The organism is Streptomyces griseoflavus, assembly GCF_014649995.1.
Classification (GTDB): domain Bacteria; phylum Actinomycetota; class Actinomycetes; order Streptomycetales; family Streptomycetaceae; genus Streptomyces; species Streptomyces griseoflavus.
Genome location: NZ_BMUC01000003.1, coordinates 1 through 54,754 on the forward strand (window position 1 = coordinate 1; position 54,754 = coordinate 54,754).

The following is a 54,754-nucleotide window of genomic DNA, read 5'->3' on the forward strand; positions in this document are numbered from 1 at the left end:
AGCTCTCCGCCTTCGCCGACGAGGTCACCCGCGTCGCCCGCGAGGTCGGCACCGAGGGCCGCCTCGGCGGCCAGGCCCAGGTGCGGGGGGTGTCCGGCACCTGGAAGGACCTCACCGACAACGTCAACGTGATGGCGTCCAACCTGACCGGCCAGGTCCGCTCCATCGCCCAGGTCGCCTCCGCGGTGGGCCGGGGCGATCTGTCGCAGCGCATCCGGGTCGAGGCGGCCGGTGAGGTCGGGGCGCTGGCCGACGTCATCAACACGATGGTGGACACGCTGTCCGCCTTCGCCGACGAGGTCACCCGCGTCGCCCGCGAGGTCGGCACCGAAGGCCGCCTCGGCGGCCAGGCGCATGTGCCCCACGTCGCGGGCACCTGGAAGGACCTCACCGACAACGTCAACTCCATGGCCAACAACCTCACCGGCCAGGTGCGCAACATCGCGCTGGTGACGACCGCCGTGGCCCGCGGCGACCTGTCGAAGAAGATCGACGTGGACGCGCGCGGCGAGATCCTCGAACTGAAGACGACCATCAACACGATGGTCGACCAGCTCTCCGCCTTCGCCCAGGAGGTCACCCGCGTCGCCCGCGAGGTCGGCACCGAGGGCCGCCTCGGCGGCCAGGCGGAGGTCGAGGGTGTCTCCGGCACCTGGAAGCGGCTCACCGAGAACGTCAACGAGCTGGCCGGGAACCTCACCCGGCAGGTCCGCGCGATCGCGCAGGTCACCAGCGCCGTCGCCGAGGGCGACCTGACGCGGTCGATCTCCGTCGAGGCGTCCGGCGAGGTCGCCGAGCTCAAGGACAACATCAACGCGATGGTGGAGTCCCTGCGCGAGACCACCCGTGCCAACCAGGAGCAGGACTGGCTCAAGACCAATCTGGCCCGGGTCTCCGGCCTGATGCAGGGGCACCGCGACCTGCCCGTGGTCGCCGAGCTCATCATGGACGAACTGGTGCCGCTGGTGTCCGCCCAGTACGGCGCCTTCTACCTCGTGGAGGACGGCGCCGGCGGCGGACCCGAGCTGCGGCTCGTCGGCTCCTACGGCTACCCCGACGACGAGGGCCGGCCCAGCCGGATCGCCTTCGGCCGCACGCTGGTCGGCCAGGCCGCCCGCAGCCGCCGCACCATCACGGTGGACGAGCTGCCGCCGGACTACCTCGCCATCTCCTCCGGTCTCGGCCAGGTGGTGCCGACCACACTGGTGCTGCTGCCCATCGTGGTCGAGGGCCAGGTGCTCGGCGTGATCGAACTGGCGTCGGTGAGCTCGTTCACCCAGATCCACCAGGACTTCCTGGCCCAGCTGATGGAGACCATCGGCGTCAACGTCAACACCATCGTCGCCAACGCCCGCACCGACGAGCTGCTCGTCGAGTCGCAGCGGCTCACCGCCGAACTGCAGGAACGCTCGGCGGAGTTGCAGACCCAGCAGGAGGAACTGCAGCACTCCAACGCGGAGCTGGAGGAGAAGGCGGCGCTGCTGGCGGCGCAGAACCGGGACATCGAGGCGAAGAACCTGCAGATCGAGCACGCCCGCCAGGAGCTCGAGGCGCGGGCCCAGCAGCTGTCGCTGGCCTCGAAGTACAAGTCGGAGTTCCTGGCGAACATGAGCCACGAGCTGCGCACCCCGCTGAACAGCCTGCTGATCCTGGCCCAGTTGCTGGCCCAGAACCCCTCGCGCAACCTCAGCCCGAAGCAGGTCGAGTACGCGCAGATCATCCACTCGGCGGGCTCGGACCTCCTGCAGCTGATCAACGACATCCTCGACCTGTCCAAGGTCGAGGCGGGGAAGATGGACGTCAGCCCCGAGCGGGTGGAGCTGCGCCGGCTCGTGGAGTACGTCGAGGTCACCTTCCGGCCCATGACGATGCAGAAGAACCTGGACTTCACGGTGACGACGGCCCCGGGTGCCCCGGCGGACCTGCTCACCGACGACTCCCGGCTGCGGCAGGTGCTGCGCAACCTGCTGTCCAACGCGGTGAAGTTCACCGAGCGGGGCAGCGTGGAACTGCGCATCGAGCCCGCCCCGGACGACGAGGTGCCGGCCGGTGTGCTCCGGGGCGGCCCCGTGGTGGCCTTCCGGGTGCGGGACACCGGTGTCGGCATCCAGGAGCAGCACCTGGAGTCGATCTTCGGTGCCTTCCAGCAGGCGGACGGCACGACGAGCCGCAAGTACGGGGGTACGGGGCTCGGTCTGTCCATCACCCGGGAGATCGCGCATCTGCTCGGCGGCGCGGTCACGGTGGACAGCGTCTCGGGCCAGGGCAGCACGTTCACCCTGTTCCTGCCGGTGGCGCGGCCGGACTTCGAGGATCTGCTGCGGCCCGGCCAGATCACGGACCACCACCCGGCCGAGGCGCTGCCCGAGGCGTCGTCCCGGCCCGCCCCCGCGATCGAGCCGGGCAGCGGCTCCGGGCAGCGTCCGCGGCGGCTGCTCGTGGTGGAGGAACGGCCCCGCGGACTGCTGACCCTGGTCGCGGAGAGCGTCGTGCAGGACGTCACGCGGGGCGACGGCACCTCCGGTCCGGCGGTCGACATCATCACCGCCGTCGGAGCCCAGGAGGCGGCCGGCGCGCTGGCCGCCGATCCGTGCCACTGCGTGGTGCTGGAGCTCGGCATGGAGACGGAGGTCACCCGGTTCCTGGAGGCCCTGCGCGGCGACGCCGCCCTCGCCAGCGTGCCGGTGCTGGTGCACAGCGGTCACCGGGCCGACGCGGCGGCGGAGGAGTCCCTGCGCTCGCACGCCGAGGGCACGGCGCTGGAGTTCCTCTCCAGCCTGGACGAGCTGCGCGAACGCATCGCCCTGCACCTGTCCGCCGAGGAGCCCGGGGACGTGCTGTCCCTGGTGCGCGCCGACGAGGCACACCACCGGCCGGCCCCGCAGACGGTCGTGGACGGCTCCTTCTCGGGCCGGACGGTCCTCGTCGTCGACGACGACGCGCGCAACCTCTTCGCGCTCAGCGGCATCCTGGAGCTGCACGGCTTCCGTGTGCTGCACGCGGAGAACGGCCGCAAGGGCATCGAGAGACTCGTGGACAACCCGGACGTGGCGCTCGTCCTGATGGACGTGATGATGCCCGAGCTGGACGGCTACGCCGCCACGGCCGAGATCCGCGGCATGCCGCAGTACGCCGAGCTGCCCATCATCGCCGTCACCGCCAAGGCGATGCCCGGGGACCGGGAGAAGAGTCTCGCCTCGGGAGCCAGCGACTACGTCACCAAACCGGTCGACACCCAGGCCCTGATCGCCTGCGTGCGCCGCTGGCTGCCCGCATGAGCCCCGCGGCAGGACCCCCCGGCCGTCGAGGAGCGTGCACGGCATGAGTATCGAGGAACACGCGAACGGGCCGTCGCCCGACCACCCGCCGGTGGCACTGCCGGCCGGGGTGTCCGCCGACTCACCGGTGGGCAGGCTGGCGGCGACGGTGGACCGGCTCAGCCGTGAGGTCCGCACGGCGCAGGCCGAGGCGGAGGGCCGGGCGCTGATCGAACTCGCCAAGGGCATCCTCGTCGAACGCCTGGGGTGCGGGCCCGCGCAGGCGGCCCGCCAGCTCACCGAGCTGACCGAGCAGGCCGGGACGACCCAGCTGGAGTTCGCGGTCGAGGTGATCAACCAGGCCGCCCGGGACCGGATGTCGGAGGTGACGGACTCCTTCCTGGCCGCCACCCGGGCCGCCGAGGAGGCAGTTCCCGAACGTGCCGCCGTGCGTCTGCGCGCGGCCGAGAGCGGGGCGCTGGCGGCGGACGACACGCAGGCCGTGGCCGAGTCCCTGCTCGAACAGGCGCTGCGCCCGCTGGGCGCGGTGGCCGTGGCGATCTGGGCGGCCGGTGCCGACGGGTCGCTCACCCTCGCGGGCAGTGCCGGCTTCTCCCCGGCCGAGGCGGCCCGCTGGCACTACGTACCGCCGGACGTGGCAACGGTAGCCCGGTGCGCCCTGACGGAGCGCGACGGGCTGTGGATCACGTCGCCGGACGACCGGGACCTGCCGAGTGTGGGCCGCCACCACTACCCGGACGGCGGCAGGGCCGCCGTGCCCGCCGGTACCGGCGGGCGGGTGTACGGCGTCCTGGAGATCGCCTGGCCGACCCCGCTGCCCGAGCAGCCCCCGCAGATCGTGCGTCAGGTGGAGGCCCTGGCCGAACTCTGCGCGCACACCCTGGAGACGTACACGCCGCCGGGCAACCCCTCGCGTCAGGCGCGGGCGCTGCCGGACGCGTCGGAGCTGATGGACCTGGCCGACGGACTGTACGACCCGGCGCTCGTCCTCGTGCCGCACCTGGACGCCTCCGGGAACCTGCTGGACTTCCGGATCCAGCACGTCAACAGCCGTTTCCTGGACCCGGCGGGCAGGCCGCGCGCGACGGTCAGCGGGTCGCTGCTGCTGGAGGCGTACCCGATGGCCGCCGGGGACAGCGAGCTGTTCCAGCGGATCGAACGGGTGTACGCGACCGGCGAGCCGTTCCGGGCCCGGCGCATGAACCTGACCGCGCTCGTCGACCAGGTGCCGCTGGCGGCCCTCGCGGACATCAGTGTCAGCCGGCACGGCGACGGCATCCTGTTCATCTGGCGCATCGAGGACGAGACGGCGCGTCTGGCGAGCCTGCTCCAGCACGCCCAGCGCCTCGGCCGGATCGGCGGCTTCGAGGAGAACCTGCTGACCGGGGAGATCACCTGGAACGGTCAGCTGTTCGACCTCTACGGGCGCCCCGAGACGAGCCCACCGGTGCCGCTGGAGGAACTGCCCGCGTACGCCCATCCGGACGACGCCGTCACCATCGGCCGTTTCCTGCGCACGCTGCTGCACCGCCGGCGGCCGGCCTCGGCGGCCTTCCGGCTGCAGCGGCCGGACGGCGTGACCCGGCACATCCGCGTGGTCGCCGAGCCGGTCCTGGACACCGACGGCAGGCTGCTCACCACCCGCGGCGCCTACCAGGACATCTCCGCCCAGCACTGGACGGAGGTGGCGCTGGCGGCCACCCGTGACCAGCTGGCGCACACCGAGCAGCACGCCAGTGAGCGCGACCGGCTGGCGCTGCAGCTGCAGCGGGCCATCATGCCGCCCACCCAGGCGCCGCTGCAGGTGCCCGACCTGGACGTGGCCGTGCGCTACCGGCCCGCGGAGGCCGAGCAGCTGGTGGGCGGGGACTGGTACGACGCCGTGGTGCTGCCGTCCCGGCTGGTGCTGCTGTGCGTGGGCGACGTCGCCGGTCACGGCATAGAGGCGGCGACCAGCATGGTCGTCCTGCGCAACGCCCTGCGCGGTCTCGCCGTCACCGGCGCGGGTCCCGGCCAGCTGCTGTCGTGGCTGAACATCGTGGCGCACCACCTGACGGGCGCGGTCACCGCCACCGCGGTCTGCGGCCTGTACGACCCGGAGTCGCGCACGCTGCGCTGGGCCCGGGCGGGCCATCTGCCGCCGGTGCTGGTCCGGGGTTCCGACGCCGCTCCGCTGCCGCTGGTACGCGGGCTGCTGCTGGGTGCCGTACCGGAGGCGTCGTACGAGGAGGCGGAGGTTCAGCTGGCCGCCGAGGACAACCTGCTGATGTACACGGACGGACTGATCGAGCGCCGGGACCGTACGGTGGAGGAGTCCCTGACGCATCTGCTGTCCACCGCCGCCGACTCCCCGGGCACGCTCGACCAGCGGCTGGACCGTCTGCTGACGTACAGCAGGTCGGACACGGACGACGACACCTGCATCGTGGGCATCAGGGTGGGATGAGCGCGGCGGCCCGCCGCCGGGGGTGTCCGACCTCCGGCGGCGGCCGAGGCATGAGCCGGCGATTCGGGGGTACGCGCGGCTGCGCGACATAGAGCTTGATCACCTTGTTGGAGGTACTCGTGCACATCGCCCAGGACCCGTTGTCCGTCGAGGTGACCCTGCCACGTGAAGACGTGGCCCTTCTCACAGTGGAGGGGTATCTGGACGTCGACACGGCGACCGAGTTCCAGCACCACCTGGCGAACCAGCTCCATCACGGCCGCCGGCACTTCCTGCTGGACCTGTCGGCGGTCCCCTTCATGGACTCGTCCGGAATGAACATCATCCTGCGCGTGTACCAGGAGGCGCGTGAACTGCCGGGGAGCGTCCACATCATCTCCCCCGCGCCCGCCGTGCGGCGCATTCTGGACCTGACGGGGGTGAGCATCACCGTCCCGGTATCGGAGAGTGTGGAGGAGGCACTGGAGCGGGTCGACGGGCTGCCGAAGGCGCCCGAGGCCGAGCCGGAGTCCTGAACACCCATCCGACACCGCCGTGCCGGGGGCGATCCCGGCGCGGGCGACGACGACCAGGAGAGACAACAGGTGCCGCAGCACGAAACGGGCGGAGCACCGGGAACACCGGCGCACGAGGTCAGGGACTTCCTGCGGCGCCGGAGCGAGGAGATCGCCCAGCGGTGGGCGGACGAGCCCCTGTTCCGGACGGTGTTCACCGTCTCGCGCGAGGAGGCGGTGGAGGCCGGCCGGGCGGTGGTCGACGCGCTGGCCCGGGTCGCCGACTCCCAGCGGGTCGAGGACCCCGACGCCGCGGGGTTCACCGCGGTGCGCGAGCAGCTGGCGCGGATGGGTGCCGCCCGCTCGCGCGCGGGGCTGTCCACCACCCAGGTGGCCTCCGAACTGGCCGCGCTGCGGCCGCCGGTGGACAAGCTCCTGGTCGCGGACCTGGAGCGCGAGCGGCCCGAGTCGCTGCGGGAGTGCTCCACGGCGCTCACCGTCCTGATGGGCACGCTGCGTCTGGTGGCCATGCAGACCGCCCTGAGCGAGATACAGGCGCTCACCGACCGGCAGCGGCTCCAGCTGCTGGAGGTGGCCACACCCGTGATCAAGCTGTGGGACGGCATCGTCGCGGTCCCGCTCATCGGCACACTGGACAGCGCCCGCAGCCAGGTGGTGATGGAGACCCTGCTGAACGCGGTCGTCGACCAGCACGCCCGGTTCGCGATCCTCGACATCACCGGGGTGCCCACGGTCGACTCGCTGGTGGCGCAGCACCTGATGAAGACGGTCGCGGCGGTGCGGCTGATGGGCGCCGAATGCGTGGTGTCCGGTATCCGCCCGGCGATCGCGCAGACCATCGTGCACCTCGGCCTGGACCTGGGCACCGTGCGGACCCGGGCCGGACTCGCCGACGCCCTCGCCCACTGTCTGGACGAGCTGGGGGCGAACATCGTGGCCGCGGCACCCGGCGGAGCGGACCGGAAGTGAACGAGGCGTTCTCCCACCCGGTCGCGGGACAGGTGCCGGTGCTCAGGCTCGGGGACGTCCTGCTGGTCACCCTGCAGGGGGACCTGCACGACAGCATGGCGCACCGGCTCCAGCAGGACATCTCCGAGACCATCGTGCGCAGCGGCGTCACAGGGGTGGTCATCGACATCTCCGGTGTGGAGATGGTCGACTCCTTCCTCGGGAGGGTGCTGGCGGAGATCGCCGCCCAGTCGGCGCTGCTGGCCGCGCGGACCGTGGTGGCCGGCATGCGGCCCGCGGTCGCCATCACCTTGGTGGAGCTGGGACTGACGCTGCCGGGGCTGCGGACCGCGCTCACCACCGAGGCGGCCCTGGAGTCGCTCGCCCGGCCCGTCGCGGGGCCGCGGTCCGGCGGCGGCCGCGGGGAGAGTCCGTGATGGACACCGCCGCGGGCGTCGGGACCCGCCTGCCCATCCGGTCGGACATGGATCTGGTGTGGGTGCGCCAGCACGTGCGGCAGGCCGCCGCCGAGCTCGGCTTCTCCCTGGTGGACCAGACGAAGCTGGTGACGGCCGCCAGCGAACTGGCGCGCAACACCCTGGTGCACGGCGGGGGCGGCGAGATGGAGGCGTCGCACGTGGCCGCGGGCGGGAACCGTGGGCTGCGGCTCACCTTCAGCGACACCGGTCCCGGCATCGACGACCTCGACCGGGCGCTCAGCGACGGCTACACCTCCGGCGGCGGGCTGGGCATGGGGCTGGGCGGCGCCCGCCGCCTGGTGCACGAATTCACGGTCGAGACCGCCCCCGGCTCGGGAACCTCCGTGCGGGTGACCTCCTGGGTGTCCCGGCCGCCGCGCCCGAGGGAGGACGTCTGATGCCCCGCGTCTGGCAGGTACCGGTGCAGGACCCGACCCGGGTGCGTGACGTCCGGGTCGCGGCGGAGGAGGCCGCGGCCCGGGCCGGGCTGGACGAGCAGCGCACCTCCGCGGTGTCGCTGGTGGCCACCGAGCTGGCCACCAACCTGCTCAAGCACGCGCAGGCGGGCGAGGTGCTCATCGACGTCGTGGACCCGCCCGTGCCGCGGGAGGGCCGGCCGGGACGGGCCGTGCAGATCACCGCGACCGACCACGGGCCGGGCATCGCCGACGTGGCCGAGGCCATGCGGGACGGATATTCCTCGGCCCACTCGCTCGGGGCGGGCCTCGGCACCTGCCGGCGCCTCTCCGACGACTTCGGCCTGCACAGCGTGCCCGGGCGGGGCACCGTCGCGGTGGCCCGGATCGGCTCCGCCGCCGGCCGCCCGGACCACGGCGAGGACGCCCCGGGCGACCCCGGGGTGCACGCCGGCGGCGTCAACATCCCCTACGCCGGCGCCGACTTCTCGGGCGACGCCTGGGCCTGGGTGAGGTCGGGCGACCGTACGACGCTGATGCTGGCCGACGGGCTGGGACACGGCAGCGAGGCGGCCCGTGCCTCGACCGCCGCCGTCGAGGAGCTGCGCCACTGGGCCCGGCTGTCACCGGCGGAGGTGCTGCGCAAGCTCCACACGGCGCTGGCCGGGACGCGCGGCGCGGCCGTGGCCGTCGCCCAGCTGGACACCTGGGCCGGGCGGCTGCGCTTCGCCGGGATAGGCAACGTCTCCGCCCGGCTGCGGGAGGGCGACCGCTGGCGTTCCCTGCTGTCCAAGCCGGGCATCGTCGGCGTGCACCGGCCGCACACCGTGCGCGAGGACGAGGTCCCCTGGACCGCGGGGAGCCTGCTGATCCTGCACACGGACGGGCTGCCCAGCCGCTGGACGCCGCCCCCGGACACCGGGGAGCCGCCGGCCGACCCGGCGGTGACGGCCGCCGTGGCCGTCCGGGACGCCGCCAGTTCCGCGCGCCCGGTGCGCGACGACACCGCCGTGGCCGTCCTGGCCCCCGTCCCTTCGGAGCGGCCATGACCCACACATGGCGGATCCGTACCGTCACGGACGCGGCCCGCGCCCGTATCGCCGTCGCCCGGCTGGCCGAGGCGTACGGGGTGCCCACCGTGGAACGCGTCCGGCTGGCGACGGCGCTCAGCGGCCACCTGCGGCAGTGCCTCACCGAGGGCGGCACCTGGGTGCTCGGCCTGGAGGGTCCGGAATCCTCCGCCGGCGACGCGGTCCTGCACGCCGTGGTGACGCCCTCCCCCGACGCCCCCGCCGCCGGCCGCGCCCCGTGGACGGTGACCGCCCCCTGTACCGAGCCACGCCTGGCCGCCGGCGACGACGACGCGGTGGCGGAGGACCCGGCGGGCCTGTCCGAGGCGCTGCTGGGCTCCGACGAGGACACCGCCCTGGTGCTGGACAAGCTCGCCGAGCAGGAGGAGCTGGTCGCCTTCCACCGGGAGGAGCTGCACCAGACCAATCAGGGTGTCGTGGCGCTGCACGCCGAGCTGGACGCGGCGGGCCGGGCGCAGCAGGAGGCGTTCGCCGCCGAGCGGCGGGCACGCGAGGAGGCGGAGAAGGCCCGTCGCAGACTCACGTTCCTGGCGGACGCGAGCGCCGTACTGACCGCCTCCCTGAACCACGGCGAGATCGTGCGCCGGCTGCCGGAACTGCTCGTGCCGCAGTACGCCGGCGGAGTCGACGTGTGGCTGTTCGACGACGAGGACGACCTGCGCCGGCCGGCCGACCACCCGAACGCGGCGGTGCTCGCGGCCCGCACCGGGCGCCCCCAGTACGCCGCCGACCATCCCGGGGGCATGCCCGGGGTGGACGACCGGCCGCCCTCGGCCCTGAACGCCGGGCGGCCGCTGCTGTGCGTACCGCTGTCGGCGCGCCGTTCGCCGCTGGGTGTGCTGACGCTGTCGTCGCCGGGGACGCGCTGGGACCCGGACGACGCCGTGATGCTGATCGAGCTGGCCCGGCGGGCCGGCATCGCCCTGGACAACGCCCGCCGGTTCGAGCACAACCGCGACATCGCCGAGACGCTGCAGCGCGCCCTGCTCACGGAGCTGCCGGCGACGCCGGGCCTGAGCCTGGCGGCGCGCTATCTGCCGGCCACGCACGGACTGAACGTCGGCGGTGACTGGTACGACGCGTTCCGTCAGCGGGACGGCAGTCTGATCACCGTGATAGGGGACGTGACGGGGCACGGGCTGCACGCCGCGGTGATGATGAGCCAGCTGCGCACCGCGCTGCGCGCCTACGCCGTCGACGGCGGGAGTCCCGGCCGGCTGCTGACCCGGCTGCACGGCTATCTGCGCCATCTCCAGCCGGACCTGTTCGCCACCGCGGTCATCGCGCGGTTCCATCCGGACGAGCAGACGCTGACCTGGGCCGCGGCGGGTCATCCGCCGCCGGTGCTGCGGCTGCCCGACGGCCGGGTGCGGGTACTGGACGCCAAGCCGGGCGCGATGCTCGGCATACCGCTGCGGCAGGACATCGCCGACCACACCGAGCCCCTGGAACCCGGTTCGACGCTGGCGCTCTACACCGACGGGCTGGTCGAGCGGCGGGCCCTGGGCATCGATCCGGGGATCGAGCGGCTGGCCGAGGCCCTCGGGGCGTACGGTTCCGCCGATCTGGACGCGGATCTGGAGCAGTCGGCGGACCGGATACTCCATCCTCTGCTGAGCGACTCCGAGCGCGACGACGACGTGTGCCTGCTGCTGTGCCATCTGCACGGCTGACGCGGGGGTGACGGGTGCGCCCGCCGTTGCCTCCCGGTGCGCCGTCGCGCGGGTGAGGGCATCGTGGTGCTGAACAGGGGCACGCGTCAGGCATCGGCGTCCGAGGCAGGCGCCTGAAGCCGCATGAAGGGATGGACACCGTGACACGACCCAGGATCCTCGTGGTGGGCGCGGGTTTCGCCGGCGTGGAGTGCGTGCGGCGCCTGGAGCGCAGGCTCGCCCCGGACGAGGCCGACCTCACTCTGGTGACGCCGTTCTCCTACCAGCTGTATCTGCCCCTCCTGCCCCAGGTCGCCTCGGGTGTGCTGACCCCGCAGTCGGTCGCGCTGTCCCTGCGCCGCAGCGAGCGGTACCGCACCCGGATCATCCCGGGCGGGGCCATCGGCGTGGACCTGCGGTCCAAGGTCTGCGTCGTACGCATCGTCAACGGCGAGATCGTCAACGAGCCGTACGACTACATCGTGCTGGCTCCCGGCAGCGTCACCCGCACCTTCGACATCCCGGGACTCACGGACCACGCCTTCGGCATGAAGTCGCTGGCCGAGGCCGCCTACCTGCGGGACCACGTCATCTCCCAGCTGGACCTGGCCGACGCGTGCCACGATCCGGTGGAGCGGGCCTCGCGGCTGCAGTTCGTGGTGGTCGGCGGCGGCTACGCGGGCACCGAGACCGCGGCGTGCCTCCAGCGGCTGACGCACGCGGCCGTCAAGCGCTACCCCCGCCTGGACCCGGGGCTGATCAAGTGGCATCTGATCGACATCGCGCCGAAGCTCATGCCGGAACTGGGCGAGAAGCTCGGGCGCAGCGCGCACGAGATCCTGACCCGGCGCGGCATCGAGATCTCGCTGGGAGTCTCCATCGAGAAGGCGAGCGCCGAGGAGGTGACCTTCACCGACGGCCGGGTGGTGCCCACCCGCACCCTGATCTGGACCGCGGGGGTGGTCGCCAGCCCGCTCATCGCCACACTCGGCGCGGAGACCGTACGGGGACGGCTCGCGGTCAACGCGGACATGTGCCTGCCGGGCCACGACGGGGTGTTCGCGCTCGGCGACTCGGCCGCGGTGCCCGACGTGGCCAAGGGCGACGGCGCGGTGTGCCCGCCGACGGCACAGCACGCGCTGCGGCAGGGCAGGCACGTCGCCGAGAACGTCATCGCGACGCTGCGGGGCCGGCCGACGCGGCCGTACGTCCACCGGGACCTGGGGCTCGTGGTGGACCTCGGCGGCACGGACGCGGTGTCCAAGCCGTTCGGTTTTGAGCTGCACGGTCTGCCCGCGCAGGCGGTGGCCCGCGGCTACCACTGGTCGGCGCTGCGCACCGGCGTCGCCAAGACCCGGGTGATGACCAACTGGCTGCTGAACGCGGTCGCCGGCGACGACTTCGTCCGCACCGGCTTCCAGGCGCACCGGCCGGGCAACCTGAGGGACTTCGAGTATCTCGACGCCTATCTGACGCCGGAGCAGGTGCGGACGCACGTCGAGGAAGCGGGCCGGGCGGCTCGGTGATCCGCGGGGCAGGGGACGGCTCGCGCCGTGCGCCGGCGGGGTCCGGGCCGGTGACGACGGGGGAGGGTGCGGCGGAGTGAACGCGGCGGGACGGCCGGGATGGACACGGTGGACACGGCTGCGGGACCACCTGGCGGCGTCCGACCCCGGCCTGCTGCGGCTGACGGCCGGACTGCGGACGGTGGGGGCCGTGGCACTGACACTGGCGGTGCTCGCCTCACTGGGGTTCGGCGTCCCCCGACTGGTGACGGGGGCCATGACGGCGATGGTCGCCACCTTCGCCATCCGGGAGCGCCGGCGCTCCGCCCAGGCGGTCACGCTGGCCTGCGGGCTGGCGGTGGCGCTGGTGTCCGTGTCGCTGGGCGCGGTGCTCGGCGAGCGTCCGGTCGTCGGGGACGCCTTCTTCGTCGTCCTGATCTTCTGCGCGGTGTACGGCCGCCGGTTCGGCGACCGCGGGACCTCGCTCGGGCTGATCGGCTTCCAGGTGTACTTCGTGTCCCTGTTCGTCGGTGCCTCCACCGACGACCTGCCGGGACTGTGGGCCGCCATGTCCGTCGCGTTCGCCTGCAGTGCGCTGGTGCGGTTCGCCGTGGTCCCGGTGGCACCGGCCGGTCTGCTGCTGCGGCTGCGCCAGGCGTTCCGGGCCCGGCTGGGCCGGCTCGTCACCGCGCACCTGGCACTGCTCGACGCCGCGCCGGAGGAGATGGACAAGGCGCTGGAGGAGGTGCGCGAGGGCACGGCCCGGCTGCACGAGACGGCCCTGATGATCCAGACCCGGCTGGAGGACGGCACGCCCGACGAGTCGGCGGCACGGCTGGTGCAGCGCCGGATCGCGGACGCGGAGATCGCCGCCGAGCGTCTCGGCCTGCTGCTGCTGTCCGCCCGCAGCGCCGAACGGGCGGACACCCTCACCCTCCATCTGCCGGGCGCGCCCGCCCCCGAGGTCGGGCGGCTGCCCGGGCCGGACGAGGCCGCCGACCTGCTGCGGCGGGATCTGGAGGCACTGCGCGCGCTGGTGCTGTGGACCGGAACGGCGGGGACGGGCGTGGCCCATGTCCGCAACCGGCTGCTCGCCTACCGGGACGAGGAGAACCTGCCGCGGGCCTCACCGGCCGTGCAGGACGTGTTCCGGGCCGTCGGGGAGACCGCGCGCGCCGTCATGGGGCTGCGGGTCGCCCTGGACGGTCCGCAGGACGAGTCGGACGACAGTCCGGCGACGGCCAGGTCCCGGGAGGAACTGGAGGCGGAGGACGCCGCCATCGACGCCGGTGAGGAGGCCGAGGAGGCCGACCGCCGCACGGGGCTGCGGCGGCCCACCACCCGGGCGGCCGTCCAGGTGGCCGTGGGCTCGACGCTCGCGATCATCGGCGGCGAACTGCTGTCCACCGACCGGTGGTACTGGGCTGTGCTGACCTGCTGGATCGTCTTCATCAACACGGCCTCGACGGGCGAGATCCTCGTCAAGGGGTACCGGCGGCTGCTGGGCACGGTGTTCGGTGTGGTCGCCGGTATCGCGCTGGCGGCCGTGGTGGGCCGGCACACCCTGCCGGCGTTCCTGCTGGTGCTGGTGCTGATCTTCCTGATGTTCTACACGGCGCCGCTGTCCTACACGCTGATGTCGTTCTTCGTCACCGCGATGCTCGGGCTGCTCTACACCCTGCTGCACACCTACAGCTGGGAGGTGCTGGTGCTGCGTCTGGAGGAGACGGCGCTCGGCGCGGCCTGCGGGGTGGTCGCGGCGGCACTGGTGCTGCCGGTGCGCACCGACCGGCGCACCGACGAGCTGCTCGAGACCGTGCTGGAACGGCTCGCCGAGGTCACCGACGCCGCGGTGGGGCAGCTCAGCGGCGCTCCCGGCGAGGACCTGCTGGACCGGGCGCGGGAGCTGGACCAGGCGCTGGGCGACCTGCGCTCCGCCACCCAGCCGCTCACCCATCCGGTCACGCCCCTGCGGGCCCGCCGCACCAACGCGAGGTACGTGGTGGCGCTCCTGGAGACCTGCGCGTACCACGCGCGGTCGCTGGCGGCGACGGCCGAGCTGCTGCCCACCCACCCCTCGATCGCGGCGGATCCCCGGCTGCGGGGCGCGGCGGGACGTACGGTGCGCAACATCAGGACGATCGCGAGCCGGGTCGCCGGCGAGGAGGTCTCCCGGCCCGTCGAGACGGGCCCGAGCATCGCCTCCCTCCTGGGCGACGACGGTGCCTCCCGCTACGGCCGCATCACCGGCCGGGTCCTGCGCCACCTGGAGCGCCTCGACGAGGCCGTGGTCGGTCTCGCCCGCCCCCTGGACGTACGCGTCTCGACCCCCGACCGCTGACACTCCTGCCCCCGCGAGGGGGCGCGTACCGGGAAGGGCCGGCCACGCCGGCGCCGCCCTCCCCCGGTACGCGCCGGCCACGGCACCCACTCGCCGCACGGGGCGCTGGTGCCGGGCCCCAGGAGCCCGGCACCCGTGGCCCGTGCGGCCGGGACCCCGGGCCAGGACGGGACCCCTGGCCAGGACGAGGGCCCGGGCCCACCCCCGGCACCCCGCTTCGCACTGCCCTCTCTGCCCGAACGGGACCCCATTGGCCCGAAGGCCGGTGGCCCCCAGGGCGTCCCCCGAGCCAGGACGGGAGCCCCCGGGCCCACCGCCCCCGGCACCGCGGTTCCCTCAGCGCCTCCGTGCCCCAGCGGGACCCACTGGCCGAAGGCCAGCGGGTCTCCGGGCGCGTTGCCCGAGCCAAGACGGAGCCCGCCGTCGCTCTGCCCCAGGCGCCGGCTTGGGGCGGCACGCGCCGTGAAGGGGTCCGGCCGCCCGTGGCCGGTGCGTGGGGGGAGCGTGGTCATGCCGGGCTCGTGGGCGCATGGCCGGGGCCCGTCACCCCGGTGCGGGGAGACGGGCCCGATGGGTGGCGTGGGGACGGGACGGTGCGTGCGCCGGGCGGGTCAGAAGTCCGTCGGGAGGCCACTGGCCTCGGCGATGCCTCGTAGCTCCTCGTTCTGGCGGTGGCGGTCCCTGATGAAGTCGGCGATCTCGCCCAGCCGGGACGGGTCGGCGGCGGTGGCCGCGTCGGTGACCACCCTGACCGGTCCGGTGTCGTCGACCTCCAGCTCGACCACCTCGTTGTCCAGGCGGCCGGTGACGGCGGTGGCGATGACCAGGGCGGCCTCGTCGCGGACCTCCTGGGGCAGTTCCTCGTCGCCGCTGTCCAGCGCGAGGTCCATGCCGGACAGGCGGTGTTCGTCGATCGCTTCGAGGACCGGCTCCACCACGTCAAGCAGAAGCCGGTAGTCCTCGGTGTCCATCCGGACGCGCAGGAGGTCGAGGTAGACGTCCACGGGCCGGCCTTCCGGGGGAATCTCGGATTCGCTCATCGGCTTCGGGTTCCCCGCACCCGGCAAGTCATACGGCGGCCGGCCGGGCGGCCGCGCTCCGCGGGTCCGGCTGCCCGTCGGCCGCCGCCAGCCAGCGGTGCGCCGTGGCCAGGGCCTGGCGCACGTCCCGGGTGCCGGTCGACACGCACAGCGTGTACGCCAGGTCGCCGGTCCGCGGGTCGGGGGCCGTGCTGCCGTGGGTGACGGTTCCGGTGGCCGCCAGGGCCTCGTACTCCTCGACGAGGCGGCGCAGCACGGTGGGGTGGGGCTTCAGCATGTGTTTCGTTCTCTCGCAGTCGGATTCGGGGCGGGCGGCGGTCACGCCGTCGCCGAGTGGTGTCCGTCGCCGCCGCGCGGCGTCTTGCGCTGGCCCAGCACGTCGGCGCGCACCCGGGCGCAGCTGCGGCTGATGAGGCGGGAGACGTGCATCTGGGAGATGCCGAGCCGGTCGGCGATACGGCTCTGGGTCATGTCCTCGAAGAAGCGCATGTAGAGGATGGCGCGCTCACGCTCGGGCAGCCGGCGCAGCCCTTCCTTGGCGGACTCGCGGTCGACCACGACGTCGAACGAGGCGTCCGCGGTGCCGAGGGTGTCGGCGAGGCTGTAGCCGTCCTCCTCCGAGGACAGCTCGGCGTCGAGGGACAGGGTGCTGAAGCTCTCCAGCGCCTCCATCCCGGCGGCGACCTCCTCCTCGGTCAGCCCGGTGTGCGCGGCGACGGCCGCCACGGACGGTTCGGGGCTGCCGGGGTTCTGGGTGAGCTCGCGGCGCGCCACGCGCACCTTGTTGCGCAGTTCCTGTACGCGGCGGGGCACCCGCAGCGCCCACATGCGGTCACGGAAGTGCCGCTTGACCTCGCCGGTGATGGTGGGGACGGCGTAGCTCTCGAAGGCGCCGCGGCTCGGGTCGAACCGGTCGATGGCCTTGACCAGCCCGAGGGCGGCGACCTGGCGCAGGTCCTCGATGGACTCGCCGCGGTCGCGGAAACGGCCGGCGATGCGGTGGGCCATGGGCAGCCAGGCCGTGGCGAGCTCGTCGCGGACCGCCTCGCGCTCGGGGCCGTCCTCCAGCGAGGCGAGCCGGTCGAAGAGGGCGGCGGTGTCGGGGGCGTCGTCGTGTCGCCGGCGGGGCGGCGCGGTCTGCGCGTCGGAGGAGCCGGGACGATGGGCGGACGTGTCAATGAGCATGCGGTTCGCTCCCGAACGGTGGTTGTGAGGGGGGTACCGCGGGACGGTTGCCGCCAGGACACCCGGAGGGTCCTCAGCGGCCTGCCGTTCCCGCCGGCGCGCCTCCGGTCCGAAGCACGAACCTCCGATTGCCCCGGCCCCGGTGGAACAAACTCCGCTTCACCGCGCAATCCGCCGGAGACTCAGAGCAGCGGCACGAGCGCGGTGATGCACTTGCCGCCGGCCGGCAGGTCGGACACCCGGATGTCGCGGGCGAGCCGGCACACGATGGGCCAGCCGTGGCCGCCGGGACGGCGGCGTCCGCGCTGGTCGGTGCGCGGCACGGCGACGGGCAGCTCGTCGCTGCGGTCGCTGACCGACAGCCGCACCCCGGGACCGCTGACGTCGACCCGGAAGTCGGTGACACCCCCGCCGTGCAGGATGGCGTTGGTGGTCAGCTCGGAGGCGACGAGCAGGACGTCCGCCAGGGCGTCGGTGTCACAGGCGGTGTGGGTGGCGCGGCAGCGCTCGGAGACCGCCCGCGCGACGGCCTCGCGTACCTCGGCCGGGCGGGCGGGCACCGCCCGGGGCGTCCCGGGCGGCACGAGAACGGACTCGGTCGTGCGCTCCTGACTCATGCTGCGGCTCCTCGGCTCGGTGGCTGGCAGTGGTCGACGGGAATGCCTCGTACCTCCCTTTTCGGCTCACCTGTCACCTTGAGGACAAACCTCCCGGTCGTTTCCCGGCCGTCTGTCATCCGAACGCCGCACGCGGGTACGTGATGCCTATGACCGATGTGGTGGACGCGGACGAACTGCTGCGGCGCATTCAGCGGGCGAGGGCCTGCGCGGCCCAGGAGGAGCGGACCTGGCGGGCCCGGGGCGAGGAGTTGGGACGGGAGGGCTCCGGCGACCCGGCCGCCGCGCGGGACGCCGAGGTGCGCGAGGTGGCGTACGGGGTGGTGCTGCGGGTGCTGGACGAGATCCTGACGCCGGGACGGCACAGCGCGCGGGGCTGAACGGCACGCGCGGATTGCCACCGTCCGAACGCGGGCACCCGGCGCCCCATGACAGTCGATCACCACCGGGCACCGGTTCTGGAAGCGCTGGAGGACCACCACCGCGAGGGGCGGATCGGATTCACACCGCCGGGTCACAAGCAGGCCCGCGGAGCGGACCCGGCCGTCCGCGAGGTGCTGGGGGACGCGGTGTTCCTGGGCGACGTACTGGCGACGGGCGGCCTGGACGACCGGCTCACCCGGGGGCGGGTGCTGCAGGAGGCCCAGGAGTTGATGGCCGACGCGGTGCACGCCGATCACACGTTCTTCAGCACGTGCGGGAGTTCCCTGTCGGTCAAGGCGGCCATGCTGTCGGTGGCGGGCCCGCACGAGAAGCTGCTGATCGGGCGGGACGCCCACAAGTCGGTGGTCGCGGGCCTGATCCTGTCCGGCATCGAGCCGGTGTGGGTGGAGCCCCGGTGGGACGCCGGGCGGAAGATCGCGCACCCGCCGTCCGCCGTCGACTTCGACCGGGCCTTCGAGGCCCATCCGGACGCCCGCGGCGCTCTGGTGACCAGCCCGACCCCGTACGGCGCGGCGGCGCCGCTGCGGGCGATCGCCGAGGTCTGTCACCGGCGTGCGCGCCCGCTGATCGTCGACGAGGCCTGGGGGGCGCATCTGCCGTTCCACCCCGACCTTCCCTCCTGGGCGATGGACGCGGGTGCCGACATCTGTGTGACCAGCATCCACAAGATGGGCAGCGGCCTGGAGCAGGGCTCGGTGTTCCACCTGAAGGGCGACCTGGTGCCGCCCGCGCTGCTGGGCATGCGGGCCGACCTGCTGGGGACCACCAGTCCGTCGGCGCTGATCTTCGCCGGCCTGGACGGCTGGCGGCGGCAGATGGCCCTGGGCGGCAAGGAGCTGATGGGGGCGGCGCTGGAGCTCGCCGGCGAGGTCCGGGCCGCGATCGGGCGGATCGACGGGATGCACGTCGACGACCGGGACGACTTCTGCGGCCCGGAGCTCGCGGACGACTTCGATCCGCTGCCCTGCGTGATCGACCTCGACGGCCTGGGCATCACCGGGTACCAGGCGGCGGACTGGCTACGCGAGCACCGCAGCATCGACGCGCACCTGGCCGACCACCGCCGGATCGGGGCGCAGATCACCCACGGCGACGACCGGGAGACGACCGGCGAGCTGCTGTCGGCGCTGCGGGACCTGAGCCGGGCGGCGGGGAGTCTGCCGAAGGCGCCGCGGGTGGACGTGCCGGAGCCGGGTGAGCTGCGCATGGAACAGGCGATGCTGCCGCGGGACGCGTTCTTCGGTCCGGCCGAGGAGGTCCCGCTGTCGCGGGCCGCGGGGCGGACCGCGGCCGAGATGATCACTCCGTATCCGCCCGGAATTCCGGCCGTCCTGCCGGGCGAGCGGCTCACCGCGCCCGTGCTCCGGTACCTGCGTACCGGTCTCGAGGCGGGGATGTACCTGCCCGACCCGTCGGACCCGGGCCTGGAGACGGTGCGGGTGGTGGACGAGCGCGCCGGCTGAGAGCGTGCCGGAGGCCGGCGTGAAAGAGGTCACGCGACCGGATTACCGGAACGCGGACCAGATGGTTTATCGTTCACCCATACGTGGTGACGGAGTCGACGCCCTGTCCTCCGGACATCACCGCTTACGGCCCTGGCTGGCTTCCCCCGTCCAGCCAGGGCTTCTTCATGCCCGGAGGCTCCCCGGGCCCGCCGAGGTGCCCCGAACGGCGGCAGCGGCTGAAATGAGATGAGGGACAGCACCGGAACCCGGAACCGATTGCCCGGCGAGGAGCACCGCGCCATGACCAAAGCGATCAAACTCCTGACGGCCCTCCCCCCTCCCCAGCGCGCGCGCCTGATGGCCCTGGCGCGGGAGGTGTCCTTCCCGGAGGACACGCGGATCTTCGAGCCGGGAGGCACCGCCGACCGCTTCTGGGTCATCCGCTCCGGCGCCGTCTCGCTGGACCAGCCGGTGAACGCGCTGCACCGGGTGACGGTCGCCGGCCTCGGCGCGGGCGACCTGCTCGGCTGGTCCTGGCTCTTCCCGCCGCACGAGTGGGATTTCGGCGCCGTGGCCTTCAGCCCGGTGCGCGCCTACGAGTTCGACGCGGCGGCCGTGCTGCGGCTGTGCGAGGAGGACCCCGAACTCGGCCTGCTGCTGGTACGCAAGGTCGCCGAGGTTCTCGCCCACCGGCTGGAGACGACGCGCGGCACGCTGATGGAGCAGTACGCGCTGCACCGGCGCGGCGGGGCCGTGTAGGCCCTCACACCCGGTAGCGGCGCAGCGCGGGCATCGCGGCGGCGAGTGTCAGCATCACGACGACGACCAGGATCCCGCCGCCCGCCACGGCCGTGCGGGGCCCATAGGCTGAGCCCGCCGCGCCGTGCAGCACGTCGGCGAGCCGGGGCCCGCCGGCCACCACGACGGTGAAGACGCCCTGCATCCGGCCGCGCATCTCGTCGGTCGCGGCGGACAGCAGGATCGCCCCGCGGAACACCATCGAGACCATGTCGGCGAGCCCGGCGAGGGCGAGGAAGGCCACCGCGAGCCACAGGCTGCCGCTGAGCCCGAACCCGGTGACGGCCAGCCCCCAGACCACCACCGAGCCGATGACCATCCACCCGTGCCGGCGGGCCCGCGAGAAGGTGCCGGAGAACAGGCCGCCCGCCACCGCTCCGAGCGGGATCGCGGCGAACAGCAGCCCGAGGGCGAACCCTTCCCCGTGGGGGGCGGCGAAGGTCTCGGCGGCGAGCTGGGGGAACAGGGCGCGGGGCATGCCGAGGACCATGGCGACGATGTCGGCGAGGAAGGACAGCAGCAGCACCGCGTGCCCGGAGATGTACCGGAAGCCCTCCAGGATCCCGCGCAGGCCGGCGCTCCCGGCCTTCACCGCCGTCAGCGGCGGCAGCGCGGGCAGCCGGTACACCGCCCACACCGTCACGCACAGCGCCACCGCGTCGATGAGGTACAGCTCGGCCAGGCCGATGACGGGGATCAGCGCCCCGGCGAGCAGCGGCCCGGCGATCTGGCCGGTCTGCATCACGGTGGAGCCGAGGGCGTTGGCGGCGGGCAGTTCGTCCGCCGGGACCAGCCGGGCGACGGAGGCGCTGCGCGCGGGCGCGTTGAGTCCCCAGAACGCCTGTTGCAGGGCGAGCAGGACCATCAGCACGGCGACCGATCCGAGTCCGGCGGCGGCCTGCGCCCAGAACAGCAGCGAGGTGACGGCGATGCCGGAGTTGGTGATCAGCAGAAGCTTGCGGCGGTCCATGCTGTCGGCGATCGCCCCGCCCCACAGCGCGAACACGATCAGCGGGAGCAGCCCGGCCAGGCTCGCCGCGCCGACCCAGGCGGAGGAGCCGGTGATGTCGTAGACCTGCTTGGGTACGGCGACGGCGGTGAGCTGGCTGCCGACCGCGGTGACGATGGTGGAGGACCACAGCCGGCGGTAGGCGGGGCGGCGCAGGGGGCGGGTGTCCATCGCCCAGCGGCGCCGGCCGCGCGGCCGTGGCGGTCCGGGTTCCGGGTCCTGCGCCCGCGGTCTCGCGTTGCTCTCGCTGGTGTCCACGACCGTCCTGCTTGGTGGTTACATCTTCTTGCCGGGGTTCAGTGTCGCAGGGGCCGGCGGGCGCGCCGGCGTCAGGCTCCCGCGATGAGCGTCAGGCCGAGGACGACCATGGTGGCGGCGACCAGCGCGTCCAGGACGCGCCAGGCGGTGGGGCGGGCCAGGAAGCGGCTCAGCAGCCGCGCTCCGAAACCGAGCGCGGCGAACCAGCACAGGCTGGCCAGTACGGCGCCGAGGCCGAAGGTCCAGCGCAGCGGGCCGTGGTCGGCGGCGACCGAGCCCAGCAGGAACACGGTGTCGAGGTAGACGTGCGGGTTGAGCCAGGTCATGGCGAGGCAGGTGAGCACGGCCCGGCGGCGCGACCCCGCGGCCTCGCCCTCCGTCCGCAGCCCCTCGGCGGCCGGCCGCAGCACCCGGCGGGCGGCGAGGGCGCCGTAGCCGAGCAGGAAGGCGCCGCCGATCCAGCCGACCGCCGTCAGTGCGCCCGGCCAGGCCACGACCACCGCGCCGACACCGGCGACGCCCAGGGCGATGAGGGCCGCGTCGGACAGGGCGCAGATCGCGACGACGGGGAGCACGGCGTCGCGGCGGACACCCTGGCGCAGCACGAAGGCGTTCTGGGCACCGATGGCGACGATCAGGGAGAGGCCGGTGCCGAATCCGGCGGCGGCGGTGGTCAGGGCGCTGGTCATGCCGAGGACGTTACGGCCGCCGGGCCCATGCAGTACAGCTAAGGATTCTTACGTACCCTTAGCTGTCGTGATGACGGATCTCCCGCTGGACCAGGTGCGGACGCTGCTCGCGGTGGTGGACGAGGGGACGTTCGACGCGGCCGCCGCCGCGCTGCACGTGACACCCTCGGCGGTGAGCCAGCGGGTGAAGGCGCTGGAGCAGCGCACGGGCCGGGTGCTGTTGCTGCGCACCAAGCCGGTGCGGCCGACCGAGTCGGGCGAGGTGCTGGTGCGGCTGGCCCGTCAGGTGGGCCGGCTCGAACGGGACGCGTACGCCGAACTGGGGCTGAGCGGGGGCGGGGAGCCGACCCGGGTGTCGGTGGCGGTGAACGCCGACTCGCTGGCGACCTGGTTCCTGGGGGCGCTGACCCGGCTGCCGGCCGGGGCGGGGCTCTGCTTCGAACTGCGCCGGGAGGACGAGGGCCACACCGCGGCCCTGCTGCGGGAGGGGACGGTGATGGCCGCGGTGACCTCCTCGCCCGATCCGGTGCCGGGCTGTTCCGTGCGGCACCTGGGCCGGATGCGCTATCTGCCGGTGGCCAGCCCCCGGTTCGCGGCGGAGCACCTGGCGGGGCCGCTGCGCGAGGCGCTGCCCGGCGCGCCGGTGGTGGTGTTCGACCGGCGGGACGACTTCCAGGACGGCTTCGTGCGCCGGTTCACCGGCGGGCGCGCCGAGGCGAGCGAGCGGCGGCACCACGTACCGACCTCGGAGGGCTTCCTCGAGGCGGTCGCCGCGGGTCTGGGCTGGGGCATGGTCCCCGAGGTCCAGGCGGACCCCCTGCTCCGCGCCGGCCGCCTCGCGGTGTTCGCGCCGGACCGGGCGGTCGACGCGCCCCTGTACTGGCAGCAGTGGAAGCTGGACTCCCCCGCGCTGGCCGCGGTGACCGACGCGGTCAGCGCCGCCGCGGCGGCGGCGCTGTACCGCTGACGGAGCGCGTCCGGGCGGGGTCGCGGGGGCGCCGCCCGGCCGTGGGGTGGCCCGTGCCGGCGCGTCGGCGCCGGCATCCGCCCGACCTCGCGGGTTTGGGCCTTCGCAGACGCCGGACCCGCTCGGCGCGGTTCCGGCCCTCCGGCCTGAGCCCGACCGGGCACGGCGCCGGGGCCCGTGCGCGGGCCCTGAGACGGACCGGCGGGGCAGACCCCGGCGCCCGGAGCCCGACCGGCACGGCACCGGGCGGCGGGGGCGGGTCGCGGGCCGGGTCCTACGACGGACCGGCGAGACGGTCCCCGGCGCTGGTCAGGAGCATGTCCAGAGCCGTGGGGTAGGCGCTGGTGACCATGCGGGCGGCCAGGAGCGGGGCCGCCTCGGCGAGGCGCGGGTGGGTGGCGGCCGGCAGGCGGGCGTAGGCCGAGTGCCACATGTCCTCGTCGGCACGCCGGGCGGCGTCGGGCAGCGCCAGGGACGCGGCGTCGAGGGCGGCGAAGGCCAGCGTGGTGTCGATGAAGGCGTGGTAGACGCGCACCGCCTCCGGCAGCGGGAAGCCCGCGGTGCGCAGCACGTCCAGCACCGCCTCGTCGGCGGCGAGTTCGTTCGCGCGGCCGGAGACACGGCTCGCCGTGAGGACCGCCGCCTGCGGATGCGACAGGTAGGCGGTGTGGATGCGCAGCCCGATGGCCCGCAGGTCCTCGCGCCACGGCCCGGCCGGGCGCCAGCCGTGCAGGGCCCGGCCGATCAGCGCGTCGCCGATGGCGAGGGTCAGGTCGTCCATGCCACGGAAGTAGCGGTAGAGGGTGCTCGGATCGCAGTCCAGGGCGAGACCCAGCCGGCGCGCGGTCAGTCCCGCGCTGCCGTGCTCGTGCAGCAGCCGCAGCGCGGTCTCGACGATCAGCGACTCGGACAGCACCCGGCCGCTCCTGGTGGGCCGGCGGCGCCTGCGCCGCTCCTCGGGCACCACGCGTTTCGGCATCGCCGTCCTCCCTCGCGCTCCTTATGCCAACGCCATTGACCTTACGCCGGGGCACGGCGTTGTATCCCCACCGGGGCCCCGTACGCATCCCGGATCCATGGGATCCACGAGGAAGGAAGGGAGTGCTCCGTCATGCGTGTACTACTGGTGGGAGCGGGCGGCGTGGGTACCGCCATCACCCGGATCGCCGCACGGCGGCCGTTCTTCGAGCTGATGGTGGTGGCCGACTTCGACCCGGCCCGGGCCGAGGCAGCGGTCGCGGCGCTCGGCGCGGACGGCGCCCGGTTCCGGGCCGGGCGCGTGGACGCCGCGGACGAGGACCGGGTGACGGCGCTGCTCGCGGAGCACGGCTGCGACGTGCTGCTCAACGCCACCGATCCCCGGTTCGTGATGCCGCTGTTCCGTGCGGCGCGGAACGCCGGTGCCACCTACGTCGACATGGCGATGTCCCTGTCCCGGCCGCACCCGGGACGGCCGTACGAGGAGTGCGGGGTCAAGCTCGGCGACGAGCAGTTCGCGCAGTCCGGCGCCTGGGAGGAGGCCGGTGCGCTGGCCCTGGTCGGCATGGGGGTGGAGCCCGGCCTGTCGGACGTGTTCGCCCGGTACGCCGCCGACGAACTCTTCGACGAGATCGAGGAGATCGGCGTCCGCGACGGGGCGAACCTCACCGTGGACGGCTACGACTTCGCGCCCTCCTTCAGCATCTGGACGACCATCGAGGAATGCCTCAATCCACCGGTCGTCTACGAGAAGGACCGCGGCTGGTTCACCACCGAACCCTTCAGCGAGCCGGAGGTGTTCGACTTCCCCGAGGGCATCGGGCCGGTGGAGTGCGTGAACGTCGAGCACGAGGAGGTGCTGCTCGTGCCGAGGTGGGTGGAGGCGCGCCGGGTCACCTTCAAGTACGGCCTGGGCCGCGAGTTCGTCGACACCCTCAGGACACTTCACCTGCTGGGTCTGGACCGCACCGAGCCGGTGACCGTTCCGGGACCTGACGGGCCGGTGCGGGTCTCGCCCCGGGACGTCGTCGCCGCCTGTCTGCCCGACCCCGCGACACTGGGCGGGCGGATGCGCGGCAAGACCTGCGCCGGCACCTGGGTACGGGGCACCAGGGACGGGGCGCCGCGCGAGGTGTACCTCTACCACGTCGTGGACAACGAGTGGTCCATGGCCGAGTACGGCTGCCAGGCCGTGGTGTGGCAGACCGCCGTCAACCCCGTCGTCGCCCTCGAACTGCTCGCGGGCGGCGTCTGGACGGGTGCGGGCGTCCTCGGGCCGGAGGCGTTCCCCGCGGCTCCCTTCCTGGAGCTGCTGACGGCGTACGGTTCGCCGTGGGGGCTGCGCGAGCAGTGACCCCGCGCACACGGTCCGGTAGTTTCACCTCGATTCGACAGGTCACCCGAAATGGAGTAAGGCGCCCGCAAAGGGTGTGCATCGACTCCGATCGCAGGTGACTTTCGATGGACAACTGGCGAAGCAGCGCGGCCTGCAGGACCGAGGACCCCGACCTCTTCTTCCCGATCGGCACCTCCGGCCCCGCCCTGTTGCAGACGGAACAGGCCAAGGCGGTGTGCCGGCGCTGCCCCGTGCAGGAGCAGTGCCTTCAGTGGGCACTGGAGACGGGCCAGTCCATCGGTGTGTGGGGCGGCACGAGCGAGACGGAACGGCGCGCGCTGAAGCGGCGCGTCGCCGCGCGGCGGGCCGCCGGTTCCTGAGCGTTCTCGCCGCGCCCTCTCCCGGGCGCGGCGGTACGCTCGCCGGACACCACCGGAAGGGTCTGGGCCATGAGCGTACGGGTGCGCCGCGTGTACGAGCCGCCCGAGCCGGACGACGGACTCCGCGTCCTGGTCGACCGGCTGTGGCCGCGCGGTCTGGCGAAGGACGCGGCGCGGGTGGACGAGTGGCCCAAGGGGCTGACGCCGTCCACGGAGCTGCGCCGCTGGTACCACGGGGACGGCGGCTCCTACGAGGAGTTCCGCGAGCGCTACGAGGCGGAGCTGGCCGCTCCGGAGGCCGCCGGGCTTCTCGACCGGGTGCGGGACCGGGCGAGGCAGGGCACCGTGACCCTGCTGACCGCGTCCAGGGACACCGGTCACAGCCATGCCGAGGTGCTGGCCCGCCTTCTGGAGGACTGAGGGCGGGCCGCACCTCCGTGGCCTAGGCCGTCTGCGCGGCCGCCGCCCGGCCGGCCGCCCGGCCGGAGAAGAGGCAGCCGCCGAGGAAGGTGCCCTCCAGCGCGTTGTAGCCGTGGACGCCTCCGCCGCCGAAGCCCGCCACCTCGCCCGCCGCGTACAGCCCGTCGACCGGCCGTCCGTCGGCGCCGAGCGCGCGCGAGTCGAGGTCGGTCTGGATGCCGCCGAGGGTCTTGCGGGTGAGGATGTTGAGCTTGACCCCGATCAGCGGACCGGCCGCCGGGTCGAGGATGCGGTGCGGGGTGGCGACCCGGCCGAGGCGGTCGCCGATGTAACGGCGGGCGTTGCGGATGCCCTGCACCTGGGCGTCCTTGCTGTAGGTGTTGGCCAGTTGCAGGTCGCGCGCCTCGATCTGGCGCCGCAGGAGCGCCGCGTCCAGCAGGGGCTCGTCGGTGAGGGCGTTCATCTTCTCGACGAGCTGCTCGACGGTCGGGGCGGTCACGAAGTCCGCGCCCTTGCGCAGGAAGGCGTCCACCGGCCCGGGTGCGCCCTTGCCCAGCACGCGTTCCCGCAGGAAGCCGGTGCGGTCCTTGGCGGTGATGTCGGGGTTCTGCTCGGAACCCGACAGCGCGAACTCCTTCTCGATGATCCTCTGGGTGAGGACGAACCAGGAATGGTCGTGTCCGGCGATGTCCTCGGTGGTGCGCAGGTGTTTCAGCGTGCCGAGGGTGTCGTAGCCCGGCAGGCACGGCTCGGGGAGCCGGCGGCCCAGGGCGTCGAACCACATGGAGGACGGGCCGGGCAGGATGCGGATGCCGTGCCCGGGCCACACCGGGTCCCAGTTGCGCAGGCCCTCGGTGTAGTGCCACATGCGGTCCCGGTTGACCAGCCGCACTCCCGCGCGGGCGCTGATGTCCAGCATCCGCCCGTCGACGTACGCCGGGACGCCGGTGACCATCTCGCGGGGCGGGGTGCCCAGCCGCTCGGGCCAGTACCGGCGGACGATGTCGTGGTCGGCGCCGATGCCGCCACTGGTGACGATCACGGCCTGCGCGGTGAGTTCGAACTCGCCGATCGACTCCCGGCTGGAGGCGACACCGCGCGGTGCGTCGTCCTCCGCCAGCACGGTGCCCCGCACCCCGCGCGCGGTGCCGCCCTCGACGACGAGTTCGTCGACCCGGTGCCGGTGGTGGAAGGTGAGCAGCCCGTCGCGGCTGGCCTGGCGGGCGTGGTGGACGAAGGGCTCGACGACGCCGGTCCCGGTGCCCCAGGCGATGTGGAAGCGGGGCACGGTGTTGCCGTGGCCGTCCGCGCGGAGGTCGCCGCGTTCGGCCCAGCCGACGGTGGGCAGGAAGGTGATGCCGTGGCCGTTCAGCCAGGACCGCTTCTCCCCCGCCGCCCACTCGACGTACGCCCTCGCCCAGCGCACCGCCCAGCTGTCCTCGTCGTCGAGGCGGTCGAAGCCGGCGCTTCCCCGCCAGTCGCTCCAGGCCAGGTCGAAGGAGTCCTTGATGCCGAGGCGCCGCTGTTCCGGTGAGCCCACCAGGAACAGCCCGCCGAAGGACCAGAAGGCCTGGCCGCCGAGGTTGGCGGCGTTCTCCTGGTCGACCAGGGCGACCCTGCGGCCCTGGCTGGTCAGCTCGTGGGCCGCGACGAGGCCCGCGAGTCCCGCTCCGACGACGATGACGTCGGCATCCATGGCGACCGTCCCTTCCTTCATCCGGTGAGCAGCGCGGTCAGCAGTTGTTTCAGCCAGGCCCGGGCGCCCGCGACGTCCCGGTCGAGCAGCAGTCGGGTAGTGACCCCGTCGTAGGCGGCGACCACGGCGTGCGCGGCGCCCTCGGCGTCGCCGAGGACGGCGGACAGTCGCGTGTGGCCGCGGGCCCGGGCCAGCCGGTCGGCGATGGCCCGCCGCAGCCGCGCCCGGTGTTCCAGCAGGCAGCGCGCCACCTCGGGGTCGCGGGCGGCGTGCACCAGGAAATCGGTCTTGACCAGCAGCCAGTCACGGTCGAGCAGCAGGACGTCGGCGACACGGTCGACGGCGGCGGTCACGTCGAGGTCGGGACCGTCCAGGGCCAGGGCGCCGGAGACCTGCTCCGCGATCAGTTCGGCGCGCTCCGCATACAGGGCGAAGAACAGCTCGTCCAGGCCGTCGAAGTTGGAGTAGAAGGCGCCTCTGGTGTAACCGGCCGCCTCGCAGATCTCCTCGATCGAGACGTGCCCGAAACCCTTGGCGGCGAACACCGAGAACGCGGCGTCCAGGAGGTTCGCGCGCGTGCGCAGCCGACGCCGGGTGACCCGCCCCGCCGTGTCCCCCACCGCCGTGCCACCCCCTCCCGCTCCGCCGCTCGATACGCGAACGTATCCGATACACCGGTGTATCGAACAGACCCGTGCGCGAGGCGCCACGGAATCGATCTAGAACAGGTTTTCGATTCGGGGGTACTGTGGAGAGATGAGCACGCACCACGCCCCGGCACTCCAGGGGTCCCTGTTCGACCAGGCCGACGAGCTGCGGCTGGGCCCGCTCGACGGAGTGCGCCGCACCGAGCTGGGCCGGGGCGCCTGGATCGACGTCCTGCCGGGATGGCTCGGCGGGTCCGACGCGCTCTTCGAGCGACTGGCCGCCGAGGTCCCCTGGCGGGCCGAGCGGCGGCAGATGTACGACCAGGTCGTGGACGTGCCCCGGCTGCTGTCGTACTACCGCGCGGGCGACCCGCTGCCGCACCCGGTGCTGACCGAGGCCCGCGAGGCGCTCAGCGCGCACTACGCCGGCGAACTGGGCGAGCCGTTCGCCACCGCCGGGCTCTGCTACTACCGCGACGGCCGGGACAGCGTCGCCTGGCACGGCGACCGGATCGGCCGGGGCGCGCGCGAGGACACGATGGTCGCGATCCTCTCCGTGGGCGCGCCGCGCGACCTGCTGCTGCGTCCGCTGGGCGGCGGCGGGACCGTGCGCCGTCCGCTCGGGCACGGCGACCTCATCGTGATGGGCGGCTCCTGCCAGCGCACCTGGGAACACGCCGTCCCCAAGAGCGGCCGCGCCGCCGGACCGCGCATCAGCGTCCAGTTCCGCCCGCGCGGGGTGAACTGACCGGCCGGAAGGCTGTCCTCCCCGCCCCCGCTCCCCCACACTGGGCCGCACCCGGACGGGGAGGGCCGATGGGCGCGGACACGGGGCGCGCGGCCGGGGACGCCCGGCGCGGCGAACTCGACGTGCTGCGCGCCCTGGTCGTCGTCGGGCTGGTCTTCTTCCACGCCGCCCTCGTCTTCTCCCCGGACGACGACTTCTACGTCAAGAACCCGCGCACCACGGACGCCGTCACCGTCCTCGCCGGGTTCGGCGTGGTGTGGGCCATGCCGGTGCTGTTCCTGGTGGCCGGGCTCGGCGCCCGCCACTCGGTCCGCCGCAGGGGCGCCGCCGGGTTCGCCCGGGAACGTCTGCTGCGCCTGGGCGTTCCGCTGGTCTTCGGGACGGTGGTGCTGTGCCCCCTCCCCCAGTGGCTGCGGCAGCGCGCCGCCGGCCCCGGACACGACGAGGCGTACGGGCGGTTCTGGGCACGCTTCCTGACCGTGCGCGCGGACCTCGCCGACTTCCCCTTCGTCCTGGACGGTGAGCACTTCGAGACCGGCCACCTGTGGTTCGTGGTCCTGCTGCTGACCTTCTGTCTGCTGCTCGCGCCGGTCGCCGCACGGCTGGCGGCCGGGGCGGAACGCGTGGTCCCGGCGCTACGGCGCCGGCCCGCGCTGCTCCTGCTGCCCGCCCTGCCGCTCGCCGCGGTCAACGCGCTGCTCGGCATGGAGGAGGGCTTCGCGGGCTGGAACCGCTGGGCCTACCTGCTCTTCTTCGCCTGCGGTTTCGCGCTCGCGGACGACGAACGCGTCCGCGAGGCGACCCGCCGCGTCGCGGTCCCGGTGGGCGTGCTCGGCGTGGTGCTGTTCGCCGGGACCGCGCCCGGCTTCGTCGCGGGGGACGACCCGTTCACCGCGGGGACACCGTCCGCGCTGGCGACCCGGGCGCTGTTCGGGGCGGCCGGCTGGTGCTGGGTGGTCGCGATCACCGGTCTGCTGGACCGGCCCCGGCGCCCGCGCGTGCGCCCCGGCGGCCGCGGCCGGCCCCCGCTGCCCGCCCGTCTGGCGCCCGCCGCGCTTCCGGTGTACGTGCTGCACCAGCCGGTCGTGGTGGCCCTCGCGTACGGCGTGGTCGGCTGGTCCGCGCCGGCGGCCGTCAAGTACGCGGTGATCGTGGCCGCCTCACTGGCGGTGGTCCTCGTGCTGTACGAGTACGGGGTGCGCAGGACGGCGGTGACCAGGTTCCTGTTCGGGATGCGCCCGCGAGGGCCGTCGGGGCGCCCCGGCCCGCCGCCCGCGTCCCCACCGTGATCTGCTGTCCTCCTCACCCCGGACACGGACGACGCGAACACGGGACGGTCATGCGAGCGACAGTGCGGCACGTGGCGGACGGCACCTACCTGGTGCACGGCACGAACACCAACTGGGTGATCCTCACCGACGGGGACGCCGTCACGCTGATCGACACCGGCTATCCCGGCGACCGCGAGGGACTGCTCGCCTCCCTGGCCGAGGTGGGGAGTTCCCCCCGGGCGGTGACGGCCGTGCTGATCACCCACGCCCACAACGACCACCTGGGCTCCGCCGAATGGCTGAGCGCCGCGCACGGCACCCCCGTCTACGCCCACGAGGCCGAAGTCCCGCACGCGCGGCGGGACTTCCTGCACCAGGTGAGCGTCGGGCAGGTGCTGCGCAACGGGTGGCGGCCGGGCGTGCTGCCGTGGGCCGCGCACGCCCTGCGCAGCGGCGGAACGGCGGATGTCGCGGTCACCTCGCCCGAGCCGTTCCCGGGGTCCGGTCCGCTCGACCTGCCCGGCCGGCCCGTGCCCGTGCACACACCGGGCCACACCGCCGGGCACTGCGCCTTCCACCTCCCCGACCGGGGGGTGGTGGTGTCCGGCGACGCCCTGGTGAACGGTCATCCCACCTCGCGGACCGGGGGGCCGCAGATGCTGACCGACATGTTCCACCACGAGCGCGCCACCGCCGTGGCCTCGCTGGACGTCCTGGCCGGGCTCGACGGAGACCTGCTGCTGCCCGGCCACGGCCCCCTGCACGAGGGGCCCGTACGGGACGCCGCCCGGCTGGCGCGGGAGCGCGCCCCATAGGGTGAGGTGACGATCACCGCGAGACGAGGACACCGCAGCCATGGCACTGCAGATCAACGCCACCAACCCGGAGCACCCCGCGCTCCTGTTGGAACTGCCGTGGCACCTGCCGCTGGAGGACTGGCCCCAGGAGTACCTGGTGCCGCTGCCGCGCGGCATCTCCCGCCACGTGGTGCGCTACGCGCGCGCCGGCGACGAGGTGATCGCGGTCAAGGAACTCGCCCAGCGGCCCGCCCTGCGGGAGTACGAGCTGCTGCGGGACCTCGACCGGCTCGGCATCCCGGCGGTGGACCCGCTCGCCGTGGTCACCGGCCGCACCGAACCCGGCGGGGAACCGCTGGAGAGCGTCCTGGTCACCCGGCACCTCGGCGGCTCGATGCCGTACCGGTCGATGTTCGAGACGACGCTGCGCCCGGCGACCATGCACCGGCTGATGGACGCGCTCGCCGTGCTGCTGGTCCGGCTGCACCTGGCCGGGTTCGCCTGGGGCGACTGCTCGCTGTCCAACACGCTCTTCCGGCGGGACGCGGGCGCCTACGCCGCCTACCTCGTGGACGCCGAGACCGGGGACCTGCACCCCGAACTGAGCCCGGGGCAACGCGAGTACGACCTCGACCTGGCCCGGGTCAACATCAGTGGCGAACTGCTCGACCTGGAGGCGTCCGGGGCACTGCACCCCTCCGTCGACCCGATCGAGTTCGGCACCGAGATCTGCGCCCGCTACCAGAGCCTGTGGCAGGAGCTGACCCGCACCTCCGTCTACCCGGCGGGCAAGTACCACTACATCGAGCGCCGCATCCGGCGCCTGAACGACCTCGGTTTCGACGTGGCCGAGATGCAGATCGAGCACGCCTCCAACGGCGACACCGTCACCTTCGTGCCGAAGGTCGTCGACGCCGGTCACCACCAGCGCCAACTGCTGCGGCTGACCGGGCTCGACGCCGAGGAGAACCAGGCCAGGCGGCTGCTGAACGACCTGGAGAGCTGGATGGCCACCCAGGACGACTACGCCCCGGGTGACCCCCTCGGCGCCCGTCCGGAAGTCCTCGCCCACCGCTGGGTGCGCGAGGTCTTCCGGCCCACCGTGCGTTCCGTCCCCCCGGACCTGCGCGGCCCGATGGACGCCGCGGAGATCTACCACGAACTCCTGGAGCACCGCTGGTACATGTCCGAACGGGCCCAGCACGACATCGGACTCGACACGGCCGTCGAGGACTACGTCCGCACCATCCTGCCCAGGGCGCGGACGACCCTCCAGCCGACGGAGGACTGAGCCGGCCGCGGACTCAGGCGGGCGGGACGACCGCCACCGGGCAGTCCGCGTGGTGCAGGACGCCGTAGGCCACCGAGCCGATCCGGGTGCCCACGGCGGTGCGACGGGCGCGGCGGCCGACGACCATCAGCTGCGCGGTGCCCGACACCGACAGCAGCACCTGCCCGGCGCTGCCCATCTCCACGTGCTCGACGACGCGGACGTCCGGGTAGCGCTCCCGCCAGGGGGCGAGGGCCGCCGCCAGGGACTTCTGCTCGAACGGTTCGAGGCCGCCGGCCTCGTCGAGGAGCTGGAGGGAGGCGGGACTGTAGGCGAACACCGGCGGCAGCGCCCAGGCGCGCACCGCGCGCACGGTCGCCCCGCGCCGGGCGGCCGTCTCGAAGGCGAAACCGAGCACGGCGGCGCTGTCCTCCGGGTCGCCCTGCTGCCCCACGACGATCTCGTGCCCGGCTGCCTCGTCGGAGGCCTGGTCCCCGGCGCGGACGAACACGATCGGCCGGCCCGCCCCGACGATCACCTGCTGGCCGACCGAACCGACCAGGAAGCCCATGATCCGGCCGTGCCCGCGCGAGCCGAGCACCAGCATCTCCGACTCGGCCGCCAGCGCCGTCAGCGTCTCCACGGCGTCGCCCTCCAGGACGTCCGTGGTCACGGACAGCTCCGGGTGCCGGTCCCCGGCGGTGCGGGCCGCCTCACCGACCGAGTCGCGCACCCACTGCTCCTGGGCGGCCCTGTCACCGGCCTGCACCGCGCCGCCCGGCTCGAACGTCCAGGCGTGCACCACCCTGAGCGGCAGCCCCCGGCGGACCGCCTCCCTGGCCGCCCAGTGCAGCGCGGCGAGGCTCTCCTCGGTTCCGTCGATCCCTGCCGTGATCGGGCGCGTCATGCGGTTCCTCCCGGTGTCGTGTCCACTGCGCGGGGTCCAGTCTTCCCTACGCTGGCCGCATGACCTTGAGGTGGGAGCAGGTAGTGATGGACGCGGCCGATCCGGTGGCCCTCGGACGCTGGTGGTGCGAGGCCCTGCGCTGGGTGGTGGTGAACGACGCCCCCGGTGAGTTCGAGATCCGTCAGTCCCCGGACCGGCTGCCGGGCCTGATCTTCGAACCGGTGCGGGAGGCCAAGGCCGGCAAGAACCGGCTGCACCTGGACTTCCGGCCCGAGGACCAGGACGCGGAGGTGGCCCGGCTCCTCTCGCTCGGCGCGCGCCGGGTGGACATCGGGCAGGGCGAGCAGACCTGGGTGGTCCTCGCGGACATCGAGGGCAACGAGTTCTGCGTGCTGTCGTCCCGCCCCGGGTGAGGCCCGCCCGTTCCTGAGCGGGCCGGCGCGAACACACTTACGATGGCAGGGCCGGTGCGGTGGCCGGACCGGGTCCGCCGTGCCGGGGAACCTACCGCCCCGTGGGGGACGTATGACCCAGGCCGCCGGCCCAGCGCGGACCGTCATCATGACCGTCGACGACGACCCGGGGGTCTCCCGCGCCGTGGCCCGGGACCTCAGGCGGCACTACGGCGCCTCATACCGGATCGTGCGCGCGGAGTCCGGCGAGTCCGCGCTCCAGGCGCTGCGCGAGCTGAAGCTGCGGGGCGACCTCGTCGCCGTGATCCTCGCCGACTACCGGATGCCGCGGATGAACGGCATCGAGTTCCTGGAGCAGGCCCTGGACGTCTTCCCCGGGGCGCGGCGGGTGCTGCTGACCGCCTACGCGGACACCGGTGCGGCGATCGACGCCATCAACGTCGTCGACCTCGACCACTACCTCCTCAAGCCGTGGGACCCGCCGGAGGAGAAGCTCTACCCGGTCCTGGACGACCTCCTGCGGGCGTGGCGGAGCGGCGACCACCGGCCCGTGCCCAGCACCAAGGTGGTCGGGCACCGCTGGTCGGCGCGCTCCTCCGACGTACGGGAGTTCCTGGCCCGCAACCAGGTGCCCTACCGGTGGTACTCCTCCGACGAACCGGAGGGCCGGCGGCTGCTGGCCGCCGCGGGCGAGGACGGGATACGGCTGCCGGTGGTGATCACCCCGGACGGGTCGCCCCTGGTGGAGCCGGAGACGGTGGACCTCGCCGACCGGGTGGGCCTCGCGACGACCCCCGCGGCCGACTTCTACGACCTGGTGGTGATCGGCGGCGGTCCGGCGGGGCTCGGCGCGGCGGTCTACGGGGCGTCGGAAGGCCTGCGCACGGTGCTCGTGGAGCGGTCGGCGACCGGCGGGCAGGCCGGCCAGAGCTCCCGGATCGAGAACTACCTGGGTTTCCCCGACGGGGTGTCGGGGGCGCAGCTCACCGACCGGGCACGGCGGCAGGCCACCCGGTTCGGCGCGGAGATCCTCAGCGCCCGCGAGGTGACGGGACTGGAGACGGCCGGCGCCGCCCGGGTCGCGCGGTTCTCCGACGGTTCCGCGGTCGCCGCGCACAGTGTGATCCTGGCGACCGGGGTGTCCTACCGGCGGCTGGCGGCGCCGGGCTGCGACGAACTGGGCGGCTGCGGCGTCTACTACGGGTCCGTGCTGACGGAGGCCGCCGCCTGCCAGGGGCAGGACGTCTACATCGCCGGCGGCGCCAACTCGGCGGGCCAGGCGGCGATGTACCTGTCCCGGTTCGCCAAGTCGGTGACGCTGCTGGTGCGCGGTCCCGGTCCGGCGGCCTCGATGTCGTACTACCTGATCCAGCAGATCGACCGGGCCCGGAACATCTCGGTGCGGAGCGGGACGGTCGTGGAGAGCGCCCACGGCGACGGCCACCTGGAGGGGCTGACCCTGCGCGACACGGACAGCGGGCGGAGCGAACGCGTCGACGCGCAGTGGCTGTTCGTGTTCATCGGCGCCGCCCCGCTGACCGACTGGCTGGACGGCACGGTGCTGCGGGACGAGCGGGGGTTCATCCTCGCCGGGCCCGATCTGACCGCCGACGGGCGGCCACCGGCGGACTGGGAACTGGACCGGCCGCCGTACCACCTGGAGACCAGTGTGCCCGGGGTGTTCGTCGCGGGCGACGCCCGCGCGGAGTCCGCGAAGCGCGTGGCGTCCGCCGTCGGAGAGGGAGCCATGGCCGTGATGCTCGTCCACCGCTATCTGGAGCAGTCGTGAGCGGCCGGCCGGAGCCGTGCAGCCCGCGGGAGATCGGCTCGCTGTTCCTGTTCGAGGACCTCACCCCGCGGCAGCTGGGGCGGCTCTGCGCCGAGGGACGCACGGAACGGTTCGAGCCCGGCCCCGTCTACACCGAGGGCGACCGGGCGACCTGCTTCTACGTCATGCTGGAAGGCACCGTCGTGCTGTCCCGCCGGGTCGGCGGGGACGACGTCGAGGTCAACCGCACCTCCCAGCGCGGTGTGTACGCGGGGGCGATGCAGGCCTACCTCGGGGAGCGGGTTCCGCAGCGCTACAACAACTCCCTGCGCGTGACGGAGCCGACGCGGTTCTTCGTGCTGCCCGCGGACACGTTCGCGAGCATCATGCGCGAGTGGTTCCCGATGGCCGTGCACCTGCTGGAGGGGCTGTTCCTCGGCTCGAAGAACACCCAGCGGGCCGTCGGGCAGCGGGAACGGCTGCTGGCGCTCGGCTCGCTGTCGGCCGGGCTGACGCACGAGCTGAACAACCCCGCGGCGGCGGCCGTGCGGGCGACGGCGACCCTGCGCGAACGCGTGGGAAGGATGCGGCACAAGCTGCGCGTCATCTCCGCGGGCACCTACGACCGCGAGACTCTGGCGCGGCTCATCGAGATCCAGGAACGCACGGCCGAGCGGGTCGCCAAGGCACCCGTGCTCAGCCCCCTGGAGGCGGCGGACCGGGAGGACGCCCTGTCCGACTGGCTGGACGACCACGGCATCGCCGAGGGCTGGCGGATCGCCCCCACCTTCGTCCAGGCCGGGCTCGACCTGGACTGGCTGGACCAGGTCGCCGCCGCCGTGGACGCGGAGATCCTCCCCGGGGCGGTCGGCTGGCTGAGCTACACGGTCGAGACGGAACTGCTGATGGACGAGATCGAGGACTCCACCAGCCGCATCTCGCACCTGGTCGACGCCGCCAAGGAGTACTCGCAGCTCGACCGCGCCCCCTTCCAGGTCGCCGACGTGCACGAACTCCTCGACAGCACCCTGCTGATGCTGTCGGGCAAGACCGGGGAGCGCATCGAGGTGGTCAAGGAGTACGACCGCACCCTGCCGCGGATCCCGGCCTACCCGGCGGAGCTCAACCAGGTGTGGACCAACCTGATCGACAACGCGGTCGCCGCCATGCGCCACACCGGCGGCGAGGGCACCCTGACCGTGCGCACCGCGCGCCAGCACGACCGGCTGCTGGTGGAGTTCCGCGACACCGGGACCGGCATCCCGGCCGAGATCCGGGACCGCGTCTTCGACCCGTTCTTCACCACCAAGCCGGTGGGCGAGGGCACCGGCCTGGGCCTGGACATCTCCTGGCGGATCGTGGTGGACAAGCACCACGGGAGCCTGCGCTTCGACTCCGAGCCGGGAGACACCCGTTTCCAGGTGCTGCTCCCGCTCACCGCCCCGGACCCCGACGACACCCCCGAGGAGCCGGCATGACCAGCGAACACGCCATCGACCCGAGCGCCCCGCCGACCGGGACGGGATGCGCCGAGTGCGACGCCCAGGACGGGTGGTGGTTCCATCTGCGGCGCTGCGCGAGCTGCGGCCACATCGGCTGCTGCGACAGCTCACCCGGCCGGCACGCCACGGCGCACTTCGAGGCCACCGGCCATCCCCTGGTGCGCAGTTACGAGCCGGGCGAGGCATGGTTCTGGGACTACGCCACCGACGAACTGTACGAGTCCGGCCCCGACCTCGCCCCGCCGGTGAGCCACCCCGCCGACCAGCCGGCGCCTGGCCCCGCGGGCCGGGTGCCCGCGAACTGGACGCAGACGCTGCGCCGCTGAGCCGCACGGCCGGGAACCCCCGCCCGCCGCCCGTCGTTGACCGGACACCCCACCCGGTCCGTGTGTACGACGACATCATCAGGGCGGCGTGATGAGCGAGTTGGTCCCCGGCGGCAATCTGGCCCTCCCGGGCGGTGCGGTGAACGTCCGGGTGTCCGGTCCCTTCGACGTGTCGGCACTGATCACGGACGACGGCGGAAAGGTGAGCGGCGACGCCGACTTCGTGTTCTACAACCAGCCGTCCGCCCCGGGGGCCCGGCTCGGCGGCGACACCCTCACCGTCGACCCGGCGGCGCTGCGCCCCGGGGCGGCGCGGGTCACGGTGTCCGTCAGCCCCGCCGGTCCGGGCACCCCGCTCGGCGCCCTGCCCGTACCGGTGCTCCGGGTCGCCGACGCCCGCGGACGCCCGCTCGCCCGGTTCGCGCCCCCGCCGGCCGGGCAGGAGACGGTCCTGCTCCTCGTGGAGCTCTACCGGCGTGGCGCGGAGTGGAAACTGAGGGCCCTGGGCCAGGGGTACGCGGACGGACTGGCCGGACTGGCCCGGGACTTCGGGGTCGACGTGGCGGACGACGACGGTGCCGTGTCCACCCGGACGGCGACCGCCCCCGCCGCGCCGCGTGCCGCGGACGGTTTCCTCGGCCTGGTGAACGCGGCGCGGGCCGCCGCCGGTTCGCCGCCGGTCGCCCATGACGCGCGACTGGCCGTCGCGGCGCGTGAGCACGCCGGGACGATGGCGCGGGGCGGGCGTCCGGCCGTCGAGGGGGTGGACGGCGTCTCCGTCCACCAGCGCGTGGTGTCCGCCGGGTACGCGTACCTGACGGTCGGCGAGCACCTGGTCTCCGGTCCGCTCACCGTCGACCGGTTCGTCGACCACTGCCTGCGCCACGATGCGGCCCGCCGCACCGTGTGCGACCCGGCCTTCGCCCACGCGGCGGTGGCGTCCGCCGGCGACGCGGGGTCCGGCGACACCTACTGGACGGCGCTGTGGGCCGCTCCGCTCACCCCGGACGGTCTCGACCGCACGGCCCGTGAGGTCATCGGCCTCACCAACCGGGCACGCGCCCGGGCCGGACTGCCGCCGCTGTCCGGCGATCCCCGGCTGACCGAGGCCGCGCAGGCGCACAGCGCCGACATGGTGGCCCGGGACTTCTACTCCCACACCGCGCCCGACGGCAGCGGGCCCCTGGAGCGGGCCACCGCCGCGGGCTCGGCGCGGCGGACCGTCGGCGAGAACATCGCCTGCGGGCAGCGCTCGCCCGCCGAGGTGGTGGAGGGATGGATGAACAGCCCCGGCCACCGTGCCAACATCCTCGCGGCCGGTTTCACCCACATCGGTGTCGGCTTCGCGGGCGGCGGCCGGGCGGGCACGTACTGGACCCAGCTGCTCGGCGCGTGACGCGCGGCCCGCACCGGCCGGCCCTGGCGGAGGCAACAGGTCCGGGGCAGGATGCCTCTCATGAAGGGTGACCTGTTTTCCAGTCAGCACATGGTGCGGCCGGCCACGGCCGCGGGGATGACGATCGAGAACGCCAAGTGCATCCGCTACACGGTCGACGGCGAGATGCACGCCCGCCAGGGCGCGATGGTCGCCTACCGCGGCAACCTGCAGTTCGAGCGCAAGGGCCAGGGCGTGGGCGGCATGCTCAAGCGGGCGGTGACCGGCGAGGGACTGCCGCTGATGGCGGTGCGCGGCCAGGGCGAGGCCTGGTTCGCGCTCGAGGCGCAGAACTGCTTCGTCGTCGACGTCGACCCCGGCGACGAGTTCACCGTCAACGGCCGCAACGTGCTGTGCTTCGACTCCTCGCTGTCGTACCGCATCGCCACCGTGAAGGGCGCCGGGATCACCGGCGGCGGACTGTTCAACAGCGTCTTCACCGGGCACGGCCGCCTGGGGCTGGTGTGCGAGGGGAATCCGCTGGTCATCCCGGTGGCGCCGCGGTACCCGGTGTTCGTGGACACCGACGCGATCGTCGGCTGGACCGCGGGCCTGGACACCTCGCTGCACCGTTCGCAGTCGCTCGGCTCGATGCTGCGCGGCGGGTCGGGCGAGGCCGTGCAGCTGAAGTTCCAGGGCGAGGGGCACGTGGTGGTGCGTCCCAGCGAGGCGACACCGCACAAGGCCCAGCAGCACTGAACGTCGTTGACCCGGCCCGCCGCGCGGGTCAGGGTGGTCACGGCGCGGATCACCAGCCCCCGTGCCGGAGAGGTGACAGTCGTGATCCAGATCGCCGACATCGAGACCGCCGCCGCGCGGATCGCCGGGCACGTGGTGCGGACCCCGACGGTGCCGAGCCCCGGACTGTCGGAACTGCTCGGGGTGCCGGTCACGGCCAAACTCGAACTGCTGCAGCGCACCGGTTCGTTCAAGGTGCGCGGCGCGGCGGCGAAGCTGCTGTCGCTGAGCGAGGCCGAGCGGGCGGCCGGGGTGGTGGCGGTGAGCGGCGGCAATCACGGGATCGCCCTCGCGGTGATGGCCGCGGCGCTGGATGTGAAGGCCACGGTGGTGATGCCGCGTTCGGCGCCCGTGAGGGCGGTGGAGATCGCGGAGTCCGCGGGCGCCTCGGTGCGGGTGACCGACGACATGGACGGCGCGTTCGGGTTGACGGGACGGCTCCGGGAGGAGGGTCTGACGCTGGTCCACCCCTTCGACGACCCGGTGGTGATCGCCGGTCAGGGCACGGTGGGGCTGGAGTTGGCCGAGGACGCCGGTGACCTCACGGACGTGCTGGTGAGCATCGGGGGCGGCGGGCTGATCGCCGGGGTCGCGGCGGCCCTGCGGGCGACGCGGCCCGGGGTGCGGGTGTGGGGCGTGGAGACGGAGGGAGCCCGGGCGATGTCCGAGGCGCTGGCGGCGGGCGGGCCGGTGCCGGTGGAGCTGACGTCGATCGTCTCCACGCTCAGTGCCCCTGCGGTGTCCCGGCTCACGTACGCACATGTGTCGGAGCTCGTCACCGAGGTGCTGGTGGTGTCGGACCGGGAGGCGGTGGAGGGCTCCCTCGACCTCGCGGACCACGCCAAGGTGTGGGCCGAGCCGGCGGCGGGCTGTCTGCTCCCCGCCGCGCGGCGGGTGCTGGAGCGGGTCGGTGAGGGGGCGCGGCTCGGCCTCGTGGTGTGCGGCGGCAACGCCACGACCGCCGACATGATCGCCTGGGCGGGACACTTCGAGCTCCGCTGAGCCTTCCTTTGAACGGACCCCGCCCGCTCCCCCGTACCAGTGGGGGAAGCGGGATCCAGCGGTTCGACGAGGGATGGCCATGGGCAGGGCGCACGTCTCCACGGACCGGCCGGTCGCCGGCCGGTACCGGCTGGTCGAGGTCACGCACCGGGAGACCAATCGCGTGAGCTGGTACGCCGACGACCTGCGCACGGGCCGCCCGTGCCTGGCCACCCGTACCGAACTGCCGCGCGGGGCCGGAGACGCGGCCCGCCGCGCCCCCTCGCGTGTCCTGCGGACCACCGGGACCGTGGGCGGGCTGTGCCCCGGCCGGGTCGCCACGGTCGTCGACGCCGTCGACGAGGCCGGCGCGCTGTGGACCGTCACCGCGTGGATCGACGGCACGCCCCTCGACGAGGTCCTCCGCGAGCGGGGGCCGTTCACCTGGGTGCGGGCCGCGCGCGTCGGGCTGGAACTGCTCGACGTGCTGGACGCCGCGCACGCCGGGGCCGTCACCCACGGGGAGCTCAGTCCCGGCCAGGTGTTCCTGCGCGACGACGGCCCGGTGGTCGTCACCGGCTACGGACTGGCCGGCACGACGTCCGCGCCCCGGCTCACGGCACCGTCGTACGCCTCCCCGGAACAGGCCCGCGACCAGCGGATCGGCCCCGCCGCCGACCTGTGGGCGCTGGGCGCGATCCTCTACACGATGCTGGAGGGCCGGCCGCCGTTCCGGGACCGCGGACGGCCCGAGGCCACGCTGAGGGGGATCGACCGGCTGCCGCCGCGCACCCCGGTGCGGTGCGGCCCGCTCACCCAGGTCGTCCGGGGTCTGCTGCGCAAGGACGCCCGGGAGCGGCCGACCCGTCAGGTGGTCCGTGAGGCGCTCACCCGGGTGCTGCGCGAGGCGCCCCCGGCCGAGGCGGCGACGCCGGACGCCCGGTCGCACGGTGCGCCCGCCGCCGGCGGGGGCCCGGAGCGGAGCAGGAGGAACAGGGTGCTGGGCACCGCCCTCGCCGTCGTCACCGTCGCGGTCGCCGTGTTCGTCGCGGCGCGGGGGCTGCCCGGCTCCGGCGGCGGCACCGGGGCGGCGGACGCGCCGCCGGCCTCGGCGTCCGCACCGGGCTCCTCCGGGGCGCCCGGCGGCGGGGACGGCCCCGGTGTCCCGGACACGTCCCCGCCGTCCGCCACGCCCACCCCGTCCCCGCCGGGCACGGGCGGTCTCCCTCCCGGCTTCCGGACCTACCGGGCTCCGGAGGGCTTCTCCGTCGCGCTGCCCGGGGGCTGGAAGCGGCTGGCCACCTCCGACACCGCCGGCCTGGCCTACCGCGTCACGTTCGGCGCCGACGGGGACCCGCGCACCCTGGCGGTGACCTACAGCGAGCGGGTGGGGGCGGACGCCGTGGCCGTGTGGCGGGACGACGTGGAGCCGGGGCTGGAGCGGTCCGGGCGCTACGAGCGGATCGGCGGAATCAGGGCGAGGACCTACCAGGGGCGCGAGGCCGCCGACATGGAGTGGTACGCCGGGGACGACGGCGCCCGGGTGCGCACCTTCGGCCGGGGCTTCCTGCTGGGCGGCGGCCGGGGCTTCTCCTTGCGCTGGACCACCCCGGCCGCCGACTGGGAGGACCCCGCGAGCCGGGAGGCGCTGAGCACCTTCCTACGGACGTTCCGGCCGGGCCCGCCGTGACGGGCCCGGGGCGCGCATCCCGCGCAGCGGCCGGCCGTTCAGCGGGCGGGTGTGCCAGCGGGCGGTGAAGGTCCGGCCGGTGAGGGAGCAGGTGACCCGGAGCCGGTGCGGTGTCTCGAGGAACGCCACGTCCACGGTGAGGGTGCCGTCGTCGGACCAGCCACCGCTCACGGCGGCCGGGGCGGGCTCCTCGGTGACGGTCCATCCCCGCCCGTCGAACCGGGCGTCGAACGGCTCACCGTCCTCCGTGAGCCGCAGCGTCCAGCCGCCGCCGGCCTCCGGGACGACCTCGGCCGCGGTCAGCTTCGGCTGGTCGGCGCAGATCCCGCCGTCCGGGGCGAACGCGGCTCCCGCCCACTCCCCGCTCCGCTCCTGCGGTACGGGGGTGCCCGCGACGGGGGGCAGGGCGAGCCGGCCGAGGCGCTCGCGCAGGGCGGTGTCGGCGGCCTCCCGGCCGGTCAGCGGGCCGGGACGGAAGGCGGGCAGGAGGTGCCGCCACACCAGGTCCAGGTAGTCCTGCATCTGCTCGGTCGCCGTCGTCGCGGCGATCACCGCGTCGTGTCCGGGCAGGACCAGGCAGTACTGCCCGTACGCGCCGTCGCCGCGGAATCCGTGCCGGGAGATCCAGAACTGGTGCCCGTAGCCGCGGTCCCAGTCGGACCTGTTCTCCGCCCCCATGGCGCCGGCGGTGGGTATGTGCGGGTGGGAGGCGCGGGCGACCCACCCCCCGGGCAGCAGCCGTTCGCCCTGCCAGACGCCGTCGTCCAGGTAGAGCTGGCCGAGGCGTGCGACGGCGTCGGTCGCGGCGTGCAGTCCGCTGAAGCCGATCTCGCGGCCGGCCCGGTCCCGCTGCCACGCCGTCTCGCCGATGCCCAGCGGGTCGAACAGGCGGGGCCGCAGGTAGTCGGTGAGGGTCTGTCCGGTGACCCGCTGCACGATCGCGCCGAGCGTGTACGTGCAGGGCTGGTTGTAGGCGAAGACGGTTCCCGGATCGTGCTCGGGCGGCTGGAGCAGGAAGCCGCGCACGGGTTCCGCGCGGTCGGCGCCGTACGCGGCGTCGATCATCTCCCGGTCGTGGCCGCTCGCCATGGACGCCACGTGCCGGACCAGCACGGCCCGGCTGCGCGGGTCGGTGATGTCGGCCTCGAACTCCGGGAAGTACGACAGCACCGGGGCGTCGAAGTCGATCAGCCCCTCGCCCTCGGCGAGCGCGGCGGCGGTGGCCGTGAAGCTCTTGCTGAGCGAGTACAGCAGGTGCGGGCGCCGCGCGGTGTACGGCGCCCACCAGCCGGCGGCCACGAGCCGGCCGTGGCGCAGGATCATCAGGCTGTGCGGCTCGATGTCCGGGGCGGCTTCGAGGGCGTCGAGGAAGGCGTGGACGCCGGACGCGTCGACGCCCTGGGCGGCGGGGTCCGAGGCGGGGAGGGAACGAGCGGTCATGGGGCCATCCTGCCCGGGCGGCCCCGGGGTGATCCCCCGTTTCCCGCGGTCCCCGGCGGGGACCCGGACGGCATGGTGCAAATCGGATACACGATGATGACCGAGCAGGCCGGACCCCGCGAGCTGGTCGACCATGTGGTGCGGGCCGAGGAGGCGGGCTTCGACTTCTCGGTGACCTCCGACCACTACTTCCCCTGGCTGGCCTCCCAGGGTCACTCGCCGTACGCCTGGAGTGTGCTGGGCGCCGCCGCGCAGGCCACCTCGCGCATTCCGCTGATGACCTACGTGACGTGTCCGACGTTCCGCTACCACCCGGCGGTGGTGGCGCAGAAGGCGGCGACGCTGCAGTTGCTGTCGGAGGGCCGGTTCCGGCTGGGGCTGGGCTCCGGCGAGAACCTCAACGAGCACGTGGTGGGCGGCGGCTGGCCGTCGGTGGACGTGCGGCACGAGATGTTCGAGGAGGCGGTGGAGATCATCCGGGCGCTGTTCGAGGGCGGCCACGTGAACCACCGGGGCACCCACTTCGACGTCGAGTCGGCCAAGCTGTGGGATCTGCCGGACCAGCCGCCGCCGATCGGCATCGCGGTGTCGGGGAAGCGGTCCTGCGCCCTCGCGGGCCGGCTCGCCGACCTGGTCATCGCCACGGAGCCGAAGGCCGAGCTGCTCGACGACTTCGACCGGCACGGCGGGCAGGGCAAGCCCCGGGTGGGACAGCTGCCGGTGTGTCACGACCCCGACCGGGACGCGGCCGTCGAGCGGGCCCACGAACAGTTCCGCTGGTTCGGCAACGGCTGGAAGGTCAACTCCGAACTGCCGCACCCCGACAGCTTCGAGTCGGCGACCCAGTTCGTCCGCCCGGAGGACGTCGCGCAGTCCATCCCCTGCGGCAGCGACCCCGCGGACTTCGTCGAGGCCGTGCGCCCCTACGCCGAGGCCGGTTTCACCGAGGTCGCCCTGGTGCAGATCGGCGGCGAGTCGCAGCCGCGGTTCCTGGACTGGTCGGAGAAGACGCTGCTGCCGGCCCTGCGGGACGCCTTCGGCTGACGGCGGCGGCCGCGGCCCGTGGAGCGATTCACCCGCCCGGCGGAGCATGCCGCGTGAATCCGGGGTACTAGGGGCTGTCTACGCCCGGTTCTCCGAAAGGCCCCTCGTGAACTCGTTCGTGCACAAGACCCTGGTGGTGGAGCTCCAGGCGGGCGTCACGGACCGCTTCCCCGTGCTCGCCCACCTGAGCTACGACCCGTCCGACCCGTTCGCGGTCACGATCGTCTTCAGTCACGACGGCAGGGTGCTGGCCCGCTGGCAGCTGGACCGCGAGATGGTCACCGAAGGTCTCACCCGGGCGGTCGGCATCGGCGACGTGCGGCTGAGCCCGGAGTCCCGGGGAGTGGGCCGGGAACTGCGCATGGAGTTCCTCGGCGAGGCGCACGCCGACGGTGGCCGGCACCACGCGGTGGTCTATGCCTGGGCCGAGACCGTCGGTGACTTCCTGCACCAGACCCGCCGGGTGGTCCCTCCGGGCTGCGAGGAGGTGGGCCTGGACGACTTCCTCGCCGACGTCCTCGCCGGGAGCTGAAGCCCCGGCCCTCACCGCGTGGTGTGGCGGTACCGCGCCCAGAGCGGCAGCCCGAACCAGCACAGCAGGTACCAGAACACCACTCCGGTCACCAGGTACGGGACGAAGTCGTCGTCGCTGGCGACGCGCAGGATGAGCAGCAGGGAACAACTGGTGGTGGCGAGCAGCAGCGCCAGTCCGAGGAGGGTGAGCCGGGAGGCCCAGCGCACCGCCTGCGCCTTGATGCGCCGCCCGGAGACCAGCCGGTGCAGCGACACCGGGCCGATGAGCGCGCCGGTGGCGCAGGCGCCCAGGACCACCGTCACGATGTAGATCATCTGGTCGGTGTCGGACAGGTCGGCGTACTTCGGGGTGAACACGACGGTCAGCAGGAAGCCGAACAGGATCTGCACGCCCATCTGGGCGACCCTGACCTCCTGGATGAGTTCCGTCCACATCCGGTCGGCCCGTTCGTCCTCGGTCTCGTTCCTCCCCCGGCGCCTGTTCTCGTCCCACTCCGAGTCCGGCACGGTTGCCTCCCTCTGGTCGGCGGTCTCTTCCCCTGATGCCCCGAAAGCCGCCGCCCTCCCCGGCCCGGCCGCGGTTTGGGCGCGCGGGGCACGGTTACACGGACGGCGATGACACCGAGGCCAGGAGGTCGTGGGACGTATGACGGACACCCAGCTCACCGTGACGCTCAGCGGCGGGGACGTCGACGACGCCCGAGCGGTCGTCCGGGCCCTGGAGGGCACGTTCGGCGCGGCGGACCAGCAGCCCTCCGCGGAGGGGGCGACGGTCCGCGTGGCGACGTTCACCGGGGAGGGGCGGGTGACCGCCGGGGACGCGGCAGCGGGCTCGCTGTCGGCGCCGGTCAGCGTCACCGTGCAGGGCAGCCCGCAGGCGGTCCGGCGGGCGAGCGACACCCTCGCGCGGTCCTTCAGGGCCCGCGACGAGGGCGCCGCCTCCGGTGACCAGGAACAGGAGCGGCAGTTGCTGCTCCAGCCGTGACGGCCGCGGCCCCTCCGCTACCAGCGGGCCTCCACCTGGTCCTTGACGCGCGCGTCGTAGAGTTCGCGGATCGCCGTGAGCGTCGCCCCGGACAGCTCCGGCAGCCGGGCCGCGTCCGCGTTGGCGCGGGCCTGCTCGGGCGAGCGGGCGCCGGGGATGACGGTGGTGACGCCGGGCTGCTGCACGATCCAGCGCAGGGCGAGCTGGGCCGGGGTGTACCCCTCGGGGGCGAGCGCGGCGAACTCGGCGGCGGCTTCCACGCCCGTCGCGTAGTCGACGCCGGAGAAGGTCTCGCCCTGGTCGAACGCCTCGCCGTGCCGGTTGAACGAACGGTGGTCGTTCTCGGCGAAGACGGTGTCCCGGGTGTACTTGCCGGACAGCAGTCCGGAGGCGAGCGGCACCCGGGCGATGATGCCCACGCCGGCCTCCCGGGCGGCCGGGAGCACCTCGCGCAGCGGCTTCATGCGGAACGGGTTGAGGATGATCTGCACGCTCGCCACGTTGGGCCGCGCGATCGCGGTGAGCGCCTCGGCGCAGGTCTCCACGCTGACGCCGTAGGCGGCGACGCGTTCCTCCGCCACCAGGGTGTCGAGGGCGTCGAAGACCTCGTCGGTGGAGTAGACGGGGGTCGGCGGGCAGTGCAGCTGCACCAGGTCGATGCGGTCGACCCCGAGGTTGCGCCGCGAACGGTCGTTCCAGGCGCGGAAGTTGTCCAGCACGTAGTTCTCGGGGATCTGGTCGACCCGGCGGCCCATCTTGGTGGCGACCAGTACGTGCAGGTCGGGCCGCCCGCTGAGGAACGAGGCGATGGTCTGCTCGCTGCGTCCGTCGCCGTAGACGTCGGCGGTGTCGAAGAAGGTGACGCCCGATTCGGCGGCGGTCTCCAGGACCGTCAGGGCTTCCTTGTCGTCGACGTCACCCCAGTCCGCCCCGAGTTGCCATGTGCCGAGACCGATCACCGATGCGTGCTGGCCCGACCTGTCGAATGTGCGCTCGTCCATGGGGTCAGTCTGTCATCCGGCACGGCCGGCGGTACCGCGGCTACGACCGGTCGGTGGCCGCCGTCCGGCATTCGGGGTGGCCCCAGCCCTTGTCGTTCTTGGCGATGGCCTCGCCCGCCGCGTAGGAGCGTCCGCACGGGCAGCGGCCCGGGAACTTCGCCTTGATCGTGCGGGACGACGATCCGCCGCCGCGCTGCCGGGGGGTCTTCTTCCCGCCGGGGGCGCGTCCGGTCGCGGTGCCCGCCGGGCGGTCGGGGGCGGCCGGCGGTTCGGGCGATCCCAGCTCGCTGCCGGCGTCGCGCTGGGCGGTGGCCGCCTGGCTGGCCGCGCGGTCGGCGAAGTCGTTGAGCCGGTCGCCGTCGACCTGGTGGGCGGGGACGTAGCGGAACTCCACGGAGCGGTCCTGCAGGAGGCCGTCGATGCGCACCACGAGTTCCTGGTTGGCGACCGGTTTGCCGGCCGCGGTGCGCCAGCCGTTGCGCTTCCAGCCGGGCAGCCAGGTGGTGACGGCCTTCATGGCGTACTGCGAGTCCATCCTGACCTCGAGCGGCACGCCCGGGTCGGTGGCCGCCAGCAACCGCTCCAGCGCGGTGAGTTCGGCGATGTTGTTGGTGGCCTTGCCCAGCGCCCCCGCCTCCCAGCGGACCGGCGTCCCTGATGCGTCGGCCACCACCCAGGCCCAGCCGGCGGGTCCGGGGTTTCCCTTCGAAGCCCCGTCGCACGCGGCCACCACACGTTCACGCATACGCCCGATCATGCCATGGCCGCAGGGACGTCCCGCCCGCTCAGTCCACGTAAGCGGTCTTCGGCGTCTCGCCGGTGGTGGCCGTGATGTCGATCACCGAGAAGTTCGCGCCCTGCGGGTCGCTGAGCGCGGCGAAGCGTCCGAACGGCGTGTCCATCGGGCCGAACCGCAGCACGGCACCGCGCGCGCTCGCCCGGCCGACGGCCTCGTCGCAGTCGGCGACGGTGAAGTAGACGTTGATGTACGGCGGCACCTCGGGCGGGAAGTCGTCCGTCATCCTCATCCGGCCGAGCACGCTGCGCTCGCCGAGGTCGTAGATCCGGAAGTCCGGCTCCTCGTGGTCCTCGAACCGCTTGGAGCGGTAGGAGAAGACGGCGGGGAAGAACGCGTCGGACTTCTCCGGCTCACGGGTGAAGACCTCGGCCCAGCAGTACGCGCCGGGTTCGGCCGTCGCCTGGAACCCCTCGTGGGTGCCGGCCTGCCAGACGCCGAAGACGACCCCGCCGGGGTCGCGGGCCAGGCACATGGTGCCGAAGTCTCCGACCGGCATCGGCTCCATCAGCAGCTCGCCGCCGTTGTCCCGGATCCGCTCCGCCGTCGCGGCGGCGTCCCGCGCCGCGAGGTAGAGGCACCACTGGGAGCTGCCCTCCTGCCCCGGCATGGGCGGTACGACGGCCGCCACCGCCTTGCCGTCGGCGTAGGCCTGGGTGTAGTTGCCGTACTCCGGCGACGTCTCGCCGAAGGTCCAGCCGAGAACGTCACCGTAGAAGCTCTTGGCTCCCTCGATGTCGTCGAACATCGCGTCGGCCCAGCACGGGGCCCCTTCGGGTGGCACGGCCATGGCTGCGGCCCCCTCCCACGGGTGGTCGGTCCGTTTCCTCACGCTAGTCACCCCGTGCCCGGCCCGCGCGCCGGGCGCCGCCCCCACACGGCGCGGCGCGGCCGGAACTTCCTCTTCCCCGCCGGCCCCGGTTGTGCTTGCCTTGGGGGCCGTTTCGCCGGCCGGGGGGATGCCGCCGTATGCGCAAGCCGTGGTTCGTGTCCGTGGTGCTCGCCGCCGCCCTGCTGGGCGCGTGCACCGATCCGTCGTCCGGGCCGGAGGCCGGGCCGGCGCCGGCGGCCTCCCCCGGCGCGTCGGCCACCACGCAGCAGCCGGCGCCCGTCGTCTCCGCCCCGCCCGTCACCCCGCCCACGGTGCTGTACCTGGGCGACTCCCTGGCGATGGAGAACCAGGAGGTGCTCGGGGAGGAACTGCGCGAACGGCTGCGGGCCGGCTACACGGGCGCCCCCCACTCGGGCACCACCGTCTGCGACTACCTGGAGGGGTCGGCCGAGCGGTCCCTGGTTCCGGCGTCCGACAAGGCGGCCGCGCTGGTGCGCACCCTGCGGCCGGACTATGTGGTGCTGCAGTTCTGGGGCAACTCCTGGGGCTATACGCCCTGCATGGACGGGATCACCTACGACGGCTCGCGGGAGCGGTACCTGGAGCGGTACGCGGCCGACACGCGGCGCCTCACCGACCAGATCCGCTCGGCGGGCGGGAAGAAGGGCCCGCGGATCGTCTGGGTGCTGCAGGGCCCGGACCCGGTCACTCCCGACCGGGTGCGCCGGGTGAACGCGCTCTACGAGCGGACCGCGGCCGGCTCCGGCGACCTCGTCGCCGACGCGGGCCGGGCGGTGAGCCCGGCGGGGGCCCGGTACACGTGGACGCAGTATCTGCCGTGCGACTCCTACGAGCGTGCCCACCCCGACCACTGCACGGAACCCGGGCGGGACCGGACGGCCCTCCACCTCGACGACGACCCGCTGCACTTCTGCCTGGCACCCACGACGTCCGAGCCCAGGCCGTGCCCGGTCCCCTCCCCCGGCATCCGGCGCATCGCCCGCGAGATCACCCGGGTGATCGGCGAGGACGTCCGCGCCGGCTGAGCTACCCGGGCGCGCACGGCGGCGGGGCCGGGTGCCGCCGGTCCCGCACCGCTCGCGGTTTTCACTCGCCCGCGTACGCCTTCTCCAGGGCGGCGATGTCGAGCTTGCCCATCGTCATCATGGCCTTCATGGCACGGTCGGCCTTCCGCCGGTCGGGGTCACTGATCATCTCGGTCAGCCGCACGGCGTTGACCTGCCAGGAGACGCCGAACCGGTCCTTGAGCCAGCCGCAGGGACCGTGCTCGCCGCCGCCCTCGACGAGCTTCTCCCAGTAGTGGTCGATCTCCGCCTGGTCGGCGCATTCCAGCTGGAAGGAGATCGCCTCGTTGAAGGTGAACTCGGGTCCGCCGTTCAGCGCGACGAACTTCTGGCCGTTGGCCGTGAACTCGACCGTGAGCACGGAGCCCTCTGCGCCGGGCGCGGCGCCGGTGTTGCGGACGACCTCGCCGAGCTTGGCGTTCTCGAAGACCGAGACGTAGAAGCCGGCCGCTTCCTCGGCCTGGCCGTCGTACCAGAGACAGGTGGTGAATCCGTCGGTGTTCATGACTACCTCCTGGGGCGTGGGACCCGGTCACCAGTGTCGACCCGTCCGGCCCGCAGAACTCATCGGCGCCGGGCGGCAGGCGGCCGCGAGCCGGCCGGGGCTCTGCCCGTGGCGAATCTGCCGGGGGCAGAGTTCTCCCCGCCCGCGGCCCCGGCCGTCCGACAGTGGGAGGCACGCGGTCGTCCCGGCCGCGTGACTGCCAGCAACCACCAGGAGCGCCGATGTCCTTACTCACCGCCGTCCCCCGGCCGGCCCCGCTGCCCCGGGCAGCGGAGGGCGACACCCCTCCGACGCCGTACGACGACCACCTCGCCGCCCAGCTGCTCGCGCAGCGGATCGTGCTGCTCGGCACCCAGGTCGACGAGGTCTCCGCGAACCGGGTCTGCGCCCAGCTGCTGATCCTGTCCGCCGAGGACCCCCGCACCGACATCAGCCTGTACATCAACAGTCCCGGCGGTTCGGTGCACGCAGGGCTGGCCATTTACGACACCATGCGGCTGATCCCCAACGACGTCTCCACCCTGGCGATGGGCTTCGCGGCCAGCATGGGCCAGTTCCTGCTCTGCGTCGGCACGCGCGGCAAGCGGTACGCCCTGCCGAACGCGCGCGTGATGATGCACCAGCCGTCGGGCGGCATCGGGGGCACCACCGCCGATATCGAGATCCAGGCGGAGAACCTGGAGTTCACCAAACGGACCGTCGAGCGGATCACCGCCGAGCACACCGGGCAGAGCGAGGAGACCGTCTCCCGGGACGGCGACCGGGACCGCTGGTTCACCGCCGAGCAGGCCAGGGAGTACGGGATGGTCGACCGGGTGGTGGAGTCGCTGGACGACGTCCGTCCCGCGGCGACCCGGCACAGGGCGGGGCTGCGGTGATGGGTTCCTACACGATTCCGCACGTCGTCGAGCGCACCCCGCGGGGCGAGCGGTCCTACGACGTGTTCAGCCGGCTGCTGTCCGAGCGGATCGTCTTCCTCGGGACCGAGATCGACGACGGTGTCGCCAACGTCGTCATCGCCCAGCTGCTCCACCTGGAGTCGGCGGCCCCGGACAGCGAGATCGCGGTCTACATCAACTCTCCCGGCGGCTCCTTCACCTCCCTCATGGCGATCTACGACACGATGACGTTCGTCCGGGCCCCGGTCTCGACGTTCTGTGTCGGGCAGGCGGCCTCCACGGCCGCCGTGCTGCTGGCCGGCGGGGATCCGGGGCGGCGGTTCGTCCTGGAGCACGCACGGGTGCTGCTCGGGCAGCCGGCCGCGGACGGGGCGCGCGGCACGGCGTCCGACCTGTCGCTCCGGGCCAAGGAGATGGTGCGGATCCGGTCCCAGGTGGAGGAGGTGCTGTCCCGGCACACCCGGCACGACGTGGCGACCCTGCGCGCGGACATGGACCGCGACAAGGTGTTCACCGCCGAGGAGGCCGTGGCGTACGGCCTCGCCGACGAGGTGCTGACCCGGCGCCTGGCGGGGGTGTAGGCGCCGGGTGCGGGTCAGGCGGCCAGGCACAGTCCGCTGTGCGGCGCGGAGCCGGGCACGCCGCGCGCGGCAGGGGCGCGGCGTGCGGTGACGCGGACCAGCTCCCCGTGGGCCAGGGACAGCAGGTCGCCGAGGCCGAGACCGAGGGCGCGGGCGGCGGCCGCGAGGACTTCCGAGGACGCCTCCTTGCGGCCCCGCTCGACCTCCGAGAGGTACGGCACGGAGATCCGGGCCTCGTCGGCGACGTCCTTCAGGGTCCGCTCCTGCGCGAGCCGCTCCCTGCGCAGCACGTCGCCGACGAGGTCGCGCCACAGTGGTTCTCTGGGCGCGGGTGCCGGAGCGGGCCGGGCCGATTCGGGTCGAAGACGGATGACGCGGGCATGGTGCGGCGCTTGACTGGTCACCCGCTCAGCCTAGGAAGTACGGCCCGCGGGGGAAGGGAGCGGCGTTCCGCCCTGAGTGAAGCCGGTCCGGAGCCGGTCGGGCACACCGGGTCACGCTGCCGCGCGCGACGCTTCGGCGTACCCTCGGACCCAGACGTGAACGACCGGTGCGCGTCACGCTTCCGAGCCGATCGGAAACCTGGTGTGCATGGGTCGCTTCGAGCTGGGTACCCGCGAGGTTCAGGCACATGGCCAGCCGGGACGTTCGTGGGGAGAGGAAATGGGGACCGCCGTGATCCGGTCGCAGGCACAGGTAGTCGATGGGCGCACCGAGGCCGTGACGGGTGACGGCACCCTCCGACGCATCGACCCCCGGACCGTCGCCCCGCGCGACGCCCGGGAGCTGTCCCGGCAGTTCTTCCGCCGGCTGGCGGAGCTGGAGGAGGGGACGCGCGAGTACCAGTACGCGCGCAACACCCTCATCGAGATGAACATGTCCCTCGTGCGGTTCGCGGCCGGACGCTTCCGCGGCCGGGGCGACGACATGGACGACATCGTGCAGACCGGGATGATCGGCCTGATCAAGGCGATCGACCGGTTCGAGCTGTCCCGCGAGGTGGAGTTCACCTCCTTCGCGCTGCCGTACATCGTGGGCGAGATCAAGCGGTTCTTCCGTGACACCACCTGGGCGGTGCACGTGCCCCGGCGGCTTCAGGAGCTGCGGGTCGAACTGGCCAAGGCCCGCGAGGAGCTCGCCAGCCGGCTGGACCGGGAACCCACGGTCGCCGAGCTGGCCACCCTGATGAACATCACCGAGCAGCAGGTCGTCGAGGGGCAGATCGCGGCGAACGGGTACAACTCCTCGTCGCTGGACGCCGCCCTCACCGGTGACGGCCCGGAGAACGGCGAGGCCGTCCTCGCCGACTTCATCGGGGTCGAGGAGGAGGGCCTGCGGCTCGTCGAGGACTTCCACGCGCTCGCCCCGCTCATGGCCGAGCTCAGCGACCGCGACCGCGAGATCCTTCACCTGCGGTTCGTGGAGGAGGCCACCCAGGCGGAGATCGGTGAGCGCCTGGGCTGCTCCCAGATGCACGTCTCCCGTCTGATCAAGCGGATCATCACCCGTCTGCGCGAGGGCATGCTGGGCGAGCTCGGCTGCGCCTGACGGGGGCACGGACGGCCGGGACCGTCATCCGGCGTCGAGGCTCAGCACGGCGCGTACCCGCTTGCCGACCGGTACGCGTTCGACCGCCACGTCCAGCGCCAGCGCCCGGACGATCTCCAGTCCGTGCCGTCCGATCCGCTGCGGGTCACGCGGGAAGACGCGGGGCAGGGTGGCGCTGCTGTCGTAGACGGCGACGGTGACGGAGCTGTCCGTGCCCTCGAGCTCCAGGATGTACGGGCCCTCGCTGTGCCGGTCGGCGTTGGTGACCAGTTCACTGACCACCAGCAGCACCGCACCGTCCGACCGCGCGTCGATCGTGGCGCACCACTCGGTCCTGAGCTGCTCGAGGAAGACCGCGGCGAACGCCCGCGCCTCCGCGATGCATCCCGGCTCGCCGGTGAAGTGTGCGGCCCGCCGGAGCGGCTCCACGGGTACGTCGAAACCAGTCGGTATCACTGCCCCGTCCAAGTGATAGGTCATGCGCGTTCTCTCTGCGTAGCCGGCCCGGCCGGACGATCTGCACCAGTCCTGGTACCCCGACTCCGGCGTCACAGTCCACCTGATCCGTGTTCGGCCCCGCCCCGCGGGGAACCCGGATTCCGCCAGGTCCTGCGGAAGGGGTGCCATGAACGAGCTGACGGCGGTGCGGAGCCTGGCGACGCTGCCCGTGGTGACGCTGGGCGGCGACGCCGTGGCCCATGTGAAGGACACGGTCTTCGACCCCTCCGCCCGGGGGATCGCGAGCTTCACGCTGACCGGGCGGACCCTCCTGTCGGGGCCCCTGCCACGGGACCTGCCCTGGCCGGCGGTGCACTGTCTGGGCCGGGACGCGGTCATGGTGCGGGACGCGGGGGCGCTGTGCGACCTTCCGCTGTCGGTGGTGCGCCGCGACACGGTGCGCGGACGGCTGCTCGGGGCTCAGGTGCTGACCGACGAGGGCGAGGCGGTGGGGACGGTGCTCGACGTGCTGGTCGAGGGCGGTACCAGCGGCCGGCTCGTGGCCTTCCGGCTGGCGGCCCGGCGGGACCTGGTGCACGGTTCCCGGCACCGCCGGCACGGGGTGTACGTGCCGCGGGGC

55 protein-coding genes (1 of these 55 cut by a window edge) are annotated in these 54,754 nt (G+C 73.6%); 37 read left to right on the top strand and 18 right to left on the bottom strand.

The features are described 5' to 3' along the window. From IE172_RS08610 to IE172_RS08655, 10 genes are all read left to right on the top strand, one after another. Positions 1–3,278: hybrid sensor histidine kinase/response regulator (locus IE172_RS08610; RefSeq protein WP_190096525.1), on the top strand; the 3,278-nt coding region annotated here is incomplete at its 5' end. 43 nt (positions 3,279–3,321) lie between these two features. After that, entirely contained in the window at positions 3,322–5,724 is a 2,403-nt protein-coding gene (locus IE172_RS08615) for a SpoIIE family protein phosphatase (RefSeq protein WP_190096526.1), read from the top strand. Between the two features lie 119 nt (positions 5,725–5,843). Beyond that, the gene (locus IE172_RS08620; protein WP_190096527.1) at positions 5,844–6,239 is read left to right on the top strand and encodes an STAS domain-containing protein; all 396 of its coding nucleotides are present in this window, start codon (positions 5,844–5,846) and stop codon (positions 6,237–6,239) included. A gap of 69 nt (positions 6,240–6,308) precedes the next feature. Continuing rightward, positions 6,309–7,208, top strand: coding sequence for an STAS domain-containing protein (locus IE172_RS08625; protein ID WP_190096528.1), 900 nt, complete (start codon positions 6,309–6,311; stop codon positions 7,206–7,208). Then, the gene (locus tag IE172_RS08630) at positions 7,205–7,624 is read left to right on the top strand and encodes an STAS domain-containing protein (RefSeq protein ID WP_190096529.1); all 420 of its coding nucleotides are present in this window, start codon (positions 7,205–7,207) and stop codon (positions 7,622–7,624) included. Before IE172_RS08625 ends, IE172_RS08630 begins: the two co-directional genes overlap by 4 nt. Continuing rightward, on the top strand, positions 7,624–8,064 hold the full coding sequence (locus tag IE172_RS08635) for an anti-sigma regulatory factor (protein ID WP_190096530.1): 441 nt from the start codon (positions 7,624–7,626) through the stop codon (positions 8,062–8,064). The genes IE172_RS08630 and IE172_RS08635 overlap by 1 nt, the downstream gene beginning before the upstream one ends. Next, positions 8,064–9,131 (top strand): ATP-binding SpoIIE family protein phosphatase, encoded by a 1,068-nt coding sequence (locus IE172_RS08640; RefSeq protein WP_190096531.1) that lies wholly within the window; start codon positions 8,064–8,066, stop codon positions 9,129–9,131. Before IE172_RS08635 ends, IE172_RS08640 begins: the two co-directional genes overlap by 1 nt. Then, positions 9,128–10,846 (top strand): PP2C family protein-serine/threonine phosphatase, encoded by a 1,719-nt coding sequence (locus IE172_RS08645; RefSeq protein WP_190096532.1) that lies wholly within the window; start codon positions 9,128–9,130, stop codon positions 10,844–10,846. The genes IE172_RS08640 and IE172_RS08645 overlap by 4 nt, the downstream gene beginning before the upstream one ends. A gap of 131 nt (positions 10,847–10,977) precedes the next feature. After that, the gene (locus IE172_RS08650; RefSeq protein WP_190096533.1) at positions 10,978–12,351 is read left to right on the top strand and encodes an NAD(P)/FAD-dependent oxidoreductase; all 1,374 of its coding nucleotides are present in this window, start codon (positions 10,978–10,980) and stop codon (positions 12,349–12,351) included. A 76-nt stretch (positions 12,352–12,427) separates the two neighbouring features. Continuing rightward, on the top strand, positions 12,428–14,671 hold the full coding sequence (locus IE172_RS08655) for an FUSC family protein (RefSeq protein ID WP_190096534.1): 2,244 nt from the start codon (positions 12,428–12,430) through the stop codon (positions 14,669–14,671). Positions 14,672–15,282: 611 nt separating this feature from the next. Here the strand turns inward: IE172_RS08655 and IE172_RS08660 are convergent. The 4 genes from IE172_RS08660 to IE172_RS08675 form a co-directional block, all read right to left on the bottom strand. Beyond that, the gene (locus IE172_RS08660; RefSeq protein ID WP_189558685.1) at positions 15,283–15,711 is read right to left on the bottom strand and encodes a hypothetical protein; all 429 of its coding nucleotides are present in this window, start codon (positions 15,709–15,711) and stop codon (positions 15,283–15,285) included. A 28-nt stretch (positions 15,712–15,739) separates the two neighbouring features. Next, positions 15,740–15,988, bottom strand: a complete 249-nt coding sequence (locus tag IE172_RS08665) for a DUF5133 domain-containing protein (RefSeq protein ID WP_190096535.1) — start codon at positions 15,986–15,988, stop codon at positions 15,740–15,742. Positions 15,989–16,029: 41 nt separating this feature from the next. Continuing rightward, entirely contained in the window at positions 16,030–16,896 is an 867-nt protein-coding gene (locus IE172_RS08670; RefSeq protein ID WP_190096536.1) for a SigB/SigF/SigG family RNA polymerase sigma factor, read from the bottom strand. A gap of 182 nt (positions 16,897–17,078) precedes the next feature. Beyond that, a complete protein-coding gene (locus IE172_RS08675; protein ID WP_190096537.1) occupies positions 17,079–17,513 on the bottom strand; it encodes an ATP-binding protein in 435 nt (144 codons plus the stop codon). Between the two features lie 149 nt (positions 17,514–17,662). Here IE172_RS08675 and IE172_RS08680 point away from each other — a divergent pair, with 149 nt between their 5' ends. The 3 genes from IE172_RS08680 to IE172_RS08690 all read left to right on the top strand — a co-directional run bounded on the left by IE172_RS08680 (position 17,663) and on the right by IE172_RS08690 (position 20,161). Beyond that, on the top strand, positions 17,663–17,893 hold the full coding sequence (locus tag IE172_RS08680; RefSeq protein WP_190096538.1) for a hypothetical protein: 231 nt from the start codon (positions 17,663–17,665) through the stop codon (positions 17,891–17,893). Positions 17,894–17,941: 48 nt separating this feature from the next. Beyond that, positions 17,942–19,420: an aminotransferase class I/II-fold pyridoxal phosphate-dependent enzyme gene (locus IE172_RS08685; RefSeq protein ID WP_190096539.1), complete on the top strand. Its 1,479-nt coding sequence runs from the start codon at positions 17,942–17,944 to the stop codon at positions 19,418–19,420. Positions 19,421–19,702: 282 nt separating this feature from the next. Next, positions 19,703–20,161, top strand: a complete 459-nt coding sequence (locus IE172_RS08690; protein ID WP_190096540.1) for a cyclic nucleotide-binding domain-containing protein — start codon at positions 19,703–19,705, stop codon at positions 20,159–20,161. A gap of 4 nt (positions 20,162–20,165) precedes the next feature. Here IE172_RS08690 and IE172_RS08695 read toward each other — a convergent pair whose 3' ends face one another. Beyond that, positions 20,166–21,467, bottom strand: coding sequence for an MFS transporter (locus IE172_RS08695; RefSeq protein WP_190096541.1), 1,302 nt, complete (start codon positions 21,465–21,467; stop codon positions 20,166–20,168). 71 nt (positions 21,468–21,538) lie between these two features. After that, positions 21,539–22,156: a LysE/ArgO family amino acid transporter gene (locus IE172_RS08700; protein ID WP_190096542.1), complete on the bottom strand. Its 618-nt coding sequence runs from the start codon at positions 22,154–22,156 to the stop codon at positions 21,539–21,541. Between the two features lie 70 nt (positions 22,157–22,226). On the opposite strand from IE172_RS08700, the gene IE172_RS08705 reads away from it, so the two are divergent. Beyond that, positions 22,227–23,123, top strand: coding sequence for a LysR family transcriptional regulator ArgP (locus IE172_RS08705; protein ID WP_190096940.1), 897 nt, complete (start codon positions 22,227–22,229; stop codon positions 23,121–23,123). Positions 23,124–23,397: 274 nt separating this feature from the next. On the opposite strand, the gene IE172_RS08710 is transcribed toward IE172_RS08705, so the two are convergent. Continuing rightward, positions 23,398–24,102 carry a TetR/AcrR family transcriptional regulator gene (locus IE172_RS08710; RefSeq protein ID WP_190096543.1) on the bottom strand — a complete coding sequence of 235 codons (705 nt, stop codon included), beginning with the start codon at positions 24,100–24,102 and terminating at the stop codon, positions 23,398–23,400. Between the two features lie 132 nt (positions 24,103–24,234). Here IE172_RS08710 and IE172_RS08715 point away from each other — a divergent pair, with 132 nt between their 5' ends. The 3 genes from IE172_RS08715 to IE172_RS08725 all read left to right on the top strand — a co-directional run bounded on the left by IE172_RS08715 (position 24,235) and on the right by IE172_RS08725 (position 26,237). Continuing rightward, positions 24,235–25,455, top strand: coding sequence for a saccharopine dehydrogenase family protein (locus IE172_RS08715; protein ID WP_190096544.1), 1,221 nt, complete (start codon positions 24,235–24,237; stop codon positions 25,453–25,455). Positions 25,456–25,562: 107 nt separating this feature from the next. Then, positions 25,563–25,817, top strand: a complete 255-nt coding sequence (locus tag IE172_RS08720; protein WP_190096545.1) for a WhiB family transcriptional regulator — start codon at positions 25,563–25,565, stop codon at positions 25,815–25,817. 69 nt (positions 25,818–25,886) lie between these two features. Beyond that, the gene (locus IE172_RS08725; RefSeq protein WP_190096546.1) at positions 25,887–26,237 is read left to right on the top strand and encodes a DUF488 domain-containing protein; all 351 of its coding nucleotides are present in this window, start codon (positions 25,887–25,889) and stop codon (positions 26,235–26,237) included. Between the two features lie 22 nt (positions 26,238–26,259). Here IE172_RS08725 and IE172_RS08730 read toward each other — a convergent pair whose 3' ends face one another. Next, positions 26,260–27,933: an FAD-binding dehydrogenase gene (locus IE172_RS08730; protein ID WP_190096547.1), complete on the bottom strand. Its 1,674-nt coding sequence runs from the start codon at positions 27,931–27,933 to the stop codon at positions 26,260–26,262. 17 nt (positions 27,934–27,950) lie between these two features. Then, positions 27,951–28,553, bottom strand: coding sequence for a TetR/AcrR family transcriptional regulator (locus IE172_RS08735; protein WP_190096548.1), 603 nt, complete (start codon positions 28,551–28,553; stop codon positions 27,951–27,953). Between the two features lie 136 nt (positions 28,554–28,689). On the opposite strand from IE172_RS08735, the gene IE172_RS08740 reads away from it, so the two are divergent. The 4 genes from IE172_RS08740 (at position 28,690) to IE172_RS08755 (ending at position 32,687) form a co-directional block, all read left to right on the top strand. Then, positions 28,690–29,328 (top strand): alpha-ketoglutarate-dependent dioxygenase AlkB, encoded by a 639-nt coding sequence (locus tag IE172_RS08740; RefSeq protein ID WP_190096549.1) that lies wholly within the window; start codon positions 28,690–28,692, stop codon positions 29,326–29,328. A 68-nt stretch (positions 29,329–29,396) separates the two neighbouring features. After that, positions 29,397–30,617 (top strand): acyltransferase family protein, encoded by a 1,221-nt coding sequence (locus tag IE172_RS08745; protein ID WP_190096550.1) that lies wholly within the window; start codon positions 29,397–29,399, stop codon positions 30,615–30,617. Between the two features lie 50 nt (positions 30,618–30,667). Then, positions 30,668–31,414 (top strand): MBL fold metallo-hydrolase, encoded by a 747-nt coding sequence (locus tag IE172_RS08750; protein ID WP_190096551.1) that lies wholly within the window; start codon positions 30,668–30,670, stop codon positions 31,412–31,414. A gap of 40 nt (positions 31,415–31,454) precedes the next feature. Further along, the gene (locus tag IE172_RS08755; RefSeq protein WP_190096552.1) at positions 31,455–32,687 is read left to right on the top strand and encodes a DUF4032 domain-containing protein; all 1,233 of its coding nucleotides are present in this window, start codon (positions 31,455–31,457) and stop codon (positions 32,685–32,687) included. 13 nt (positions 32,688–32,700) lie between these two features. On the opposite strand, the gene IE172_RS08760 is transcribed toward IE172_RS08755, so the two are convergent. Then, entirely contained in the window at positions 32,701–33,573 is an 873-nt protein-coding gene (locus IE172_RS08760; protein WP_190096553.1) for a universal stress protein, read from the bottom strand. 59 nt (positions 33,574–33,632) lie between these two features. On the opposite strand from IE172_RS08760, the gene IE172_RS08765 reads away from it, so the two are divergent. The 8 genes from IE172_RS08765 to IE172_RS08800 all read left to right on the top strand — a co-directional run bounded on the left by IE172_RS08765 (position 33,633) and on the right by IE172_RS08800 (position 42,426). After that, positions 33,633–33,986 (top strand): VOC family protein, encoded by a 354-nt coding sequence (locus tag IE172_RS08765; RefSeq protein WP_190096554.1) that lies wholly within the window; start codon positions 33,633–33,635, stop codon positions 33,984–33,986. Positions 33,987–34,098: 112 nt separating this feature from the next. Continuing rightward, positions 34,099–35,775 (top strand): NAD(P)/FAD-dependent oxidoreductase, encoded by a 1,677-nt coding sequence (locus IE172_RS08770; RefSeq protein WP_190096555.1) that lies wholly within the window; start codon positions 34,099–34,101, stop codon positions 35,773–35,775. After that, positions 35,772–37,232 carry an ATP-binding protein gene (locus IE172_RS08775; protein WP_190096556.1) on the top strand — a complete coding sequence of 487 codons (1,461 nt, stop codon included), beginning with the start codon at positions 35,772–35,774 and terminating at the stop codon, positions 37,230–37,232. Before IE172_RS08770 ends, IE172_RS08775 begins: the two co-directional genes overlap by 4 nt. Further along, a complete protein-coding gene (locus tag IE172_RS08780; RefSeq protein ID WP_190096557.1) occupies positions 37,229–37,582 on the top strand; it encodes a UBP-type zinc finger domain-containing protein in 354 nt (117 codons plus the stop codon). Before IE172_RS08775 ends, IE172_RS08780 begins: the two co-directional genes overlap by 4 nt. Before the next feature lie 91 nt (positions 37,583–37,673). Then, positions 37,674–38,978 carry a CAP domain-containing protein gene (locus tag IE172_RS08785; RefSeq protein WP_190096558.1) on the top strand — a complete coding sequence of 435 codons (1,305 nt, stop codon included), beginning with the start codon at positions 37,674–37,676 and terminating at the stop codon, positions 38,976–38,978. 60 nt (positions 38,979–39,038) lie between these two features. Beyond that, positions 39,039–39,716, top strand: a complete 678-nt coding sequence (locus IE172_RS08790; protein WP_190096559.1) for an AIM24 family protein — start codon at positions 39,039–39,041, stop codon at positions 39,714–39,716. An 81-nt stretch (positions 39,717–39,797) separates the two neighbouring features. After that, positions 39,798–40,757 carry a threonine/serine dehydratase family protein gene (locus tag IE172_RS08795; protein ID WP_190096560.1) on the top strand — a complete coding sequence of 320 codons (960 nt, stop codon included), beginning with the start codon at positions 39,798–39,800 and terminating at the stop codon, positions 40,755–40,757. A 79-nt stretch (positions 40,758–40,836) separates the two neighbouring features. Next, on the top strand, positions 40,837–42,426 hold the full coding sequence (locus IE172_RS08800) for a serine/threonine-protein kinase (RefSeq protein ID WP_190096561.1): 1,590 nt from the start codon (positions 40,837–40,839) through the stop codon (positions 42,424–42,426). On the opposite strand, the gene IE172_RS08805 is transcribed toward IE172_RS08800, so the two are convergent. Continuing rightward, positions 42,397–43,866: a serine hydrolase domain-containing protein gene (locus tag IE172_RS08805; RefSeq protein WP_190096562.1), complete on the bottom strand. Its 1,470-nt coding sequence runs from the start codon at positions 43,864–43,866 to the stop codon at positions 42,397–42,399. The genes IE172_RS08800 and IE172_RS08805 overlap by 30 nt on opposite strands. Positions 43,867–43,938: 72 nt before the next feature. Between IE172_RS08805 and IE172_RS08810 the strand changes: the two genes are divergently transcribed. After that, positions 43,939–44,910 (top strand): LLM class F420-dependent oxidoreductase, encoded by a 972-nt coding sequence (locus tag IE172_RS08810; protein ID WP_190096563.1) that lies wholly within the window; start codon positions 43,939–43,941, stop codon positions 44,908–44,910. Positions 44,911–45,016: 106 nt separating this feature from the next. Further along, the gene (locus IE172_RS08815) at positions 45,017–45,442 is read left to right on the top strand and encodes an SsgA family sporulation/cell division regulator (RefSeq protein WP_190096564.1); all 426 of its coding nucleotides are present in this window, start codon (positions 45,017–45,019) and stop codon (positions 45,440–45,442) included. An 11-nt stretch (positions 45,443–45,453) separates the two neighbouring features. Here the strand turns inward: IE172_RS08815 and IE172_RS08820 are convergent, their stop codons facing one another. Next, positions 45,454–45,951, bottom strand: coding sequence for a DUF6328 family protein (locus IE172_RS08820; RefSeq protein ID WP_190096565.1), 498 nt, complete (start codon positions 45,949–45,951; stop codon positions 45,454–45,456). 139 nt (positions 45,952–46,090) lie between these two features. Here IE172_RS08820 and IE172_RS08825 point away from each other — a divergent pair, with 139 nt between their 5' ends. Beyond that, entirely contained in the window at positions 46,091–46,429 is a 339-nt protein-coding gene (locus tag IE172_RS08825; protein ID WP_190096566.1) for a hypothetical protein, read from the top strand. Between the two features lie 17 nt (positions 46,430–46,446). Here the strand turns inward: IE172_RS08825 and IE172_RS08830 are convergent, their stop codons facing one another. The 3 genes from IE172_RS08830 to IE172_RS08840 are packed head-to-tail and all read right to left on the bottom strand — an operon-like array spanning position 46,447 to position 49,016. Continuing rightward, on the bottom strand, positions 46,447–47,430 hold the full coding sequence (locus IE172_RS08830; RefSeq protein ID WP_190096567.1) for an aldo/keto reductase: 984 nt from the start codon (positions 47,428–47,430) through the stop codon (positions 46,447–46,449). A gap of 40 nt (positions 47,431–47,470) precedes the next feature. Continuing rightward, a complete protein-coding gene (locus tag IE172_RS08835) occupies positions 47,471–48,175 on the bottom strand; it encodes a ribonuclease H family protein (protein ID WP_229885900.1) in 705 nt (234 codons plus the stop codon). Between the two features lie 40 nt (positions 48,176–48,215). Next, positions 48,216–49,016, bottom strand: coding sequence for a VOC family protein (locus IE172_RS08840; RefSeq protein WP_190096569.1), 801 nt, complete (start codon positions 49,014–49,016; stop codon positions 48,216–48,218). A gap of 179 nt (positions 49,017–49,195) precedes the next feature. On the opposite strand from IE172_RS08840, the gene IE172_RS08845 reads away from it, so the two are divergent. Next, positions 49,196–50,104, top strand: coding sequence for an SGNH/GDSL hydrolase family protein (locus tag IE172_RS08845; protein ID WP_190096570.1), 909 nt, complete (start codon positions 49,196–49,198; stop codon positions 50,102–50,104). Positions 50,105–50,165: 61 nt separating this feature from the next. Here IE172_RS08845 and IE172_RS08850 read toward each other — a convergent pair whose 3' ends face one another. Beyond that, positions 50,166–50,648, bottom strand: coding sequence for a VOC family protein (locus IE172_RS08850; protein ID WP_190096571.1), 483 nt, complete (start codon positions 50,646–50,648; stop codon positions 50,166–50,168). A gap of 221 nt (positions 50,649–50,869) precedes the next feature. Here IE172_RS08850 and IE172_RS08855 point away from each other — a divergent pair, with 221 nt between their 5' ends. Together IE172_RS08855 and IE172_RS08860 are read left to right on the top strand one after the other, a co-directional pair. After that, positions 50,870–51,526: an ATP-dependent Clp protease proteolytic subunit gene (locus tag IE172_RS08855; protein ID WP_190096572.1), complete on the top strand. Its 657-nt coding sequence runs from the start codon at positions 50,870–50,872 to the stop codon at positions 51,524–51,526. Further along, positions 51,526–52,128: a ClpP family protease gene (locus tag IE172_RS08860; RefSeq protein ID WP_190096573.1), complete on the top strand. Its 603-nt coding sequence runs from the start codon at positions 51,526–51,528 to the stop codon at positions 52,126–52,128. Before IE172_RS08855 ends, IE172_RS08860 begins: the two co-directional genes overlap by 1 nt. Before the next feature lie 14 nt (positions 52,129–52,142). Here IE172_RS08860 and IE172_RS08865 read toward each other — a convergent pair whose 3' ends face one another. Further along, the gene (locus IE172_RS08865; protein ID WP_190096574.1) at positions 52,143–52,532 is read right to left on the bottom strand and encodes a helix-turn-helix domain-containing protein; all 390 of its coding nucleotides are present in this window, start codon (positions 52,530–52,532) and stop codon (positions 52,143–52,145) included. Between the two features lie 259 nt (positions 52,533–52,791). On the opposite strand from IE172_RS08865, the gene IE172_RS08870 reads away from it, so the two are divergent. Next, complete coding sequence (locus IE172_RS08870; RefSeq protein ID WP_190096575.1) at positions 52,792–53,676, top strand: RNA polymerase sigma factor SigF; 885 nt, start codon at positions 52,792–52,794, stop codon at positions 53,674–53,676. A gap of 24 nt (positions 53,677–53,700) precedes the next feature. Here IE172_RS08870 and IE172_RS08875 read toward each other — a convergent pair whose 3' ends face one another. Next, the gene (locus tag IE172_RS08875) at positions 53,701–54,156 is read right to left on the bottom strand and encodes an ATP-binding protein (protein WP_190096576.1); all 456 of its coding nucleotides are present in this window, start codon (positions 54,154–54,156) and stop codon (positions 53,701–53,703) included. A gap of 145 nt (positions 54,157–54,301) precedes the next feature. Here IE172_RS08875 and IE172_RS08880 point away from each other — a divergent pair, with 145 nt between their 5' ends. Further along, positions 54,302–54,754: the 5' portion of a PRC-barrel domain-containing protein gene (locus tag IE172_RS08880; protein ID WP_190096577.1), read on the top strand. The gene runs 126 nt beyond the window's last position; only the first 453 of its 579 coding nucleotides appear in the window; the start codon lies at positions 54,302–54,304; its stop codon lies beyond the right edge, outside the window.

Bases quoted from the DNA above. Each gene is read 5' to 3' on its own strand.
- IE172_RS08855 (WP_190096572.1), top strand. From the start codon at position 50,870: ATGTCCTTACTCACCGCCGTCCCCCGGCCGGCCCCGCTGCCCCGGGCA.
- IE172_RS08665 (WP_190096535.1), bottom strand. From the start codon at position 15,988: ATGCTGAAGCCCCACCCCACCGTGCTGCGCCGCCTCGTCGAGGAGTAC.
- IE172_RS08745 (WP_190096550.1), top strand. From the start codon at position 29,397: ATGGGCGCGGACACGGGGCGCGCGGCCGGGGACGCCCGGCGCGGCGAA.
- IE172_RS08685 (WP_190096539.1), top strand. From the start codon at position 17,942: ATGACAGTCGATCACCACCGGGCACCGGTTCTGGAAGCGCTGGAGGAC.
- IE172_RS08810 (WP_190096563.1), top strand. From the start codon at position 43,939: ATGGTGCAAATCGGATACACGATGATGACCGAGCAGGCCGGACCCCGC.
- IE172_RS08760 (WP_190096553.1), bottom strand. From the start codon at position 33,573: ATGACGCGCCCGATCACGGCAGGGATCGACGGAACCGAGGAGAGCCTC.
- IE172_RS08750 (WP_190096551.1), top strand. From the start codon at position 30,668: ATGCGAGCGACAGTGCGGCACGTGGCGGACGGCACCTACCTGGTGCAC.
- IE172_RS08700 (WP_190096542.1), bottom strand. From the start codon at position 22,156: ATGACCAGCGCCCTGACCACCGCCGCCGCCGGATTCGGCACCGGCCTC.
- IE172_RS08765 (WP_190096554.1), top strand. From the start codon at position 33,633: ATGACCTTGAGGTGGGAGCAGGTAGTGATGGACGCGGCCGATCCGGTG.
- IE172_RS08680 (WP_190096538.1), top strand. From the start codon at position 17,663: ATGACCGATGTGGTGGACGCGGACGAACTGCTGCGGCGCATTCAGCGG.
- IE172_RS08720 (WP_190096545.1), top strand. From the start codon at position 25,563: ATGGACAACTGGCGAAGCAGCGCGGCCTGCAGGACCGAGGACCCCGAC.
- IE172_RS08640 (WP_190096531.1), top strand. From the start codon at position 8,064: ATGCCCCGCGTCTGGCAGGTACCGGTGCAGGACCCGACCCGGGTGCGT.
- IE172_RS08740 (WP_190096549.1), top strand. From the start codon at position 28,690: ATGAGCACGCACCACGCCCCGGCACTCCAGGGGTCCCTGTTCGACCAG.
- IE172_RS08670 (WP_190096536.1), bottom strand. From the start codon at position 16,896: ATGCTCATTGACACGTCCGCCCATCGTCCCGGCTCCTCCGACGCGCAG.
- IE172_RS08645 (WP_190096532.1), top strand. From the start codon at position 9,128: ATGACCCACACATGGCGGATCCGTACCGTCACGGACGCGGCCCGCGCC.
- IE172_RS08790 (WP_190096559.1), top strand. From the start codon at position 39,039: ATGAAGGGTGACCTGTTTTCCAGTCAGCACATGGTGCGGCCGGCCACG.
- IE172_RS08785 (WP_190096558.1), top strand. From the start codon at position 37,674: ATGAGCGAGTTGGTCCCCGGCGGCAATCTGGCCCTCCCGGGCGGTGCG.
- IE172_RS08845 (WP_190096570.1), top strand. From the start codon at position 49,196: ATGCGCAAGCCGTGGTTCGTGTCCGTGGTGCTCGCCGCCGCCCTGCTG.
- IE172_RS08860 (WP_190096573.1), top strand. From the start codon at position 51,526: ATGGGTTCCTACACGATTCCGCACGTCGTCGAGCGCACCCCGCGGGGC.
- IE172_RS08800 (WP_190096561.1), top strand. From the start codon at position 40,837: ATGGGCAGGGCGCACGTCTCCACGGACCGGCCGGTCGCCGGCCGGTAC.
- IE172_RS08770 (WP_190096555.1), top strand. From the start codon at position 34,099: ATGACCCAGGCCGCCGGCCCAGCGCGGACCGTCATCATGACCGTCGAC.
- IE172_RS08755 (WP_190096552.1), top strand. From the start codon at position 31,455: ATGGCACTGCAGATCAACGCCACCAACCCGGAGCACCCCGCGCTCCTG.
- IE172_RS08730 (WP_190096547.1), bottom strand. From the start codon at position 27,933: ATGGATGCCGACGTCATCGTCGTCGGAGCGGGACTCGCGGGCCTCGTC.
- IE172_RS08780 (WP_190096557.1), top strand. From the start codon at position 37,229: ATGACCAGCGAACACGCCATCGACCCGAGCGCCCCGCCGACCGGGACG.
- IE172_RS08725 (WP_190096546.1), top strand. From the start codon at position 25,887: ATGAGCGTACGGGTGCGCCGCGTGTACGAGCCGCCCGAGCCGGACGAC.
- IE172_RS08705 (WP_190096940.1), top strand. From the start codon at position 22,227: ATGACGGATCTCCCGCTGGACCAGGTGCGGACGCTGCTCGCGGTGGTG.
- IE172_RS08690 (WP_190096540.1), top strand. From the start codon at position 19,703: ATGACCAAAGCGATCAAACTCCTGACGGCCCTCCCCCCTCCCCAGCGC.
- IE172_RS08715 (WP_190096544.1), top strand. From the start codon at position 24,235: ATGCGTGTACTACTGGTGGGAGCGGGCGGCGTGGGTACCGCCATCACC.
- IE172_RS08825 (WP_190096566.1), top strand. From the start codon at position 46,091: ATGACGGACACCCAGCTCACCGTGACGCTCAGCGGCGGGGACGTCGAC.
- IE172_RS08805 (WP_190096562.1), bottom strand. From the start codon at position 43,866: ATGACCGCTCGTTCCCTCCCCGCCTCGGACCCCGCCGCCCAGGGCGTC.
- IE172_RS08870 (WP_190096575.1), top strand. From the start codon at position 52,792: ATGGGGACCGCCGTGATCCGGTCGCAGGCACAGGTAGTCGATGGGCGC.
- IE172_RS08840 (WP_190096569.1), bottom strand. From the start codon at position 49,016: ATGGCCGTGCCACCCGAAGGGGCCCCGTGCTGGGCCGACGCGATGTTC.
- IE172_RS08830 (WP_190096567.1), bottom strand. From the start codon at position 47,430: ATGGACGAGCGCACATTCGACAGGTCGGGCCAGCACGCATCGGTGATC.
- IE172_RS08675 (WP_190096537.1), bottom strand. From the start codon at position 17,513: ATGAGTCAGGAGCGCACGACCGAGTCCGTTCTCGTGCCGCCCGGGACG.
- IE172_RS08660 (WP_189558685.1), bottom strand. From the start codon at position 15,711: ATGAGCGAATCCGAGATTCCCCCGGAAGGCCGGCCCGTGGACGTCTAC.
- IE172_RS08635 (WP_190096530.1), top strand. From the start codon at position 7,624: ATGGACACCGCCGCGGGCGTCGGGACCCGCCTGCCCATCCGGTCGGAC.
- IE172_RS08615 (WP_190096526.1), top strand. From the start codon at position 3,322: ATGAGTATCGAGGAACACGCGAACGGGCCGTCGCCCGACCACCCGCCG.
- IE172_RS08650 (WP_190096533.1), top strand. From the start codon at position 10,978: ATGGACACCGTGACACGACCCAGGATCCTCGTGGTGGGCGCGGGTTTC.
- IE172_RS08710 (WP_190096543.1), bottom strand. From the start codon at position 24,102: ATGCCGAAACGCGTGGTGCCCGAGGAGCGGCGCAGGCGCCGCCGGCCC.
- IE172_RS08875 (WP_190096576.1), bottom strand. From the start codon at position 54,156: ATGACCTATCACTTGGACGGGGCAGTGATACCGACTGGTTTCGACGTA.
- IE172_RS08835 (WP_229885900.1), bottom strand. From the start codon at position 48,175: ATGCGTGAACGTGTGGTGGCCGCGTGCGACGGGGCTTCGAAGGGAAAC.
- IE172_RS08850 (WP_190096571.1), bottom strand. From the start codon at position 50,648: ATGAACACCGACGGATTCACCACCTGTCTCTGGTACGACGGCCAGGCC.